General features: G+C 54.9%; 53 protein-coding genes and 2 tRNA genes (2 of these 55 running past the window's edge). 23 read left to right on the top strand and 32 right to left on the bottom strand.

Annotation, left to right across the window (positions count from 1 at the left end):
• The 7 genes from BXY66_RS07230 to BXY66_RS07200 form a co-directional block, all read left to right on the top strand.
• On the top strand, positions 1-644 hold the 3' portion of the coding sequence (locus tag BXY66_RS07230) for an ABC transporter substrate-binding protein (RefSeq protein WP_132859470.1). The gene continues 544 nt to the left of window position 1, outside the view; only the last 644 of its 1,188 coding nucleotides appear in the window; its start codon lies beyond the left edge, outside the window; it ends in the stop codon at positions 642-644.
• 93 nt (positions 645-737) lie between these two features.
• The gene (locus BXY66_RS07225) at positions 738-1,520 is read left to right on the top strand and encodes an ABC transporter ATP-binding protein (protein ID WP_132859469.1); all 783 of its coding nucleotides are present in this window, start codon (positions 738-740) and stop codon (positions 1,518-1,520) included.
• The gene (locus tag BXY66_RS07220; RefSeq protein WP_132859468.1) at positions 1,517-1,888 is read left to right on the top strand and encodes a hypothetical protein; all 372 of its coding nucleotides are present in this window, start codon (positions 1,517-1,519) and stop codon (positions 1,886-1,888) included. Before BXY66_RS07225 ends, BXY66_RS07220 begins: the two co-directional genes overlap by 4 nt.
• Before the next feature lie 43 nt (positions 1,889-1,931).
• A complete protein-coding gene (locus tag BXY66_RS07215; protein ID WP_132859467.1) occupies positions 1,932-2,759 on the top strand; it encodes an ABC transporter ATP-binding protein in 828 nt (275 codons plus the stop codon).
• Positions 2,760-2,762: 3 nt separating this feature from the next.
• Entirely contained in the window at positions 2,763-3,128 is a 366-nt protein-coding gene (locus tag BXY66_RS07210) for a hypothetical protein (protein WP_132859466.1), read from the top strand.
• Positions 3,128-4,138: a branched-chain amino acid ABC transporter permease gene (locus tag BXY66_RS07205; RefSeq protein ID WP_132859465.1), complete on the top strand. Its 1,011-nt coding sequence runs from the start codon at positions 3,128-3,130 to the stop codon at positions 4,136-4,138. The genes BXY66_RS07210 and BXY66_RS07205 overlap by 1 nt, the downstream gene beginning before the upstream one ends.
• Complete coding sequence (locus BXY66_RS07200; RefSeq protein WP_132859464.1) at positions 4,135-5,439, top strand: branched-chain amino acid ABC transporter permease; 1,305 nt, start codon at positions 4,135-4,137, stop codon at positions 5,437-5,439. The genes BXY66_RS07205 and BXY66_RS07200 overlap by 4 nt, the downstream gene beginning before the upstream one ends.
• Before the next feature lie 55 nt (positions 5,440-5,494).
• Here BXY66_RS07200 and BXY66_RS07195 read toward each other — a convergent pair whose 3' ends face one another.
• A complete protein-coding gene (locus BXY66_RS07195; RefSeq protein ID WP_132859463.1) occupies positions 5,495-7,042 on the bottom strand; it encodes a helicase HerA-like domain-containing protein in 1,548 nt (515 codons plus the stop codon).
• A 413-nt stretch (positions 7,043-7,455) separates the two neighbouring features.
• Here BXY66_RS07195 and BXY66_RS07190 point away from each other — a divergent pair, with 413 nt between their 5' ends.
• Complete coding sequence (locus BXY66_RS07190; protein ID WP_132859462.1) at positions 7,456-8,043, top strand: invasion associated locus B family protein; 588 nt, start codon at positions 7,456-7,458, stop codon at positions 8,041-8,043.
• Positions 8,044-8,109: 66 nt separating this feature from the next.
• Here the strand turns inward: BXY66_RS07190 and BXY66_RS07185 are convergent, their stop codons facing one another.
• The 4 genes from BXY66_RS07185 to BXY66_RS07170 are packed head-to-tail and all read right to left on the bottom strand — an operon-like array spanning position 8,110 to position 12,373.
• Positions 8,110-9,327 carry a beta-ketoacyl-[acyl-carrier-protein] synthase family protein gene (locus BXY66_RS07185; RefSeq protein WP_132859461.1) on the bottom strand — a complete coding sequence of 406 codons (1,218 nt, stop codon included), beginning with the start codon at positions 9,325-9,327 and terminating at the stop codon, positions 8,110-8,112.
• A 29-nt stretch (positions 9,328-9,356) separates the two neighbouring features.
• Positions 9,357-9,614 (bottom strand): acyl carrier protein, encoded by a 258-nt coding sequence (locus BXY66_RS07180; protein ID WP_132859460.1) that lies wholly within the window; start codon positions 9,612-9,614, stop codon positions 9,357-9,359.
• Between the two features lie 29 nt (positions 9,615-9,643).
• On the bottom strand, positions 9,644-10,735 hold the full coding sequence (gene lpxD, locus BXY66_RS07175; protein WP_132859459.1) for a UDP-3-O-(3-hydroxymyristoyl)glucosamine N-acyltransferase: 1,092 nt from the start codon (positions 10,733-10,735) through the stop codon (positions 9,644-9,646).
• 30 nt (positions 10,736-10,765) lie between these two features.
• Positions 10,766-12,373, bottom strand: coding sequence for a L,D-transpeptidase family protein (locus BXY66_RS07170; protein ID WP_132859458.1), 1,608 nt, complete (start codon positions 12,371-12,373; stop codon positions 10,766-10,768).
• Between the two features lie 381 nt (positions 12,374-12,754).
• Here BXY66_RS07170 and mepK point away from each other — a divergent pair, with 381 nt between their 5' ends.
• Positions 12,755-13,324, top strand: a complete 570-nt coding sequence (gene mepK / locus BXY66_RS07165; RefSeq protein ID WP_132859457.1) for a peptidoglycan L,D-endopeptidase MepK — start codon at positions 12,755-12,757, stop codon at positions 13,322-13,324.
• A 33-nt stretch (positions 13,325-13,357) separates the two neighbouring features.
• Here mepK and BXY66_RS07160 read toward each other — a convergent pair whose 3' ends face one another.
• The 11 genes from BXY66_RS07160 to iscR all read right to left on the bottom strand — a co-directional run bounded on the left by BXY66_RS07160 (position 13,358) and on the right by iscR (position 23,356).
• Complete coding sequence (locus BXY66_RS07160; protein WP_132859456.1) at positions 13,358-14,299, bottom strand: ABC transporter transmembrane domain-containing protein; 942 nt, start codon at positions 14,297-14,299, stop codon at positions 13,358-13,360.
• Positions 14,300-14,350: 51 nt separating this feature from the next.
• Complete coding sequence (locus tag BXY66_RS07155) at positions 14,351-15,694, bottom strand: hypothetical protein (protein WP_132859455.1); 1,344 nt, start codon at positions 15,692-15,694, stop codon at positions 14,351-14,353.
• A 54-nt stretch (positions 15,695-15,748) separates the two neighbouring features.
• Positions 15,749-15,825: transfer RNA gene (locus tag BXY66_RS07150), tRNA-Arg, on the bottom strand.
• A gap of 65 nt (positions 15,826-15,890) precedes the next feature.
• Complete coding sequence (locus BXY66_RS07145; protein ID WP_132859454.1) at positions 15,891-17,111, bottom strand: cysteine desulfurase; 1,221 nt, start codon at positions 17,109-17,111, stop codon at positions 15,891-15,893.
• A gap of 1 nt (position 17,112) precedes the next feature.
• Positions 17,113-17,694 carry a YIP1 family protein gene (locus tag BXY66_RS07140; protein ID WP_132859453.1) on the bottom strand — a complete coding sequence of 194 codons (582 nt, stop codon included), beginning with the start codon at positions 17,692-17,694 and terminating at the stop codon, positions 17,113-17,115.
• Positions 17,691-18,176: a YIP1 family protein gene (locus BXY66_RS07135; RefSeq protein ID WP_132859452.1), complete on the bottom strand. Its 486-nt coding sequence runs from the start codon at positions 18,174-18,176 to the stop codon at positions 17,691-17,693. Before BXY66_RS07135 ends, BXY66_RS07140 begins: the two co-directional genes overlap by 4 nt.
• Positions 18,176-19,462, bottom strand: a complete 1,287-nt coding sequence (sufD, locus tag BXY66_RS07130) for a Fe-S cluster assembly protein SufD (RefSeq protein WP_132859451.1) — start codon at positions 19,460-19,462, stop codon at positions 18,176-18,178. Before sufD ends, BXY66_RS07135 begins: the two co-directional genes overlap by 1 nt.
• Positions 19,462-20,217, bottom strand: a complete 756-nt coding sequence (gene sufC / locus BXY66_RS07125; protein WP_132859450.1) for a Fe-S cluster assembly ATPase SufC — start codon at positions 20,215-20,217, stop codon at positions 19,462-19,464. Before sufC ends, sufD begins: the two co-directional genes overlap by 1 nt.
• Before the next feature lie 75 nt (positions 20,218-20,292).
• Complete coding sequence (sufB, locus tag BXY66_RS07120; protein ID WP_132859449.1) at positions 20,293-21,816, bottom strand: Fe-S cluster assembly protein SufB; 1,524 nt, start codon at positions 21,814-21,816, stop codon at positions 20,293-20,295.
• Between the two features lie 23 nt (positions 21,817-21,839).
• A complete protein-coding gene (locus BXY66_RS07115) occupies positions 21,840-22,895 on the bottom strand; it encodes a cysteine desulfurase family protein (RefSeq protein ID WP_132859448.1) in 1,056 nt (351 codons plus the stop codon).
• Positions 22,892-23,356 carry a Fe-S cluster assembly transcriptional regulator IscR gene (gene iscR / locus BXY66_RS07110; RefSeq protein ID WP_132859447.1) on the bottom strand — a complete coding sequence of 155 codons (465 nt, stop codon included), beginning with the start codon at positions 23,354-23,356 and terminating at the stop codon, positions 22,892-22,894. Before iscR ends, BXY66_RS07115 begins: the two co-directional genes overlap by 4 nt.
• Before the next feature lie 163 nt (positions 23,357-23,519).
• On the opposite strand from iscR, the gene BXY66_RS07105 reads away from it, so the two are divergent.
• The 3 genes from BXY66_RS07105 to BXY66_RS07095 are packed head-to-tail and all read left to right on the top strand — an operon-like array spanning position 23,520 to position 25,563.
• Entirely contained in the window at positions 23,520-24,176 is a 657-nt protein-coding gene (locus tag BXY66_RS07105) for an alpha/beta hydrolase (RefSeq protein WP_132859446.1), read from the top strand.
• Positions 24,176-24,412, top strand: a complete 237-nt coding sequence (locus BXY66_RS07100; protein WP_132859445.1) for a hypothetical protein — start codon at positions 24,176-24,178, stop codon at positions 24,410-24,412. Before BXY66_RS07105 ends, BXY66_RS07100 begins: the two co-directional genes overlap by 1 nt.
• The gene (locus BXY66_RS07095; RefSeq protein WP_132859444.1) at positions 24,409-25,563 is read left to right on the top strand and encodes an HD domain-containing protein; all 1,155 of its coding nucleotides are present in this window, start codon (positions 24,409-24,411) and stop codon (positions 25,561-25,563) included. Before BXY66_RS07100 ends, BXY66_RS07095 begins: the two co-directional genes overlap by 4 nt.
• A gap of 1 nt (position 25,564) precedes the next feature.
• Here BXY66_RS07095 and BXY66_RS07090 read toward each other — a convergent pair whose 3' ends face one another.
• Entirely contained in the window at positions 25,565-26,107 is a 543-nt protein-coding gene (locus BXY66_RS07090; RefSeq protein ID WP_132859443.1) for a hypothetical protein, read from the bottom strand.
• Positions 26,100-27,920, bottom strand: a complete 1,821-nt coding sequence (locus BXY66_RS07085; protein WP_132859442.1) for a glycerophosphodiester phosphodiesterase family protein — start codon at positions 27,918-27,920, stop codon at positions 26,100-26,102. The genes BXY66_RS07090 and BXY66_RS07085 overlap by 8 nt, the downstream gene beginning before the upstream one ends.
• 192 nt (positions 27,921-28,112) lie before the next feature.
• On the opposite strand from BXY66_RS07085, the gene BXY66_RS07080 reads away from it, so the two are divergent.
• From BXY66_RS07080 to typA, 4 genes are all read left to right on the top strand, one after another.
• Complete coding sequence (locus BXY66_RS07080; RefSeq protein ID WP_132859441.1) at positions 28,113-29,327, top strand: NADP-dependent isocitrate dehydrogenase; 1,215 nt, start codon at positions 28,113-28,115, stop codon at positions 29,325-29,327.
• 117 nt (positions 29,328-29,444) lie between these two features.
• The gene (locus BXY66_RS07075) at positions 29,445-30,065 is read left to right on the top strand and encodes a YitT family protein (RefSeq protein WP_132859440.1); all 621 of its coding nucleotides are present in this window, start codon (positions 29,445-29,447) and stop codon (positions 30,063-30,065) included.
• A 25-nt stretch (positions 30,066-30,090) separates the two neighbouring features.
• Positions 30,091-30,426, top strand: a complete 336-nt coding sequence (locus tag BXY66_RS07070; RefSeq protein ID WP_132859439.1) for a DMT family transporter — start codon at positions 30,091-30,093, stop codon at positions 30,424-30,426.
• A gap of 71 nt (positions 30,427-30,497) precedes the next feature.
• Positions 30,498-32,318, top strand: a complete 1,821-nt coding sequence (typA, locus tag BXY66_RS07065; RefSeq protein ID WP_132859438.1) for a translational GTPase TypA — start codon at positions 30,498-30,500, stop codon at positions 32,316-32,318.
• Between the two features lie 37 nt (positions 32,319-32,355).
• Here the strand turns inward: typA and BXY66_RS07060 are convergent, their stop codons facing one another.
• The 5 genes from BXY66_RS07060 to recA form a co-directional block, all read right to left on the bottom strand.
• The gene (locus BXY66_RS07060; protein WP_132859437.1) at positions 32,356-33,135 is read right to left on the bottom strand and encodes a class II glutamine amidotransferase; all 780 of its coding nucleotides are present in this window, start codon (positions 33,133-33,135) and stop codon (positions 32,356-32,358) included.
• A gap of 198 nt (positions 33,136-33,333) precedes the next feature.
• Positions 33,334-33,621 (bottom strand): DUF1330 domain-containing protein, encoded by a 288-nt coding sequence (locus tag BXY66_RS07055; protein ID WP_132859436.1) that lies wholly within the window; start codon positions 33,619-33,621, stop codon positions 33,334-33,336.
• A gap of 3 nt (positions 33,622-33,624) precedes the next feature.
• Entirely contained in the window at positions 33,625-36,297 is a 2,673-nt protein-coding gene (gene alaS / locus BXY66_RS07050) for an alanine--tRNA ligase (RefSeq protein ID WP_132859435.1), read from the bottom strand.
• Between the two features lie 107 nt (positions 36,298-36,404).
• On the bottom strand, positions 36,405-36,956 hold the full coding sequence (locus tag BXY66_RS07045) for an MOSC domain-containing protein (RefSeq protein ID WP_132859434.1): 552 nt from the start codon (positions 36,954-36,956) through the stop codon (positions 36,405-36,407).
• Positions 36,953-38,023 (bottom strand): recombinase RecA, encoded by a 1,071-nt coding sequence (gene recA / locus BXY66_RS07040; RefSeq protein WP_132859433.1) that lies wholly within the window; start codon positions 38,021-38,023, stop codon positions 36,953-36,955. The genes BXY66_RS07045 and recA overlap by 4 nt, the downstream gene beginning before the upstream one ends.
• Before the next feature lie 208 nt (positions 38,024-38,231).
• Here recA and BXY66_RS07035 point away from each other — a divergent pair, with 208 nt between their 5' ends.
• A complete protein-coding gene (locus BXY66_RS07035; protein WP_132859432.1) occupies positions 38,232-38,831 on the top strand; it encodes a sulfotransferase family 2 domain-containing protein in 600 nt (199 codons plus the stop codon).
• On the opposite strand, the gene BXY66_RS07030 is transcribed toward BXY66_RS07035, so the two are convergent.
• From BXY66_RS07030 to guaB, 3 genes are all read right to left on the bottom strand, one after another.
• The gene (locus BXY66_RS07030; protein ID WP_132859431.1) at positions 38,828-41,047 is read right to left on the bottom strand and encodes an ATP-binding protein; all 2,220 of its coding nucleotides are present in this window, start codon (positions 41,045-41,047) and stop codon (positions 38,828-38,830) included. The two genes, BXY66_RS07035 and BXY66_RS07030, sit on opposite strands and share 4 nt — an antisense overlap.
• A gap of 183 nt (positions 41,048-41,230) precedes the next feature.
• Positions 41,231-42,388 (bottom strand): RsmB/NOP family class I SAM-dependent RNA methyltransferase, encoded by a 1,158-nt coding sequence (locus tag BXY66_RS07025; protein ID WP_132859430.1) that lies wholly within the window; start codon positions 42,386-42,388, stop codon positions 41,231-41,233.
• Positions 42,388-43,836 (bottom strand): IMP dehydrogenase, encoded by a 1,449-nt coding sequence (gene guaB / locus BXY66_RS07020; protein ID WP_132859429.1) that lies wholly within the window; start codon positions 43,834-43,836, stop codon positions 42,388-42,390. The genes BXY66_RS07025 and guaB overlap by 1 nt, the downstream gene beginning before the upstream one ends.
• A 246-nt stretch (positions 43,837-44,082) precedes the next feature.
• On the opposite strand from guaB, the gene BXY66_RS07015 reads away from it, so the two are divergent.
• From BXY66_RS07015 to BXY66_RS07000, 4 genes are all read left to right on the top strand, one after another.
• Positions 44,083-46,125, top strand: coding sequence for an ASKHA domain-containing protein (locus BXY66_RS07015; RefSeq protein ID WP_132859428.1), 2,043 nt, complete (start codon positions 44,083-44,085; stop codon positions 46,123-46,125).
• 89 nt (positions 46,126-46,214) lie between these two features.
• A complete protein-coding gene (locus BXY66_RS07010; protein WP_132859427.1) occupies positions 46,215-47,414 on the top strand; it encodes a T6SS phospholipase effector Tle1-like catalytic domain-containing protein in 1,200 nt (399 codons plus the stop codon).
• A gap of 81 nt (positions 47,415-47,495) precedes the next feature.
• Positions 47,496-48,212, top strand: a complete 717-nt coding sequence (locus BXY66_RS07005) for an enoyl-CoA hydratase/isomerase family protein (RefSeq protein ID WP_132859426.1) — start codon at positions 47,496-47,498, stop codon at positions 48,210-48,212.
• Positions 48,213-48,281: 69 nt separating this feature from the next.
• Positions 48,282-48,355 (top strand) — tRNA-Gly (locus BXY66_RS07000).
• Positions 48,356-48,419: 64 nt separating this feature from the next.
• Here BXY66_RS07000 and BXY66_RS06995 read toward each other — a convergent pair.
• The 4 genes from BXY66_RS06995 to zwf form a co-directional block, all read right to left on the bottom strand.
• Positions 48,420-48,728 carry a hypothetical protein gene (locus BXY66_RS06995; RefSeq protein WP_132859425.1) on the bottom strand — a complete coding sequence of 103 codons (309 nt, stop codon included), beginning with the start codon at positions 48,726-48,728 and terminating at the stop codon, positions 48,420-48,422.
• Positions 48,729-48,873: 145 nt separating this feature from the next.
• Entirely contained in the window at positions 48,874-50,463 is a 1,590-nt protein-coding gene (gene pgi / locus BXY66_RS06990) for a glucose-6-phosphate isomerase (RefSeq protein ID WP_132859424.1), read from the bottom strand.
• 4 nt (positions 50,464-50,467) lie between these two features.
• On the bottom strand, positions 50,468-51,142 hold the full coding sequence (pgl, locus tag BXY66_RS06985; RefSeq protein WP_132859423.1) for a 6-phosphogluconolactonase: 675 nt from the start codon (positions 51,140-51,142) through the stop codon (positions 50,468-50,470).
• Positions 51,139-52,602: a glucose-6-phosphate dehydrogenase gene (gene zwf, locus BXY66_RS06980; RefSeq protein WP_132859422.1), complete on the bottom strand. Its 1,464-nt coding sequence runs from the start codon at positions 52,600-52,602 to the stop codon at positions 51,139-51,141. The genes pgl and zwf overlap by 4 nt, the downstream gene beginning before the upstream one ends.
• 203 nt (positions 52,603-52,805) lie before the next feature.
• Here zwf and BXY66_RS06975 point away from each other — a divergent pair, with 203 nt between their 5' ends.
• Positions 52,806-53,747, top strand: a complete 942-nt coding sequence (locus BXY66_RS06975; protein WP_132859421.1) for a radical SAM protein — start codon at positions 52,806-52,808, stop codon at positions 53,745-53,747.
• Here BXY66_RS06975 and BXY66_RS06970 read toward each other — a convergent pair.
• Positions 53,744-54,808 (bottom strand): DUF2855 family protein, encoded by a 1,065-nt coding sequence (locus tag BXY66_RS06970; protein WP_132859420.1) that lies wholly within the window; start codon positions 54,806-54,808, stop codon positions 53,744-53,746. The genes BXY66_RS06975 and BXY66_RS06970 overlap by 4 nt on opposite strands.
• 92 nt (positions 54,809-54,900) lie before the next feature.
• A complete protein-coding gene (locus tag BXY66_RS06965; RefSeq protein ID WP_132859419.1) occupies positions 54,901-55,641 on the bottom strand; it encodes a lipid-binding SYLF domain-containing protein in 741 nt (246 codons plus the stop codon).
• 252 nt (positions 55,642-55,893) lie between these two features.
• Here BXY66_RS06965 and gyrA point away from each other — a divergent pair, with 252 nt between their 5' ends.
• Positions 55,894-57,552 carry the 5' portion of a DNA gyrase subunit A gene (gyrA, locus tag BXY66_RS06960; protein WP_132859418.1) on the top strand. Its footprint extends 1,083 nt past the window's final position, so 1,659 of the gene's 2,742 nt are visible here — the first part of the coding sequence; it begins with the start codon at positions 55,894-55,896; its stop codon lies beyond the right edge, outside the window.

Here is a 57,552-nt window from a genome sequence, read left to right as displayed (position 1 = left end):
ACAGCTTCCAGGCGGCCTTCGAAGCGGCTGGCGGCACGGTCACAATCAACGCTGCCCACGAAGACGGCAAAGCCGACTACTCTGCAGAAGTTGGTGCATTGGCGGCGGCCGGTGGCGAGCGTCTGGTTGTTGCAGGCTATGTGGACCAAGGTGGTTCCGGCATCGTTCGTGCCGCAATCGACTCCGGTGCATTTGATACCTTCCACTTCCCGGACGGCATGATTGGCGAGAAGCTTCAGGAAAACTTCGGTGATGAAATCGAAGGTTCTACCGGTCAGCACCCTGGCACCGACAGCCCTGGCGCAGCAAAATTCGCCGAAATGGTTGGCGGCGCGTTTGACGCGACCTCGCCCTTCACACCAGAAAGCTATGACGCGGCTGCTCTGATCATGCTGGCAATGCAGGCAGCGGGATCATCCGATCCGGCAGTCTACAAGGAAAAAGTCATGGATGTCGCTAACGCGCCCGGCGAACAGATCTTCCCGGGTGAACTGGCCAAAGCTCTCGAGATCCTCGCAGGTGGCGGTGACATCGACTACGTTGGCGCGACTGCGGTTGAGCTGATTGGCGCGGGTGAGTCTGCGGGTAACTACCGCCAGATCGTTATCGAAGGCGGTGAGATCACCACGGCTAAGTACCGCTAATCGCTTCGTGAACTGAGATCGAAAACAGCCCGGCTTGTCCGGGCTGTTTTTCAATATATAACGCGCAGCAATGAACTGCGCAGGGGGTGTAACATGATCGTCGTAGAAGACGTTCACAAACATTTTGGAGGCTTTCGTGCTGTTGACGGTGCAAGCCTGAAAATCGAACCGGGATCAATCACCGGCCTGATAGGGCCAAACGGAGCCGGAAAAACCACTCTTTTCAACGTGATCGCCGGGGTTCTTCAACCAACGTCCGGTCGTGTAACCATGGCGGGAGAAGACATCACCGGTCTTCCACCACATGAGTTGTTTCATAAGGGTCTGTTACGCACGTTCCAGATAGCTCACGAATTCAGCTCCATGAGTTGTCGGGAAAACCTTATGATGGTGCCTGGCGGGCAATCCGGCGAAACGCTTTGGAATACGTGGTTCGGTCGCAAACGCATTGCGAACGAGGAACGCGCTCTTCGTGCCAAGGCTGACGAAGTTCTTGAGTTTCTGACGATTGAACATCTGGCGGATCACAAGGCCGGACAGGTTTCTGGCGGTCAGAAGAAGCTTCTCGAACTGGGGCGCACGATGATGGTTGATGCCAAAATCGTATTCCTCGACGAAGTGGGCGCTGGCGTGAACCGCACACTGCTTAACACTATCGGCGACGCAATTCAGCGCTTGAACAAGGAACGCGGTTACACGTTCGTTGTGATCGAACATGACATGGATTTCATCGGTCGCCTGTGTGATCCGGTGATCTGTATGGCGGAAGGCAAAGTGCTTGCTGAAGGCACGCTGGACGAAATCAAAGCCAACGAACAGGTAATTGAGGCCTACCTCGGTACCGGTTTGAAAAACAAGGAGATGGTGGGCGCATGACGCGGCTCGCTGTGGCATCGTTGCTTGGTTTGATGGCCGCCCCTGTTCATGCGGATCAGTTCATTTACCGGTGCTGGTTCGATTGGGGATGTGATCCAAACACCAAGTGCGACCACGCTGGCGAGGATGTGCGCTTTCGTGTCGAAACGGAAACCAATGTCGTTGAACGTATCGGGGGCAACCCTCTGAGTGTTTTCGAACTGGTTCTGGGCGATCGCGCGGTCACAATACTTGAGCGGCCCATTTCAGGCGGCACAACGACGACGACCATCATGCTCGACAGCGGCGAAGCCGTTCACAGCGAAAATGCCGTTTCCGGACGAGACCTGGCCCCGCGCCAGTTTGTCGGAGAATGCGTGCCTTCGTAGAGGGGGACGAAATGAAACAACAAAAACAAAAAGGGGGGACGCCATGAGCGACAATCCCTATCAGGACGATCGTGGCAACAAAGATGCATCGATCACCAATCCCAAAGGCGGAGGCGAAATGACGCCCGCCGTTGGGACTGGCAAGGAAATGAACACGACGGATGCCTTTCTGGTCGGCGACAGCATGACCGGCGGCTATGGCAAGGACGGCCCTGATATCCTGCATGACTGCACGATTGCCGTGAACCCGGGTGAGATTGCGGTGATTGTTGGCCCCAACGGGGCCGGAAAATCCACCGGCATGAAAGCGGTCTTCGGCATGTTGAACCTTCGTCAGGGTTCTGTGCGGCTGGATGGTGAGGACATCACCGGTCTGACCCCGCAGGCACGTGTGGCCAAAGGCATGGGTTTTGTGCCGCAGACCAACAACATCTTCACCTCGATGACGGTGGAAGAGAACCTCGAGATGGGCGCGTTTATCCGCACCGATGATTTCTCGGACACGATGGAGCAGGTATATGGCCTCTTTCCCATCCTGAAAGAGAAACGCAATCAGCCGGCGGGCGAACTCTCCGGTGGACAGCGTCAGCAGGTGGCCGTGGGCCGCGCGCTGATGACGCAACCCAAAGTTCTGATGCTGGATGAGCCAACCGCAGGTGTGTCGCCCATCGTGATGGACGAGCTGTTTGACCGGATCATTGAGGTCAGCCGCACCGGCATTCCGATCCTGATGGTCGAGCAAAACGCGCGTCAGGCGCTTGAAATTGCCGACAAAGGCTATGTGCTGGTTCAGGGGCGCAATGCCTACACCGGCACCGGCAAAGACCTTCTCGCGGACGAAGAAGTCCGCAAGTCGTTCCTGGGGGGCTGAGTGATGCAAACACATTTTCAGAACATAGCTCTCCCAGCTGCCGCTGCTGCGCTTATGTCCTCATGCTCAACTGCGGGCGCCACGGACTATTTGCTCACATGCCAAATGGCGTCCAAAGTCACCAGCGATACGCAAACGCTGCGGGTGTGGGACGAAAGCGCGGGTGACGACTGCCCTCTGGTCGCAAGCTTTGATGGCAGCGACGGTATGGAGTGTTTTCAGCAGTTGAAAGGCAGCGAAGAGTTGCGTTTCGCCGGGACCGTCACCGACACGTATATCACCGCCCAACCTTCGGGTCGCGGTGCCTATGTTTCCTCAGCCGGAAATGACTTCGAATTCATGACTGGCAAATGCGAGGTGTTGAATTAATGGACTTCCTCAACGCCCTCGTGGCGCTTTCTAACTTTGTCATCATCCCTGCGATTGCCTATGGTAGCCAGCTGGCGCTTGGCGCGCTGGGGGTTACGCTAATCTACGGCATTCTGCGGTTCTCCAACTTTGCCCATGGCGACACCATGGCCTTTGGCGCGATGCTCGCGGTGCTCATCACATGGTGGTTCCAATCGATGGGCGTGAGCTTTGGCGTTCTGCCAACGGCCCTGCTCGCCCTGCCCTTTGCCATTCTTGGCACGATGGCGCTTTTGCTGTTCACCGACCGTGTGGTCTATCGCTTCTATCGCGAACAAAAAGCCAAACCGGTGATCCTTGTGATCGTGTCGATGGGCGTGATGTTCATCATGAACGGTCTGGTGCGTTTCATCATTGGGCCGAACGATCAAAAGTTCGCCGACGGTGAGCGTTTCATCATTTCTGTTCGGGAGTTCAAGGCGCTGACGGGCCTCAAGGAAGGTCTGGCAATCAAAACCACGCAAGGGATCACCGTTGTCGTGGCGATCATTGCGGTCGCCCTGCTCTTCTGGTTCCTGAACCGCACGCGCACCGGCAAATCCATGCGCGCCTACTCGGACAACGAAGATCTGGCGCTCTTGTCGGGCATCAACCCCGAACGCGTTGTGATGTACACGTGGCTGATCGTGGCCGCATTGGCGACAACCGCCGGTGTGCTGTACGGTCTCGATAAATCCTTCAAACCCTTTGTTTACTTCCAGCTTCTGCTGCCGATCTTTGCCTCTGCAATCGTCGGTGGTCTTGGCAGCCCGCTGGGCGCCATTGCGGGTGGCTTTGTGATTGCCTTCTCGGAAGTCACCATCACTTATGCTTGGAAGAAAGTGCTGAAATACCTGATGCCGGAAAGCCTTGAGCCTTCAGGATTGGTCCAATTGCTCAGCACAGACTACAAATTTGCCGTCAGCTTCGTGATCCTGATCGTGGTTCTGCTGTTCAAGCCGACCGGCCTGTTCAAGGGGAAATCGGTATGAGCGAAAACCTAAAAAACACCGCTCTTTTCGTATTGGTCTTTGCGCTGATCGCGTTGACCGGAATTATGCAAAGCTGGAACGTGGCGCTTCTCATTCTCAACATGGGACTGATTTCGGCCATTATGGCCTTGGGGGTGAACCTGCAATGGGGGTTTGCCGGTCTGTTTAACGTCGGTGTCATGGGCTTTGTTGCACTTGGTGGTCTGGCAGTTGTGCTGACCTCTGCGGCCCCCGTGCCGGGCGCCTGGAGCGCAGGCGGATGGCGGATTGTGATTGCATTGCTGGCTGGCGCCGGCACCATCATTGCCACCGTCATGGTGCGCCAACGTATGGCTGAAGGACGCGCACGCAATGTCTCGACCCTGGCAATATTGGTCGGCGGCTTTTTCCTGTACCGCGGCATCTTTGATCCCGGTGTGGAAGCCGTCGAAGCCATCAATCCCGCGCTTCAAGGTAACCTTGGTGGTTTGAACCTGCCTGTCCTGCTGGCCTGGCCTATGGGTGGTTTGCTGGCCGCAGGCGTTGCCTGGCTGATTGGCAAGACAGCACTGGGATTGCGCTCTGACTATCTGGCGATTGCCACGCTCGGCATTGCGGAAATCATCATCGCAGTGATGAAGAACGAAGACTGGTTGGCACGCGGCGTGAAGAACGTTGTAGGTTTGGATCGTCCGGTTCCCTACGAAATTGACCTGCAGAATTCATCCGCGTTTGTAAACCGAGCCGAAGGGCTTGGCATGGATCCGGCGACGGCTTCGTCGATCTTTGTGAAGCTCAATTACTCGGTGCTTTTTGCTATCGTCCTGATCCTCATCTTTGTCATGGCGCAACTCGCGCTCAAAAGCCCTTGGGGACGCATGATGCGTGCGATCCGTGACAACGAAGTGGCAGCTGAAGCAATGGGCAAAGACGTGACCAACCGGCACCTTCAGATATTCGTTCTGGGTTCTGCGGTCTGCGGTATCGGCGGAGCGATGATGACCACCTTGGACGGACAACTTACGCCCGGCACTTATCAGCCGCTGCGCTATACTTTCCTGATCTGGGTGATGGTGATTGTTGGCGGGTCTGGCAACAACCTTGGCGCTGTTCTTGGCGGATTCCTGATCTGGTTCCTTTGGGTTCAAGTCGAACCGATGGGACTTTGGCTGATGCAAGTGATCACCGCAGGAATGGCGGAAGGCAGCGCTCTCAAGAAACATCTGATAGATAGCGCGGCGCATATGCGCCTCCTGACGATGGGAGTGATCTTGCTGCTGGTTCTCAGGTTCAGCCCGAGAGGCCTGATCCCCGAAAAATAATGGAAAAGGGCGTCCCAAGGGACGCCCTTTTTTGTTCCGTGGAAAGCGGTTTTGATCAGCGCCCTTTAAATAATCCGCCGAGAATTCCGCGCACAATACGGCGGCCGGTGGTGCCAGAAAGCTCCTTAACAACCATCTTCGTCATCGCTTCTCCAAAGGTATCGTCTGCACGGACCCTGAGCGTACGCGACGAACTCCGGCTGACGCGCCCTCCGGAGTACCGGCGGGCAGAGGAAAACTCGCGCTCGGCCGTGGACATGTCTTCTTCTTTGGCCTCAACGGCCTCAGCCTCAGCAGCTGCCTTTTCAGCACGCTCCTTGAGGATTTCATAAGCCGACCGTCGGTCAGCCAATGTGTCATATTTTCCCGCAACCGGCGAGGACGCCATAACCGCACGTCGGCTAACGGCATCAAGCGGCCCCAGTTGAGAACTTGGGGGGCGGATCAATGTACGTTCGACAATGCCAGGTATCCCCTTTTTCATCAGCATCGACGTGACCGCCTCACCGACCCCAACCTCTCGAATGGCAGTTTCCGTGTCAAAACGAGGATTGGGCCGGTATGTCTCGGCCGCCATTTTTAGCGCCTTGCGATCGCGCGCGGTAAATGCACGGAGAGCGTGTTGAACACGGTTGCCCAATTGACCGAGAATGTCTTCCGGGATGTCGTCGGGGTTTTGTGTGACAAAATACACGCCAACACCTTTGGAGCGGATCAAGCGCGCAACCTGCTCTACTTTATCCACCAGCGCTTTGGGCGCGCCATCAAAAAGCAAGTGCGCTTCGTCAAAAAAGAAAACCAACTTTGGTTTGTCCGGGTCGCCTACCTCTGGCAGTTCTTCAAAGAGTTCGGACAGTAGCCATAGAAGAAAAGTCGCATAAAGACGGGGGGCTCCCATCAATTTGTCCGACGCAAGTATGTTGATCTGACCCCGCCCATCAGCACCCACATGCATGATGTCTTTCAAATCCAGAGCCGGTTCTCCGAACAGTTTGCTGGCCCCTTGATTTTCCAAAACCAGAAGCCGCCGCTGGATTGCGCCGATCGAGTTGACCGACACATTTCCATAACGCAGTGCGATTTCCCCGCGGTTCTCCCCGAGCCAGACAAGTAAAGACTGTAAATCTTTCAGGTCTAGCAGCGGCAGGCCTTTTTCATCTGCAAGACGAAACGCGATGTTGAGAACACCTTCTTGAGCCTCGCTAAGTTCCATGAGTCTGGCGAGCAAAAGTGGACCCATTTCCGAAACCGTCGTGCGGACTGGGTGTCCTTGATCGCCGAACAAGTCCCAGAAGGTCACAGGAAAGCTTTCGTAGACGAATTCGTCAAATCCAATAGTTTCGGCCCGGTCGGTGAACGCCTGATGCAACTTGAAGGCCTCACTCCCCGCCGCCGCCAACCCCGACAAGTCACCTTTGACATCTGACAGGAATACTGGAACACCAGCGGCCGCGAATCCTTCGGCAAGTATCTGCAAAGTGACGGTTTTGCCTGTGCCTGTGGCACCCGCGATCAGCCCGTGGCGGTTGGCATACTTGAGTGTTAGCCCCTGTTTTTCGCCGTAGGATTCTCCACCGCCGCCAACAAATACTTTTCCGTCCATGCCAGTCCTCGAAATTTATTGTCTGGTTCACAATACGCGCCGGTGCCTACCCAAGCCACCCCCAATAGACCGGATGGGATCATTCAACCCAGGGTCGCATTGTTCACCTCCAGAAAAAGCGCGTGTCGCAAACTGCTTAACAAGTAACCCATCGAAATCCTTGAAAAAACGTATTCTAAACTGTTGACGGTCGGAGAATTTATTCGTAGCGTCTCTGCAATGAATAAGTCGGCCAGTCCGACGGGGAGTGAAAACGAAAAAGGGCCTATCTCGGTGGGCCCTTTTTTGCTGCTTGGTTTCCTTCGGTTCGCGGAAATTTTCTCTCATTTTTGCTGGTTCACGCGCTTTTTTCTGACATCTGCGCATTGGCGTGATAATCCGAGACGAAATTCAGGCAAATCACGGGAATACACATGCCCAAGTTTAGAAATCTCCTAGCAGCAGCCGTTGTTATCGCGGGCGCTGTCCCCGCAGCCGCTCAGGTCGGATCCTTGTCTGACGGCACCCTCAATATGGGCCAAAAGGTCGAACAGGCTCCGCAACCCGTTGGTCCGGCTGGAGCCAATGTTGAAAAGATGGGCGACTGGAATCTGGTTTGCCCGGAAGATACAACCCAGCAACTTCCTTGCCGTCTGGTTCAATTGATGAACGACGACCAGGGAGCTCCTGTTTCGGAAATCACAATTGTGAAGTTTGCCACACCGCGCGGCCCCGCGGTCGCAGCTGCCAACATCATCGTTCCGCTGGAGACTCTCCTTCTTGAACAGCTGACCATCTCTGTCGATGGCGAAAACCCGACACGTTACCCGTTCTCCTACTGCAACAAAGTTGGGTGTGTGGTGGAACTTGGTCTTGCAGAAGCAGATATCGAAGCAATGAAAACCGGTGGCGAAGCCAACATCGTTATTGTACCGGCGATCGCCCCGGACAGCGTGGTTAATGTGAATATGTCACTCAGCGGGTTTACCGCAGCCTATGACAAAGCCGCTGCCGCTAACTGAACTGGAAACATGTTGTAGAAAAGCCGCCTGTGATTGGGCGGCTTTTTTCGTGCGACATTGATTGGCTTATCGGAATTTGCGCAGCGCAAGCACGGCATTCAAGCCGCCGAATGCAAAGGCGTTGGAAAGAGCGACATCAATTTCCGCTTCACGTGCTTCGTTTGGAACCACGTCCAAAGCACATTCAGGGTCTGGCTCTTCATAACCAATCGTTGGCGCAACTATGCCATCCTTGACTGCCATAATGCAGGCAAGCAATTCGACCGCGCCAGTTCCACCGATAAGATGGCCATGCATCGATTTGGTCGAAGAGATCATCAGATCGTCGGCATGCGGACCAAAGACATCGGCGACAGCACTGCACTCAGTTTTGTCATTTGCTGCGGTACCTGTTCCGTGCGCGTTGATATACCCGACAGTTTCTCGATCGATTTTCGCATCTTCCAATGCGCCAGCTATCGCGCGCGCGGCGCCTTGTTTTGATGGCATTACGATATCCGCTGCATCCGAGCTCATCGCAAAGCCAACCACCTCTGCGAGAATATCAGCGCCGCGGGCTTTTGCATGCTCCAATTCTTCAAAGACAAAAACGCCTGCGCCTTCGCCTTGTACCATACCATTGCGATTGGCCGAAAACGGGCGGCACGCATCTTTGGTCATGACACGTAGGCCTTCCCACGCCTTAACGCCCCCGAAACACAGCATCGACTCCGCACCGCCAGTGATCATAACAGGTGCCATGCCAGAACGGACCATCTGAAAAGCCTGCGCCATCGCGTGGTTGGAGCTCGCACAGGCCGAAGCAACAGTAAAGCTCGGCCCCTTCAGATTGAACTCCATGCTAACGTGGCTGGCCGCGGCATTGTTCATCAACTTGGGCACCACGAAGGGATGCACGCGGTTCTTCCCGTCTTCGTAAACGGTACGATAATTCTCATCGAGCGTTTGCATTCCACCGCCGGAATTCCCCATGACAACGCCGGACTTCGCAGACAAATCGCCATGAAATTCCAGGCCGGATTGACCAATAGCCTCGCGCGCAGCGACCAAGGCGAACTGTGTAAAGCGATCAAACAAAGCAAGCTGCTGACGGTTAAAGATTTTATCCGCTTCAAACCCCTGAACCTGCGCCCCGATCTGCACCGCAAGGCGTTCGACGTCCCGCACATCAAGCGGACCGATCCCACATCTGCCCTCGCGCATCGCGTCAAGGGTTTGCTTGACGTTGTGACCCAACGCGTTGACCGTTCCGGCCCCGGTGATCACGACTCGTTTGTTTGTCATAGTTTTGTCCGCGCGCCCTAGCGCGCCCTTTAGGCCTGCTCGGCTATCAATTTTTCGATGCCGGAAATGATGCTGGCGACCGTAGAGATGTCAAAATCGCTGGCCGTTGGTTCATTTGCATTGAAAGGTACCGAAATATCGAACGCTTCTTCGATGGCGAATATGCTTTCAACAAGACCGAGGCTATCGATCCCCAGATCTTCAAGCGTGCTTTCAAGCGTGACATCAGAGGGCTCAAGAACTGCTTGTTCCGCAATGATTTCAACAACTTTGTCCTGGACGCTCATGTATTTTCCTTTCGAAGCCTGTGCTGGACTTAGTCACTAGACGGGCGTTTGGAAACAGATTTTTGAAGATCGGCTACCTGTTTGCTCAACCGCGGCAATCTGCGCAGGCTTTTGTACATTTCTAGGTTGGTGTCCATCTTGACTGCAGGGTACCCAAGGATGACTTGCCCTGCAGACACCCTGCTCATCACTTTGCTTGCTCCCCCAGCAATCACATTGTCACCGATTGTGGTGTTGTCGGTCACGCCCACTTGGCCGCCAAAGACAACGTTGTTGCCAATGGTTGTGGAACCCGCGATACCAACCTGGCCTGCAAACAGACAATCTTTCCCAACGGTCACATTGTGGGCGATGTGAACGAGGTTATCCATCTTTGTTCCATCACCGATATACGTATCGCGGACGGTTCCATAGTCGATACAAGTGTTCGCACCGATTTCCACGTCATCCCCGATCGTAACCGCCCCAAGCGAATGAATTCGGGCCCATTGTTGGCTTTTGACGTCACCTTGATCACCGAGAGACTCCCGGGCCTTCTCGACCCCAGATTTTTCCGGAGTGACAAACGACATACCGTCCGAGCCAATCCGAACCCCCGGTTGGCATCGGAAGCGAGCTCCGATTTTGACGCGGGCCCCGATAGATACGTGATCTCGTAAATAGGCATCCTCGCCCAAAACACTGTCTGCGCCGATATGACAGAACGGACCAATGACAGATCCAGCGCCAATTTTCGCCCGTGGACCGATGATTGCATAAGGCGAAATGGCGACGTTTTCAGCAACTATTGCTGAGTCGTCGATCAATGCCGTCGGGTGTATTCCGGCCTCAAAGTGTTGGCCGGGGTCCATCATTTGGGTTAGCCCGGACATGGCATACCGACCCCGCGTTGCGATGATAGCAGCCTCAAGTCCCAGAGATTGCCAATCGGCACCCGGCCATAGCAATGCCACGCGTGCTTTTCCGCGCGAGAGGCCTTCGGCGAACTTGGGATTTGTCAAAAGAGCCAGATCGTCCGGTCCCGCGCCAGCCGGTTCTGCCACGCGCTCAACCACCAGATCGGTGTTTCCGAAAGCCTCAGCGTCCAAAGCCTTCGCAATTTGACGAACAGTGTAAGTCATGGGTTCTCCCCGGATGTTCTCCGGGGATATTTATCCCTGTTGACCTGGTAGCGCCACCCCTTCATTGGCGAGAGCTTTCCAGATTTTCGCATCCCGACCATAGACGTCGCGGCGGTACTGCACCGGACCTTTGGCTTCTGTGTAGGCGGTGCGATAAATGATGTGCACAGGAATATTGGTTTCCAGATCAACCTTGGTTTCACGTCCGGTTTTCAAACGGGTGTGAAAGAATTCCTTGGGGTTTTCTTCCTGTTTCGACAGCAGTTCATAGGCGAAATCAAACGGCTGTTGCAAACGGATACACCCGTGACTGTACGCCCGTGTTTCGCGTGCAAACAGAGCTTTCTGAGGAGTGTCATGCAGATAGATATTGTGCCGGTTGGGGAACATGAATTTGACCAGACCCAGCGCATTACGGTTGCCAGGTGCCTGCTTCATGTCGAACGGAAAGTTCGAGGTCGAGTATTGTGTGAAATCAACCTGACTGCGGTCCACTGTTTGTCCCCGTCCGTTGACAAGACGAAGATAGCCAACCGCGTTGGGATTGTTCTTGAGCATCGGGAGATACTCTTTGGTCGCAATAGAACGCGGGACGTTCCAAGTCGGGTTTATCACCATGTGTTCCATAGTGTCGGAAAACTCGGGGCTGCGACGGTCGGATTGGTTTTTGCCGACAACAGAGCGTGTCCGGAAGGTGAGCTTGCCGTCGTCGATAATCTTTGCGGTGAAGTCTGTCAGGTTCACCAGAATTTCGCGCCCCTCCAGGGTACGATCCAGCCACCGTTCACGTTCCATCGCAACGAGAACCGACTTCAACCGATGCTCAGGGCTGCGGTTGATTTCTTCAATCGTGCCTTTGCCCGCCACGCCGTCGGATTCAAGACCGTTCGCGATTTGAAAGGCCTGCACTGCCTTCTCGAGATCGCGGTCATACGTTGCAGCCGAAGAACGCTGCATGAAGCCGAGCGCGATCAGTCGGTTGCGTAATTTGACAACGTTCGTGCCGCTGTCACCTGGCTCATATTTGCCCGAAGGAACCGTTTCGCCCCAACCACCGGATGCGATCAAAGCCTCAAGGCGCATACGCTCTTTCTTGAGACGCAAGTATTCCGCTGTCTGTGGTGCCAACCCGTTTAGAAAAGCCTTCGGATCTTCTGATGCAGCGAGCGACGCGACAAGTTCGTCGCGGTCCCGTTTCTTGATTTCACGGACCAAACCCTCGTCGATCTCAAGCGGTGTCAACATGCCCGACGTCAAATCACGTGCGTACTTCAAGTACATTTTCGTCATGGCCACCTCGACCATGCCCAAATCGCGCTTTGACCGCGCCGCCGCCATTTGTCCGACCAAGGTGTCAACGTCGTAGCGATCGGTCGGAAGGCCGTGATCGCCAACATTTGCCAAGGCATTAATCAGCGCCTTACGACGCTCTCGCGCTAAGGGCGTGTCATCAGTCCAAACAGGCGCATAGTTGGCGGACCGATAATAAGCGGCCACATCGCTGTCGCGCGCCGCGGCTTCAGCCACGGCCTGCTTGAAAACCGGAAACGCAGCAACGGGCGTTGCCGAAAATGATGTGCCTGCAAGCAGAGCAGCAAAAACGGTACCAGTAATTTGGCGACGGAACCCTAACAGCATAACTAACCCTCAGTCGTTTTATTCGCAGAATAGCGAAGTGTTTTTTCCACCATTGGATACTGCGTTTTCGCTGTCTAATCACAAGTTCTCGAAACCTCAAACCTCAATATATTGTGTTGCGGCTGTGTTGCATTCCAGTGCCTGCTCCAAGCTGAAAGGAGAACGCAGCGGGAACATTTACAGTCTGGTGAGAACTCACGGCACATTTTTCCACGTGTTAAGCAATTTTTCGCCTGTTTCAGCCAATATGGGAGTCAAGCTCGAAATGAGTTCTTGGAGCATGAATCCATGTATGCAATAAATTCCCCACATCTGAGGGGATGGTTAAACAATCGCGTAACATCGCGATGGCAGGTTAGCGACGGGACAGGCGCTGAAACAATGACTGAACATAGCTCTTCGAGCATTTCCAGACGTGCGCTCTTGGGCGCCTTTGCAGCGACGGCACTCACCGCTGCTCCTACCTTCTCCAAAGCGGCAGGTTTCTTGCGTGGCGGCGGCGATATTCGTCGAATCCGCATGTACTCCGGCCGTACCGGCGAAAAGATCGACACCATTTATTGGGTCGAAGGCAAATACATCAAAGACGCCGTCAAGGAAATCAATGCATTCATGCGCGATTGGCGCACGAACGATGTAATAGGCATTGATACGCGGACAATCGACATTATGGCAGCGGCACACAACCTTCTGGATGTGAACGAGCCCTACATGCTTTTGTCCGGCTATCGCAGCCCGGCCACCAACGCGATGCTGCGCTCTCGGTCACGCGGTGTTGCCAAGAACTCCCTTCACATGAAAGGTCAGGCCGCTGACCTTCGTATTTCGTCTCGCTCAGTTCACCAGATCGCCAAAGCCGCTGCTGCATGTCGCGCGGGCGGTGTTGGTCGATACTCCGGTTCGAACTTCGTCCATATGGATTGCGGACCGGTACGCACCTGGGGCCGCTAAGCCACCTTTGTCTTGAAGCACACAAAGGCGTCCTCAGGACGCCTTTTTTGTTTCAACCGGGTCAAACGCATCGCTCGATTTCACGATGAGTTCGAATTTCACCCGCGCGGCGCTGAGTTCCTTGTAGAAGTTCAACAACAAGCGCCAAGGCGAATTGATCCGTTCAAGAGCCGAAATAGAAGCGACCACCGTCCCCACATCCGTCATGTTCTGCTTCATCAACAAACCGCCGATTAGCAGAATACCCACGAGACCCACGCCACTGATCACATTCATTGCCATCTTCATGGACAACTTCAGTTTAAAGATACCGCGCCTGATCGTGTAAATCTTGTCGAAGTCATCGACAATTACGTCCTGAACCTGAGAGATGTCCTTCATCTCTTCGTCGCTGATTTCGGAAGACGCGTGGCGAAGAACAATGGTGCGGTCCCGAACCCGTTTGTTCACTTTCTCCTGCAAGAAAAGGACGATGGCGGCCTGCGGTACGATCATAAAAACCATAAACGCCCCCAGATATGGCTGGGTGGACGCAACATACCCCACAACCGAAACCAAAGTGCCGACTTGCAACAAAGGGTTCGCAACTGCTTGTCCTACAAATCGCCCGACTTCTTCAGCTTCAGCAGAGATGATCGTTGCAAGCGTTCCTGCATTTGGCTTGCGCGAAGCGTCCGGATTGTGATGTGCACCATAGACACTCGCGCGAATGCGACGGATCGTATCTTCGCCCAGCAATGAACTCCGGTAGTTTAGCGCGAACTTGAAAATATTGGTGACGACGATCACGCCCAGATAACCGGCACACAGCCCGACCAGCACATTGACTTCTAGATCCGGTCCGAGGCTGTTGATGATGTCCTTTTGAAACTGCAATGGCGCTGCTGCCAGCGCCGCCACAATGAGCGACAGAATTATCAGAACGATCTGAGCCTTGCCGGTGTTGCGCCAAATCCGTGCGTAAAATTTCCACATTTGCGTTCTGACCCCGAAACTATACCAAAGCTAATGGCTTCTTCCCCGACCCTACACGTCGTCGCCGATGAAAAACAAACGCTTAGCGCGATTGAACGGTGCCAAGATCTGAGATCGCCGCACCAAACCAACATCAGGAGAATTCGTGGTTATGATCTCTGGGTCGATGGAAAAGCTTTTAGCGAACTCAGTGCTGTCCATTTGTCCGATACACTTGTTCCAATGCACCTCGCCCTTTCTTGGTCCGTCATGATTTCCGTGCCCACAACCCTTTGCAACCAGTGGTTCCGAAAGGTTGTCCAATTCAGCGATCATCGATCGCGCGGCGTGCCGACCAAGGCAGCGAATTAGGCCAAACTCATTGTTACCGGTACGCTCGATCTGATCGAAGAAGGCCCGCATATCGGCGGCGCGGTTCGAAAAAGAGCCAAAGGCTTCGGCCTGTTCAAAAAACGTCAGCTCGAAAATGTCGGACATCCAGCGGCGCATCCGGTCAGCCAAGACTGCGCCGCGAAACACGCGGCAGCTCCCGCAAGTGTTGTGAAATCCGAAAACACGGATCGCTGCGTCCAGAGAAAACCCCTTATCCGTCCGTTTCAACGCCGCGTGTAGACCGCTGGAAATCACGACCCCGTCATTTACGGAACCAAGGCGGTTTCCTACTGTGCTAACAAGGTCCGACCGGACAAAATCATCTCCATCCAGAAACATCACGGAAGAAGCGTTCAATTGCGACAGCGCAAATTGGGCGCCAAGCACATGTTTTGCGCCCTTGTCCTCCCGTACATCGAGTGGCGAAGCTGTCCATTCTCGGTCATCACCAAGCACCAGAAAATGGACACGCAGATCAAGATTGTCGGCCCAGTCCGGCACACGGTGACACACAACTACGACAGCAACATTGGTTTCCGACTGCAATAGACATGACCGGACAGTTTGTTGAAGTATGCGCTCTACGGCATTGTAATCGATTAATTTTTTACCACTTGGGTGCACGACTGGGATAACAAAGGCGAATGGACCCTCCAGAGCCAAACCGGCTTGTGTAGTGGTTTTTGAAGGCTGTTTCTTTTCAAAATCATCCAGCGAGATGATGAATTGTTCTGAACCGAAACGATCCTTCCAATTTGGAAGTCTTTTTTCCTTGCTAACAAAAACAGCCCCGTTTGATGCCCTGAGGACCGCGTTCAAGCCTTTGATTGCCCTTGGAAAAGAACAGGCGTCGAACTGCTCAAGAACGTTCGGACCGGTCCGCAGTCCGATACCGGTTTGCATTCTTCCGAGTTGCCACTTTGACGGAACTCTCAGCCCGGCTGTTTCACAGACAGCCTCAAATCTCTGGCGGTCAACTGCGTCCAGTCCTGCAGCAACAAATTTAACGTCAGACAATGTCATGCCGGGCCCTCATGCGCCCAGAAAACCAACTAACCGTCTCAAGTCAAAGGAAAATGGCGCACCTTAGAGGATTCGAACCTCTGGCCTCTGCCTTCGGAGGGCAGCGCTCTATCCAGCTGAGCTAAAGGTGCGTTGCAGGCTCTATAGCCACCTGCGCCGTGGGCCGCAATGACAAATCGCGGCCCGCTCGAGATCATTAGGCAAAGAGTTCATGCGCAAGTTCCAGCGCGTCTATCAGTACATCAACCTCTTCCGGCGTGTTGTAGAGGCCGAAGCTGGCACGACAGGTTGCGCTTACCCCAAGGTGGTCCATCAGAGGGCCCGCACAGTGATGACCGGCACGCACCGCAACTCCCTTTTTGTCCAGAATCGTGGAGATGTCGTGAGCGTGCCCTGCCCCGTCCAGCGTAAAGCTGAAAATCGCGGCCTTGTCAGTTGTTGTGCCCTGCACCTGCATCCAATTCAGGCCGGCGAACTTCTGGGTCGCATAGTCTCTAAGTCCAGCTTCGTGGCGTGCTACATTGTCCATGCCAAGGTCCATCAAGTATTGAAGCGCAACGCCAAAACCAATGGTTTGTACAATGCCTGGCGTCCCCGCTTCGAATTTCATCGGCGGATCGTTGTAGATCACTGCCTCCTTGGTCACTTCCTTGATCATGTCGCCCCCACCAATAAATGGGCGCATTTCCGCCATCCGTTCAGATTTGCAATAGATCGCGCCCGACCCGGAGGGGCCGTACAATTTGTGTCCAGTGATCGCATAGAAATCGCATCCCAAATCCTGAACATCCACAGGAGCATGGACCGACCCTTGAGATCCGTCGACAAGAACCGGCACGCCCTTGGCGTGAGCGCCTTCGGTGATGGCTTTCACGTCGACCATAGTGCCTAAGACATTGGAACACTGAGTCACCGCGACCAGCTTTGTTCTGGGACCGATGGCGTCTATAACAGCCTGAGGATCAAGCGCTCCGGCGTTGTCGACGTCGACCCATTTTATCACGACCCCCTGACGTTCACGCAGAAAATGCCAGGGAACAATGTTGGCGTGGTGTTCCATCACCGAAAGGACGATCTCGTCACCTGCCTCCATCCGGGGCATGGCCCAACCATAAGCGACCATATTGATGCCTTCGGTGGTACCGGAATTCAGTACGATTTCATCTTCTGATGCCGCGTTCAGGAACCTCGCGATGGTGCCACGCACGGCCTCATACTTGTCCGTTGCAAGGTTGGAAAGGTAATGTAAGCCCCTGTGAACATTTGCATATTCCATAGAGTAGGCTTGATTGATTGCATCAATCACCACCTTTGGCTTTTGGGCGGATGCACCATTGTCGAGGTAAACCAACGGCTTTCCATTCACTTCCCGCGAAAGGATCGGAAAATCGGAACGGATTTTTTGAACATCATACATGTTAGGACATCCCAATGACGGTCGCAGTAAACAGCGAAAGAAAGACAGACAGGCCCACGGTCAGCCCTAAGGCCGACATAACCACTACGGCTGCAGCCTTGCCGAGGGTTTCAAAATCGTGGGCGACTTTGAGGAAATTCAGCACCACCCACAAACCGTAGAGTCCGGCAGCCATGACAAACAATTGTGACAAAGCCGGTGCAAGCGTCATAAGCACGACTGACCCAATTTGAATGGCGAGACGCATAAACTGCAACCAGCCAAGCATCAGCAGGATCGTGTCAAATGGCGCTTTGCCTCCGAGACTGTGCCCGACCCAGTAAAACGCGAAGACAAAGATCACTGTTGTGGACCCAAGCATCGTAAGCACCAGGAAAGGCTTCGTGAACAGAGGAATGTTCACTTCCTCCGGAACAGGAAACAGTGCAATCGACCCGAAGTAGGCCAATGTGTTCAATATCACAGCCAGAGCCAGGATCGTCCATCCGGTGGCGCGATCAAGGCGCACACCGCACAATATACGGGCGGCCTGAGCCGGATCACGGACAGTCAACCAGAATAGTTCAGTCAATTGCGCGTTCATGCTGATCGTTTACCTGCTTGAAGCATTCCGGAAATCCAGAACCACATGAAGCAGATCAGCCAAACCAAGCCGACACCTGCAAGCTCGATGCCTTCACCGATGAATCCGGCAACAAGGCCGTGTAACAGTATCAGTGGGGAAGCGGCCAACATCGCCCAAAAAAGCGCTAGACGCGATCCGAAGGAAGTTTGCTTGCGCCCTATCGCGCGAAACAGAACATGCACAATCAATGCCAACGCGTAAGCAAGCAGAGGCGCAATAAAAAGCCAAGCCATCAACGTTCCGCCGAGCAACGGGTTGAGTTCTTCGCCGGTCAGGTGCGCCTCTCTGGCAAGTCGTGGCCATTGCCCGATGAAGGTGACCGCACAAGCTGCCATGAGGATCACGAACACACGATCCTCTCGCTCGCCCATGGAAAGCAAACGGGCCACAACTTTATGCGGCCCGCGATAAGTCGCGAGAATGTCGCGCGCAACTGACATCAGCCGCGCCGCCGTTCCAGCCAGTTTTCCAGACGGGAAATGATCTCGTCCCGAAGGCCCTCATCATCAATTTCCTCAACGGCTTCAGCGACGAAAGACAACACCATCAAGTCGGTTGCGATGTCTTTGGGAACGCCACGGGCACGCAAATAGAACAAAGCATCCTCATCAATCGCACCAGAGGTCGACCCGTGCGAACAAGCGACATCATCAGCATAGATTTCGAGTTCCGGCTTTGCGAGGAACTGACTGTCCTCATCAAGCAAGAGCGACTGGCTGATCTGGTATCCGTCGGTTTTCTGTGCGTCAGGCTTAACCAGAATCTTGCCCTGAAAGACACCTGTCGCGCCGTTGCGCAGCACTTTTTTGAAAACCTGCCGGCTCTCGCAATTCACCGCGTCGTGTGTGACAAAAACGGTGTCGTCATGATGAAAATCACCATCGCCAAGGCACGCGCCGGCCACATGCGCAACGGCATCGTCACCCGTCAGTTCGAGTACGGCTTCGTTACGGGTCAAACGTCCGTTCACCGTCAACGTGAAGGACTTGAATGTGCTTTCAGTACCTAGACGTCCAAAGATATGTGTAACAGCCCGACGTTCATGATCGCGACCTTGGGCTCGTACATGGTGGAACACAGCGTTGTCCGCTACATCGACTTCCATCGCCTTGTTAAAGCGAGCGGCCGCAGGACCATTTTCGAGTATTGTCAGTTCGGCACCGGAATCCAGCTTTACAAGGTGATGCAGGGTCACATCGGAAGTGTCTGAATTATGTCGATAAATCAGGTTCACCGGGCGAGAAACCTTGCCAGTGACATGCATCACGACACCATCTGTTGCATAAGCCGTGTTAAGCGCCGCTAACGGGCGTGGAACAGGGTTCTGACCGTTGGTCTCCAGCGTACCGTACAAATCTCGCGCCCAATGGATGTCCTTGTCCGCGACGTCCGCAAGACGCTCGATGCTCAGGCCCTCGCCTGACAGGTCATCCGATTGGTCGGCATCGAAAACGCCATCGACAAATACCACCTTCAGGCGGTCGAAACCGTCAAACAGTGGTGCCTCGCCACTGTCGAAAGTTGCCGCGCTAGGCGCATCAATCTGAGTAAGGGTGTCCGGACGCGTGTATTTCCAATATTCGTCGCGTCGCTCTGGCAACCCCATCTCACGCACCCGGGCCAACGCGGCCTCGCGAGCTTCGGTCGCCCATTTGCCGCCAGCAGGAAGGTTCATGCCCTCCAGACGGGCCGTGGTGGCCTCTATATTTTTTGCTACAGCTGACATCAGGCCATCTCCGCCAGAATGTCCGCGTAGCCGTTCTTCTCGACTTCCAGCGCCAGTTCTGGACCGCCAGTCTTCACGATGCGACCGTCGGCCATAATGTGAACGACATCCGGTTTGATGTGATCCAACAGACGTTGGTAATGGGTGATGACCAGGAATCCTCGGCCAGCGTCGCGCAACGCATTCACGCCCTCAGAAACCAGCTTCATCGCATCCACATCAAGACCGGAGTCAGTCTCGTCAAGAATACACATCTTCGGCTCGAGCATCGCCATTTGCAGGATTTCGTTCCGTTTCTTTTCACCACCGGAGAAACCGACATTGACCGGTCGCTTCAGCATGTCCGCATCGATTTTAAGGGTTTTCGCCTTCGCGCGGATCACCTGCAAAAAGTCTTTCGCTGACATCTCGTCTTCGCCACGCGCCTTGCGTTGTGCGTTTACCGCGGTGCGCAGGAAGGTCATGTTGCCCACACCCGGAATTTCGACAGGATATTGGAAGGCGAGGAACAGTCCCAGCGCCGCACGTTCCTCTGCCTCGAGCTCCAGCAAGTCTTCGCCATCCAGCGTTGCTGTTCCGTCAGTGACCTCATAGCCATCCTTGCCAGACAGAACATAGGACAACGTCGACTTACCTGATCCGTTCGGGCCCATGATCGCGTGCACTTTCCCGGCTTCAACTTTCAGGTCGACACCCTTTAGGATCTGCTTGTCTTCATCTTCAAGTTGGACCTTCAGGCCTTTGATTTCCAACATTTTATCTTCCTTCGCATTTCGAATGGGCGGTGGTCGCACCAGCCCGAATTTTGTAAATACAGAGCCAGATCGGGATTAGCCGACGGATCCTTCCAGAGAGATCGCCACAAGCTGTTGAGCTTCCATGGCAAATTCCATCGGCAAAGCCTGAAGAACTTCCTTGGCAAAACCGTTCACGATCAGGGCTACAGCCTCTTCCTCATCCATGCCGCGCTGACGGCAATAGAACATTTGTTCGTCGTCCACTTTGGATGTGGTTGCTTCGTGCTCGACCCGCGAAGAGTTGTTCTTCACTTCGATGTACGGAACGGTATGCGCCCCGCATTTGTCACCGATCAAAAGGCTGTCACATTGGGTATAGTTGCGCGAGTTCTTTGCTTTCGGATGCATCGACACCTGACCGCGATACGTGTTTTGTGCCACGCCCGCGCTTATGCCCTTGGAAACAATCCGTGATTTGGTGTTTTTGCCCAAGTGGATCATTTTGGTGCCGGTATCGGCCTGCTGGTGGTTGTTGGTAATCGCGATCGAATAGAACTCGCCCTGGGCATCGTCGCCGCGCAAGATGCAGGACGGATACTTCCAAGTAACAGCGGAGCCGGTTTCAACCTGCGTCCACATCACTTTGGACCGCGCCCCGCGGCAATCTGCACGCTTGGTTACAAAGTTGTAGATGCCGCCCTTGCCATTCTCGTCGCCGGGATACCAGTTTTGAACGGTAGAGTATTTCACCTCGGCGTCTTCTTCGATGATGATCTCGACCACAGCAGCATGCAACTGGCTGGTATCCCGTTGTGGTGCAGTGCAGCCTTCGAGATAAGACACGTAGGAGCCTTTGTCGGCGATGATCAGCGTGCGCTCGAACTGACCTGTATTCTCCGCGTTGATCCGGAAGTAGGTCGAGAGCTCCATCGGGCAGCGAACGCCCGGCGGCACATAGACGAATGACCCGTCAGAGAACACCGCGCTGTTCAGGGTGGCGTAAAAGTTGTCAGACACCGGAACCACGGAACCGAGGTACTTTTTAACCAATTCCGGGTGCTCTTTGATCGCTTCCGAGATAGAGCAGAAAATCACGCCAGCTTTCTTGAGCTCTTCCTGAAATGTCGTGCCGACAGAAACAGAGTCAAACACCGCGTCTACAGCCACCTTACGACCTTCCGCAGGTGCATCCTCAGCGCCCTCAACGCCTGCCAAAATCATCTGTTCTTTCAGCGGGATACCAAGCTTTTCGTAGGTAGCCAGAAGCTTTGGATCCACCTCGTCCAACGACTTCGGCTTTTCCTCCATGCTTTTCGGGCGCGCATAGTAGTACTGATCCTGAAAATCCACTTCGGGATAATCCAACATAGCCCAGTCGGGTTCCTCTTTGGTCAGCCAGCGCTTGTATGCTTCCAGCCGCCATTCGGTCATCCATTCAGGTTCGTCATTCTTGTCGGAAATCAGGCGTACGATATCCTCGGTCAGCCCTTTAGGGGCGTATTCCATCTCGATCTCGGTTTCCCAGCCGTATTTGTATTTACCGCCCACTTCGCGCACGGCATCCACGGTTTCCTGATCGACGCCTTCTTTGACCTGTGTCTGGTCTATTGCGGCCATGTCGTTCTCCTGTTTGTTCGCTCTCACGCGGTGGCTTTGTTGGCCCTTGCGTGGTGTTTCTTCATCTGGGCTAGCCATTTGTCGGCAAATCCCAGAACTTCCTGTTCCGTTGTTTCCGGCCCCAAACTGATCCGGATCGCACTTGCGGCAGTCGCCTCGTCGTATCCCATCGCTGTCAACACGCGGCTCGCGCGAACTTTGCCCGACGAACAGGCAGAGCCTGCCGAAATGGCAAATCCGGCCAAGTCCATTTGCATGACCTGCGTTTCACCTTTCCATCCCGGCGTTGCGATACATGTGGTGTTGGGCAGGCGTTTCGCACCCTTGCCAACAATGACTGAGTCTTTTGCTCCGTCTTCCAGCGTGTCTTCAAGCAAATCGCGCAAATGTGCAACCCGTTCCCACACGCCGTTTGCCAGGTCATTTGCCGCAGCCTTCGCTGCAGCGGCAAAACCGGCTGCGCCAATCACGTTTTCTGTGCCCGCGCGGCGTCCCATTTCCTGTCCACCGCCCAAAAGTTGCGCCGAAACGTCTGTGCCGCGCTTCACAACCAGCGCCCCAATACCCTTGGGACCGCCAAGTTTGTGTGCAGAGACCAGCGCCATCGTTGCTCCGGACCAATTGAATGCCACCGGCAATTTCCCAAAGGCCTGAGTCATATCGCTTACAGCCAAACCTTCGGGCAATGTCTGAACCACGCCTGTTTCACTGTTAGCGGCTTGAAGGGTGGAGGCCGAAGCGTCCACAACCGTTACCTGACCATTGTGATCGACGGACAAATCACTTTGAACCCAAGCTCCGACAGCGTCGTGTTCAATATCCGCACCGTGAAGTCGTCTGTCGCGCAACGCCAAAGCTGCTGCCTCGGTTGCGGACGATGTGAATATAACGTCCGCGCCATCTGCCCCGAACGCTGAAGCTATGTCCGCCCTCGCGGTTTCAATCACCGACTTTGCCTTCCGGCCTTCACCATGCACGCTGGACGGATTTCCAACCACATCCATGGCCGCAATCATTGCGTCACGTGCCTCATCACGCAGGGGCGTTGTCGCATTATGATCGAGGTACGCGCGCATCAGGCGTCTTCATCCACCACAGCAAACAGGTTGGGCACCGCCGGACAGGGTGCCAGATCGTTTTTAATTACGTCGGACAGGCGCGTCTGGTGCAAAAACACATAGACATGGGCGGACAATCCTTCCCAGAGCCGGTTCGCCATGGATTGCGCCCGGGACCCGCTAGATCCTCCACTCACTCCAGCGCCTGTGTGCAGCGCCGAAACTGTTTCATCCACAGCAGTCAGAACGTCCACCACGCGGATGTCCGACGGCGACTGCGCCAAGCGATAACCACCACCCGGTCCTCGCACCGATTCCACCAATCCGGCACGGCGCAACTTCACAAACAACTGTTCGAGATATGGCAGAGAGATGTCCTGTCTTTTCGAGATTTCAGACAGATTGACCAACTCGCTACCGTCCTGAAGCGCGATATCAGCCAGCGCAACCACCGCATAGCGCCCTTTTGTCGACAGTTTCATGCTCTACCCCCGCGAATTGATTGACCTCAGCCGCTGCTGTGCTTATTTCGCTTAAGCGCTGTGCGGCGTTTTACGCCAAGATCAGAATTTAGAAACGTTCTAAAGTGACCAAGCAAATTCGTCAAGAATTGCTTTTCACATTTGTAGGAGAAGAGCGAAACAAATGCCCGAGGTGATTTTCCCAGGACCCGAAGGCCGCCTCGAAGGCCGCTACCACCCCCAAAAAGAAAAAGACGCACCGATTGCCATTGTCTTGCATCCGCACCCGCAATTCGGTGGCACGATGAACAACAAGGTTGTCTATAACCTGCACTATGCGTTCTACAACATGGGGTTCACGGTTCTACGCTTTAACTTCCGTGGCGTTGGGCGCTCTCAAGGCGAATACGATCAGGGTGTTGGCGAGCTTTCAGATGCAGCTTCCGCTCTCGATTATCTCCAGTCGATGAACAACAACTCCAAGCACTGCTGGGTTGCCGGGTTCTCGTTTGGGGCATGGATTGGCATGCAACTTCTGATGCGACGTCCTGAAATCACCGGCTTTATCTCGGTGGCTCCTCCCGCGAATATGTATGACTTCTCGTTCCTCGCCCCCTGCCCCAGTTCTGGTCTGATCCTGAACGGTACGAACGACCGAGTTGCGCCCCCTGCGGACACCCATTCTCTTGTCAACAAACTGCACGAGCAGAAGGGCATCACCATTACTCACACCGAAATCGAAGGCGCTGATCACTTCTTCAAAGCAGAAGAGCACATGGATCAGATGACGGGTAATGTGACCGATTACGTCAAGCGGCGGCTGACGGAGACCACCCGCTAATGGGCACACTTGAGACGCTTGCCGCCAAGCTCGCCGAAGATACCATCAAGGTTCAGAAAGAAACCGGCCAAGATCGGCTTTTTGTCGAGGTCGGCAACATTCTGGCGGCTGCGTCCCAGTCTCTTGAAGAAGCGTACCTGACAGAAATGCGTGTACGCATGGCGGAAGAGAAAGCGCGTAAATTCTTGATCCAAAAGGTTAAAGAAACACGCGCTGCCGCAGGAAGCCCGGAATGACGAACAGACTTGAGGCGCAACTCGCATTTTTGAATGAAGTTGACCGTCTCAAAGGAATTCAGCGGTCCAACGTCCTGCAGGATTTGTCGCGCGCTGAGAACTCTGCCGAGCACAGCTGGCACCTGGCTTTGTTTGCGATGGTGTTTGAACCGATCGCCCCGACGGGCGTATCAATCGACCGCGTAATCGGCATGTTGCTTCTGCATGATCTCGTGGAGATTGATGTCGGCGACCATCCGATCCACCTAAAAACAGATTGGCAATCGGTTGCTGCGGCGGAAGCCGAAGCAGCAGATCGCATTTTTGGTTTGCTTCCAGCGGAGCAAGGCGAAAACCTCAAGGCGCTCTGGCAGGAGTTCGAAGCGGCGGAGACGGCAGATGCCGGTTTTGCGAAAATGCTGGATTACGTTCAGCCGGTTTTTCAGGTGCTTTTGGCGACCGAACCCCGACCTGACCACGTAGCAATCGCGCGCGAGAACCTTGCTTATGGACGGGCCGCATTCATCAAGGAAGCGTATCCGGACATTTTTTCTCATTCAGAGTCGCTGCTAAACGGAACCTCAATAGACCGAGAAGATCCCCTAAGCCGTCGCTTGGCGTTTCTTTCAGAAGCGGACAAACTGAAATCCGTATTGCGCGCCACTCGGATTCTCGACATGACCCGCCGGGAAAACTCTGGCGAACATAGTTGGCACATTGCTCTTTATGCTCTGACCCTGTCTGAGCACGCAAACCGGGAAATCAGCCTTGGTCGCATTGTAAAAATGCTGTTGATCCATGACCTTGTGGAGATCGACGTGGGCGATAGCCCGATCCACGGCGATCATGACATTTCCGCGATGGAAGCGGCAGAGGCGGCAGCAGCAGATCGTATCTTCGGACTACTGCCGGAAAACCAAGCGCAAGCTTTTCGCGCACTCTGGGACGAATTCGAAGCCGCAGAAAGCAATGATGCGGTGTTTGCCAAGTCCATCGACCGCGTTCAGCCGGTCATTGGCAATCTTGAAACTGAAGGCGGGACTTGGCCTGAATACAATGTAACTGCCCAACAGCTCGAGGATCGCGTTGGATGGAAGGTCGCAAAGGGCGCTCCTGCAATTTGGGACCATTTACAGCAGCGGATCGCTGACTGGTTCGCTGCCAACACGTGATCTACCAGCAATGCGGCCAGCCATAGCCCCAGCGCCACGGTAATCCTGAACACGGTGCGCCGCCAACACGGACCGCTTCAAGCATTCGGTCCGCTATGAAATCAAAAGCAATTTCAATACGTTCCTGTGGCTCGCCGTACCTTGCCTGAAGGGCGTCGCCATCCTCCCGGGCCACGGCTTTCACGCATTGCTGCAAGGCTTCATCGGCCGCCAATCTTGCGTCATAGCTCGTTCTTGCTGATGTGCCATCACCCCCAAGATGATAGGCCTCATCATGGGTAACACAGCATCTTTCCCACGGTGGCACCTCACCTTGGTTTTGTCGAAAACTAGGAAATACCTGCGCAACCGTGCGCCATGCCGACGACATTCCGCCTGAACACCCGTCAGTGGTAAAAGCCGCCAAATCGGATGCTTCGGCATTGCGGACGAGAAGAAACCGCTCATGCCGCCAAACCTCTAGTTGAGCAATCGCCCCCAGGTCTTCTTGTGCTTCAGAGAAAGTGGCGAAGCTCAAAGCCACCGCCAGCACCGCCCTATTCAAACCAAGCCTCAAGATCCAAGCCAACCCGTCCCGCCAGGCCGAGTATCAACCGTTCGGGGCCGGACAACTCACGGCGCTCCTCGATGACTTTGCGTGCCAACTCGGGCTCATCTGTGATCAGCCCATCAACGCCCAGTGAAATCATGCCGGACATGGCAAGCGGATCGTTGACTGTCCAGACGTAGACTTTTTTATCAACTGCCTGGCTTTCCCGCACCAACCGATACGACGCGGTTGCACTGTTCACAGCCAGAAAATCAGCATCCAGATCCCACATGTTGCCCAACGAAGCAGAGGCCAAAAGCCCGATGTCCCACTCGGGACGAAGTTTCCTCATCTTTTCGACGGCATCATATTTCAAGGACATAACTTTAACTTGGTTCACCATGCCTTCTGCTTCGACAATATCGATAACCCGTTGTTCGAGCATCTCGTCGTGACCATAGTATTTCAGTTCTATCACGACCCCCGATTGGTCTTTGGCCGCTCTCAAAACGTCCGCTAGCAACGGTGTCCGTTGATCCGCATAGACAGGGTCGAACCAGCTACCGATGTCAATTTTTGCAAGATCTTCCTGCGTTGCATCCCAAATTCTCAGCGGATTGCCGGCCTGCTTCATGAAGTCACTGTCGTGCATGACTGCGACCATGCCATCAGCCGTCTCCTGAACGTCAATCTCCACCCAGTCCGAGCCTACCCTCACCGCTTCGTTGATCGCGGCCATTGTGTTCTCCGGCTTGGCACCAGCAGCCCCACGATGAGCAATCACTTCAACCGGTTGACCGTCATCGACGGGTGCCAGTCCTGCCAACCCGACAACACCGAAACCGCCAAAGAGGACCGCGCTCAGAGATACTGCAATCAATACTTTTCTGGGTATCTGTCGCGGCGGTACACGATTGCGGGGCCAGTCGGCTTCCGCGACGATCAAAACCGACATCGCACCGGTCGTTATGGCGCTGATCAGCACGTTCACAGCTGTATAGAGAGCCCCAATGAGAACGAGCACCACCACAAGTGCACGCATTGACTGCGGAATCAAAACAAGCGCAACGTCGGCGACCAACGTCACAATGCCCATCACCACGATGAAAATAGCGGCGCTCACACCGAACCAAACAAGAATTCTAAAGAGAAAGCCGATGCGGCGGCCCTGCATTCTGGCACGGCTCTCCCGCAAAGCATCTGAAGGCTGCGTTCCCGCAAAAATCACCAGTGGAAGGCTTAGAGTCCAGCCAAGCAACCGCCATGCCAGAAGAACGACCCAAAGTCCGAGCACGCCCCCTATCACCACAACGGATTGCCGAAAAATCGGCGGCCGGTGAGTCAGATAGTAGTTTATGTCAAACTCGCTCAACCATTGCGAGGCAATAAACCCCGCAACAGCAAGGAACGGTAAACTAAGAAAAATCACGTGAAGAGTAAGACGCACTGCCAACGACAAAACAGACGGCATTTGCGGAAGCACCAGCGAGGCACCTTCCCATAGACCGACTTGCCCGTGATGGTGCTCGTGACGCGCGGTGGCCATCATAAAGGCAATGTTCATCACGCCAAGAACCAGAGCCATGGCAACGAGAAGGACACCGCCAATCGCGCCTGCAGGTGACAAAAGGAAGAAGGCAATATCAAAATCAGCCAATGCCGGTCGTCCGGAAAATGCCAAAGCTGCCCGGACGGTCAGCGCCATCATCGGCGCAAACACTGCGGCAAGAAGAATGTTAAAGACGATATTTGCCGCCACAAACGGCCAGCGAAGCCTCCATCCGGTTGCAAAGCTCTCTTTAACATCCTGAAAAGCTGCAGAAATCATTTAGGTCTCCAAACATCTTTTCTACCACAATAGACACGCGATACGACGGCGTCGACAAGTATACCCTTTGAACTGCATACTGCGCCCACTCGTCTTCAGCTAATTTCGTATACAATTGCATACATTACTTTCCCTCACGAGAAACTTCCCTTATGGAAGGCGACAAAACGACTCGGCTCACAGGAGATCCCCATGACCAAGATCAAAGTCGACAATCCGATCGTCGAAATGGACGGCGATGAAATGACCCGCATCATGTGGCAGTTCATCAAGGACAAGCTGATCCTGCCCTATCTGGACATTGACCTGCTGTACTACGACCTTGGTATCGAGGAACGTGACCGCACCGAAGACCAGATAACAATTGATGCTGCCGAAAAGACAAAAGAGGTCGGCGTCGCCGTAAAGTGCGCGACGATCACACCAGACGAGCAGCGGGTCGAAGAATTTGGCCTGAAAAAGATGTGGCGCAGCCCAAATGGAACCATTCGGAACATCCTTGGCGGTGTTGTTTTCCGACAGCCGATCATCTGCAAAAACGTACCGCGCCTTGTGCCCGGTTGGACATCCCCAATCGTTGTTGGCCGCCATGCCTTCGGCGACCAATACAAAGCCACCGACTTTACATTTCCGGGCGCAGGCAAGTTGACAATGAAGTTTGTCGGCGAAGACGGCACTGTCATTGAAAAAGAGGTCTATGACGCGCCTTCCGCGGGGGTCTATCAGGCGATGTACAACCTCGACAGCTCGATCATTGATTTTGCTCGCGCATCGCTGAACTACGGCTTGAATCTTGGTTGGCCAGTGTACCTGTCGACCAAAAACACAATCCTCAAAGCCTATGACGGACGTTTCAAAGATCTGTTCCAAAAGGTTTATGAGGAAGAGTTCGAAGAGAAATTCAAAGATGCTGGCATCTGGTACGAACATCGCCTGATCGACGATATGGTCGCATGCGCGATGAAGTGGAATGGCAAGTTCGTCTGGGCCTGCAAGAATTACGACGGCGACGTTCAGTCCGACACCGTAGCGCAAGGGTTTGGTTCGTTGGGTCTGATGACATCGCAACTGATGACGCCGGACGGAAAAATCGTAGAGGCTGAAGCAGCACACGGCACAGTGACGCGTCACTACCGCCAGCACCAGAAGGGCGAAGCGACTTCGACCAACTCAATTGCATCGATTTATGCGTGGACCGGTGGCCTGAAGCACCGCGCAAAACTCGACAACAACATCGCGCTGCGCGCTTTTGCCGAAACACTGGAGCGCGTCATCATCGAGACCGTAGAAAGCGGTTACATGACCAAGGACCTGGCGCTGCTGGTCGGCCCGGATCAGGGTTGGCTCACCACAATGGGCTTCCTCGAGAAACTCGACGAAAACCTAAACCGCGCTCTCGCTGGCTAAAATTTTCAACAGATTTCCGCATCTGAACGGGGCAAAGTGCAGGCTTTGCCTCGTTTGCATATCGGCCATGCACCGAGTGCTCTGGACAGAGCCAGAATCTCGGTCCAAATCCCCGCCATGGTTAGCTTTCTTGAATCTCCCACCGCCGAAGAACACAGCCTCTTCGACGACATGCAGGGTCTGCTTGTCGGCACGCTTCTGGTTGCGATTTCTGTTCAGTTTTTACAGGCTGCCAACCTGTTCACCGGTCAGATCGCGGGTCTCGCACTGGTAGGCACAAAAAGCATGGATTTGTCCTTTGGCACCCTGTTTTTCGCGCTAAACCTACCCTTCTACGCGATCGCATACTTTCGCATGGGCCTTGAATTCACTCTGAAAACGTTCGCAGCGGTTGGTCTGCTGACCCTCTGGAGCTTCTTGTTGCCTCAGGTCATGACCTTTGCTGATCTCCATATTGCTGCCGCTGCTGTGTCGGCTGGCGTGACCGCCGGCGCCGGTCTAATCGTGCTCTTCAGGCACAATGCCACTTTGGGTGGCGTCGGAATCGTCGCAGTCTGGCTTCAGGACGCCTATTCCATCAAGGCTGGTTGGGTCCAACTGGGTTTCGACGTAATGGTTTTTGGCCTCGCAGTGTCGTTTTTCCCCATCGAAGCGGTGATTTACTCCCTTTTGGGGGCGGCAATCATCAATATTATGATCGCAACAAACCATCGCCGCGACAGATATATCGCGCGATAAGCCACTCCATTTCGAAGGTGCAAGAATGCCCAAAGCCTATTTGTTTCTGATGATTGCAGTTGTCTTTGAAACCATCGGCACCACAGCACTTCAAGCCAGCAACCAGTTTTCCAAACTGGTGCCTTCCCTAATCGTCGTCGTATCTTATGCCGCTGCGTTCTACCTGATGGCGCTCACGCTGCGGTACCTTCCCGTCGGTATCACCTACGCAATCTGGTCGGGTATGGGCATCGTGCTGATCGCGTTCATAGGCTTCGTCGTGTTCGGTCAAAAACTCGACTGGCCCGCGATCCTTGGAATGGGCCTTATTGTCCTTGGGATTTTGGTCATCAACCTGTTTTCCAAGACTGCGATGCACTAAGATACATTATTGGTCTGGCCTTTTGGCGCGCTCCGCGTTAGGGCGAGCGCGAACAGGAAAAGGCCGGTTTTATGGATCTTCGCAATATCGCAATCATCGCTCACGTTGACCACGGGAAAACCACCCTCGTCGATGAGCTGCTCAAGCAATCCGGCGCTTTCCGGGAAAACCAGGAAGTGGCCGAGCGTGCCATGGACAGCAATGATCTTGAGCGCGAACGCGGCATCACGATTTTCGCCAAACCCACTTCGGTGGAATGGAAAGGCACCCGCATCAATATCGTGGACACGCCGGGCCACGCCGACTTTGGCGGCGAAGTTGAGCGTATCCTGAGCATGGTCGATGGTGTGGTCCTGCTGGTGGACGCCGCCGAAGGTCCCATGCCGCAAACCAAATTTGTGACCTCCAAGGCACTGGCGCTTGGCCTGCGTCCGATTGTGGTTCTGAACAAAGTCGACAAACCCGACGCCGAGCCTGACCGTGCGCTGGATGAGTGCTTTGATCTGTTTGCCTCACTGGATGCGAACGACGATCAGTTGGACTTCCCGCACATGTACGCATCCGGCCGCAACGGATGGGCAGACGCCGAACTCGACGGCCCGCGCCAAGACTTGCACGCCCTTTTCAACCTGATCGTGAACCATGTTCCGGAACCCAAGCAGGTACACAAACAGGATGATGACTTCCGCATGCTGGCCACTACCCTCGGGTCCGACCCGTTTGTCGGTCGAATCCTGACCGGTCGTGTCGAATCCGGCACTCTCAAGGTTGGCGCAACCGTTCAGGCGATTTCCCGCATCGGCCAGAAGATTGAACAGTTTCGAGTCACCAAAATTCAGGCATTCCGCGGCCTCGCACAGCAAGACATCGACGAAGCACAAGCTGGCGATATCGTGTCCATCGCCGGAATGGCCAAAGCCACTGTGGCCGATACGATCTGTGCCTTGGCGGTTGATGAGCCACTTGAGGCTCAACCGATCGACCCACCCACCATTACTGTAACTTTTGGGATCAACGACAGCCCACTGGCCGGTCGCGACGGCAAAAAGGTGCAGTCTCGTGTCATCCGTGACCGTCTTTACAAAGAAGCTGAATCCAACGTTGCCATCAAGATTGCCGACACCCCCGGCGGTGAGGCCTTTGAAGTTTCCGGTCGCGGCGAATTGCAGATGGGTGTTTTGATCGAAAACATGCGCCGCGAAGGTTTTGAGCTTTCGATCTCCCGCCCTCAGGTGATCATGCGTGAAGAAGACGGACAGAAAATGGAGCCCGTCGAAGAAGCGACCATCGACGTGGATGACGAGTATTCCGGCGCTGTTATTGAAAAACTGACCGGTTCGCGCAAAGGCGAACTGGTTGAAATGCGTCCTGCAGGTGCTGGCAAAACCCGTATCATCGCACATGTCCCCTCGCGTGGCCTGATCGGCTATCATGGCGAATTCCTGACTGACACGCGCGGAACCGGTGTTCTTAACCGCGTCTTCCACGGCTGGACACCATACAAGGGCTCCATCCCCGGCCGTCGCGCCGGTGTGCTGATCTCGATGGAGAACGGACAGTCCGTCGCCTACGCCCTGTGGAACCTTGAAGACCGCGGTAAAATGATGATCGGTGCCCAGGCTGACGTCTACACCGGCATGATCATCGGTGAGCACAGCCGTGACAACGATCTGGAAGTGAACCCGCTCAAGGGCAAAAAACTCACCAATGTGCGCGCATCCGGCTCAGACGAAGCCGTGCGCCTGACCACGCCAATGACGCTCTCTCTGGAAGAAGCCATTGCCTACATCAATGACGATGAGCTGGTAGAGGTCACCCCAAACAGCGTACGCCTTCGCAAGCGTTATCTGGATCCGCACGAACGCAAGCGGATGTCCAAAGCTGCCCAATAAACTCAAAAGGCCGGAGCATCAGCTCCGGCCTTTTTCATTAGAGTAGCGGCTTGAAGGGTTCGATTGATACCTCGTCGCCGTGAAAGGTACAGAAAGAACCCGGCGGGACCTCTTCCCATCCCTCTTCAGCCTGTACCAATGGTTCGCTCACCACAGCACGCCCGGACCGGCTTTCGCTTTTGCGATGGTAAACTGTCGGAGCCCTTTTGTCGGAAGCGTAGCGTACGGCATATAGCGTCTTTCCGTCGGAAAACGCAGCCGCCAAACGCATGTGAGGCGTCGTTCCCCGTTCGCGGCTCATTCGTTGCAAAATGCCGACTGCAATTTCCATCGCTTCCTTCGGATTGTCATCCAGACCTTCAGTCAGCCCTAACAAGAACAGAACTTCACTGTCAGTTGCTCCCTTTCGCTCACCGTACAATGCGTCGGGGATCATCATGTCAGCATGCCGCCGGAAACTTTCAAAGCCACCAATTTGCCCGTTGTGCATGAACGACCATTTGCCGACAGCGAACGGATGGCAGTTGTTCCGGCTGGTTGCGGTTCCTGTCGACGCGCGCACATGGGCCAAAAATAGGCCGGACTTCACCTGCGCCGTCAGGGACTTCAGGTTAGGATCCGACCACGCAGGCAGTATGTCGCGATACAAACCCGGTTCCGGCCGGTCACCGTACCAGGCAAGCCCAACACCATCGCCATTGGTTTGGGTCTTGCATTCAGTTGCCTGGATACTTTGATGGATTAGTGAGTGATCCGGACGGATAACAACGTCCTCGATATACACCGGTGCTCCGATGTAAGCAGCCCAACGACACATATGCTCAATCTCCGTTCGCGTGCGTTTCCCGCACTTGCGCTGGCTGGCTCAGACTCTGGCTCACAGCAAGTGGTGATTTTGCGGACGTGTAACTCAATTCACCGCGGGAAGAAAGACCGAGATCGAACGAAAAACGCGAACCGATTTCCGAACCGGCTCGCGCTTGCAGAACTTCATTCTGATTTCGGAGTAACCAAGTCACTCGCTGGTTTCAACCACCATCAGTTCCCGCTCACTCGCGTCGCGTGCGTGATTCAAAGCTTCTTGATACTCGGGACTGTTGTAACAGGCCACGGCTGTATCGACGTCCGGAAACTTGGCGACAACGTTGCGTGGGCGCTCCTTGCCTTCCAGTTGAACGAAACGTCCGCCACGCGCGATAAATTCGCCACCGTGTTTGGCAATGGCCGGACCCGCCAGTTCCGCATATTTCGCGTATGCGTCTGAGTCCGTCACTGTCACATGTGCGATCCAAAGTGCACCCATAATTTATCCTCCCAAAACAGCTTCAGCTGCGGCAATAGCCGCGTCTGCATTGCTTGCGTCTTTTGCGCCGCCTTGCGCCATGTCCGGACGGCCACCACCGCCCTTGCCACCAAGCGCCTGGACGGCGGCCCGCACAAGATCAACCGCGGAATGATTGTCCTTCAGGTCATCAGTAACCCCTGCGGCCACAGCAACTTTGTCGCCCGTGTCGGCAATCAGAAGAACCGCACCGCTGCCCAAACGGGTCTTATGCTCGTCCATAAGCGGAGGGAGATCTTTGCCGGACACACCAGACAGAACCTGCGCAAAGAACTTTACACCATTGATCTCTTTCGCTTCAGGGCCGCTGCCCTGCCCCGCACCACCGGCCATGGCCAGTTCCCGACGAAGCGACGCAACCTCATTTTGTAGCGCCTTACGTTCATCCATCAGCCCCTGAACACGATCGATCAATTGTGGCGGCTGGACTTTCAGCTTGGTGGCAATATTGGCCACGCGCTTGGCCTGCTCGTGCAGGTGGTGGAACGCGGCTTCACCGGTCAGAGCTTCGATCCGGCGAATGCCAGCAGCCGATGCACCATCGGACAGGATCACAAACACACCGATGTCGCCGGTCTGTTTGACGTGTGTGCCACCGCAGAGTTCGATGGAATATGTGTCACCATGCAGGCCCTTGCCGGTGTTGGCCTGCCCCATGGAAACAACGCGCACCTCGTCGCCGTATTTCTCACCAAAGAGCGCCTGCGCGCCCAGATCACGCGCGTCATCCGGCGTCATGATCCGCGTCTCAACCGGCGTGTTCTGGCGGATATAAGCATTCACGTCCTGTGCAACGGCTAGCATTTCCTCAGCGGTCAGCGCCTTGTTGTGGCTGAAGTCAAACCGCAGACGGTCATCAGCGTTCAACGAGCCACGCTGTGCCACGTGATCGCCAAGCGCATCGCGCAGCGCTTCGTGCAATAGGTGCGTGGCAGAGTGGTTAGCGCGGATTGCCTTGCGGCGCGCGTGATCCACATCCAGAGCAACAGCGTCGCCTTTGGTCAATGTTCCATGGGACATCGTGATCTTGTGGGCAAACAATTTGCTGTCTGCAAACTTCTGGACGTCCGACACATTCCCGACATCGCCCCGGTTCTCCAGACGAGAGATAATGCCATGATCTGCAACCTGACCACCGCTTTCCGCGTAGAAAGGTGTCTGGTTCACAACAACCCAACCTTCAGCGCCCTGCTCCAGACTATCGACCAAGGCTCCTTCCTGAATCAGAGCCAGTACCTGACCTTCTGCGGTCTCGGTGTCATAGCCCAGAAATTCAGTGGATCCCGTGTCTTCCGCGATATCAAACCAAAGAGCCGCTTCCGCAGCATCACCGGATCCCACGTGAGCGGCGCGTGCCTTGGCTTTCTGTTCAGCCATCGCAGCGTCAAAACCATCGGTGTCCACCTCACGACCTTTTTCCCGTAGCGCGTCCTGCGTCAGATCGAGTGGGAAACCATATGTGTCATAAAGCTTGAACGCAGAAGCACCTGGCAAAGGTGCGCCCTCGTCAAGACTGTCGAGTTCCTCATCGAGAAGTTTCAAGCCACGATCGAGAGTCTGTTTGAATTTGACCTCTTCCTGCTTGAGCGTCTCCTCAATAAGAGACTGCGCTTGTCCCAGTTCCGGATAGGCCTGACCCATTTGTTGAACCAGCGAAGGAACCAGTTGGTGCATCACGGGGTCCTTCGCTCCCAGAAGGTGAGCATGTCGCATCGCGCGGCGCATGATACGGCGAAGTACATATCCACGACCGTCATTGGATGGCATGACGCCGTCCGCCATCAGGAACGAAGTAGACCGCAGGTGATCTGCAATTACGCGGTGGTGCACGTTCTGATCACCATACGGGTCGGTGGATGTAACGTTGGCTGACGCTTCGATCAAAGCTTTGAACAGATCGGTGTCATAGTTGTCGTGTGACCCCTGAAGCAGCGCACCAATCCGCTCAAGCCCCATACCGGTGTCGATCGACTGCATATCCAGAGCCTTCATCGACCCGTCTTCGAACTGTTCGTTTTGCATGAAAACGACGTTCCAGATTTCGATGAAGCGATCGCCGTCTTCTTCGGGAGAACCAGGAGGGCCACCCCAGATGTGGTCACCGTGGTCGTAGAAAATCTCTGTGCAAGGCCCACAAGGACCGGTGGGACCCATCTGCCAGAAATTGTCATGGGTCGCGATGCGAATAATCCTGTCTTCCGGAACGCCGACTTTCTTCCAGATTTCAAAGGCTTCGTCGTCGGTATGGTAAACCGTCGTATACAACTTGTCCTTTGGAATATCGAATTCCTTGGTGATCAGCTCCCACGCAAACGGGATCGCATCATCCTTGAAATAATCCCCAAAGGAAAAGTTGCCGAGCATCTCGAAAAAAGTGTGGTGGCGCGCGGTGTAGCCGACATTGTCGAGATCGTTGTGCTTGCCGCCTGCGCGCACACACTTCTGCGCCGAGGTCGCGCGTTGATAGTCGCGTGTCTCAACACCGGTGAAGAGGTTCTTGAACTGCACCATACCAGAGTTAACGAACATCAACGTCGGGTCGTTGCGTGGCACGAGCGGACTGGAGTCCACAATCTCGTGCCCCTGTTTGGAGAAGTAGTTCAAAAAGGTCGAACGTATGTCGTTCAGGCTGGCCATGAGCAGATCTCTTGCGCTTTGTTTTGCGTGTCGGATCGGGTTTATAACCACAGCGCGGGGCTGTCCACATGGCATTGGAAAAACGCGCAGTTTGCACAGCATGTGCGCTACACAGGAACCTTGCGCAGCACGTCACCAGTTCGGATGACGCCATCCTGTTCAATGGAACACAAAAGACCCCGAAACCTGTATTCTTTGTGTTCGGGATAGCGCACCCAGTCAAAAACGTCTTTTCCGTATCGCGCTTTCCATTTCACACAGGCATCGTTGAACACTTCCGACACTCGGATCACAGCCGAGCCGACGGACAAAAGTTGTCCTTCAGGCATGTTTGCCTCCGACGTGTCGATGTCCGCCGCGAATGTATCGCCAGGATGCAGCGCATCTCCTTCCGGTCGCCAAACCAGATCAAGCAACCGTTTGGGTATGATGCAAACTTGGATTCCGGGATGTGGATCGCCGTTGTCCAACCGGATCCACGGCTGAGTCAGCCAACGCTCGCCCGGAATACCCTTTGCCTTGGTGAGTGTGATTTCATCGACAAACTTGCGCGTGTTTCGTTTGGGGCGAAGGCATAAATGCGAGATGGCCGCCCCGTCTTTGGGAGCGGCCAGTATATGAGACAGGGCCTCACTCAGGTCTTCAAGCGTTGGCGTCAATCTTCGACTAGGTCCTCGTCGCCCGGTGGCATGTCGAAATCCAGACCATGCGCGGCGCGGATTTTGTCTTCGATCTCATAAGCGATGCGGTTGTTTTCCTTCAGGAAGGTTTTCGCGTTTTCACGCCCCTGCCCGATCCGCTCATCACCATAGCTGAACCAGCTACCGGATTTCTCGACCACGCCGGCTTTCACTCCCAGATCAAGCAATTCGCCCATCTTGGAAATGCCTTCGCCGTACATGATGTCGAATTCAACCTGCTTGAACGGTGGCGCCACCTTATTCTTGACCACTTTGACACGGGTCGCGTTGCCAACCACCTCATCGCGGTCCTTCAGTGAGCCGATACGCCGGATGTCCAAACGCACGGAACTATAGAACTTAAGCGCATTACCGCCGGTTGTGGTTTCCGGCGAACCGAACATCACACCGATCTTCATCCGGATCTGGTTGATGAAAATAACCATGCAGTTGGAACGCGCGATCGACCCCGTCAGTTTCCGCATCGCCTGGCTCATCAGACGGGCCTGAACACCCACGTTACTATCGCCCATGTCGCCTTCAAGCTCGGACTTAGGTGTCAGCGCAGCAACCGAGTCGACCACAACCATGTTCACGGCACCGGAACGCACAAGCGTGTCGGTGATTTCCAGCGCCTGCTCACCTGTATCCGGCTGCGAAATCAGCAATTCGTCCAGATTCACGCCGAGCTTTTTCGCATACTGCGGATCCAAAGCGTGTTCCGCATCAACAAACGCGCAAACACCACCCTTCTTCTGTTCTTCCGCAATACAATGCAGGGTGAGAGTGGTTTTACCCGAACTTTCCGGTCCGTAAATCTCAACGATACGACCCTTCGGCAACCCACCTATTCCGAGGGCGATATCGAGACCCAAAGACCCCGTCGAGGTGGATTCGATCTCTTGCGCCGGATTATCGGCGCCGAGTTTCATGATCGAGCCCTTCCCGAACTGACGTTCGATCTGTGCCAGAGCGCTGTCCAGCGCCTTTTGTTTGTCGGGGGAATTCTTCTTGCTGCTCATTGTCAAAAGATCTGCCGTTGCCATTGTGCTTGGCTCCTTATTCCATACCCGCGGACGGGCGGCAATCATTGCCTGCGTTCACCTCTTGTTCTCAATTCTTATGAGATCAAAAGGAGAACAAATCAACAAAAAAACGATGACCCAAGCTTTTTACATCAATGGTTAACGAGTGGTTTACAAAGCAGACACAAATAGGAGAAAACCATATAACCCTTTGTCTGAGGCGCAGTAGATGCTTGTTTTCTGGAATAAAAAGTTGGTTTTCCTCTCGGTTCCGAAAACCGGAACAACAGCCATAGAAGAGGCTTTGGCCCCGAGTGCGGACATGGTGATTTCCCATCCACCCGAACTCAAACACGCGCCTCTGTACCGCTACAACAGATTCTTTCGGCCAATGTTTGAGCGCGCCTGTAAGACGGACGACATGGAAACGATGGCGGTGATGCGAGAACCAATCAGCTGGCTTGCAAGCTGGTACAGATACCGGCGCCGGGAAGACCTTCGTGGTTTGCCAAACTCAACCGAGAATGTGTCCTTCGAAGAGTTCGTACAAGAGTACATGAAGGGTGATCGTAAAGCGTCCTTTGCCAATGTCGGCAGTCAGGCCAAGTTTCTTGAGCCGCGCAAGAACGGGGTCAAGGTTGACCATTTGTTCAGGTACGAAGATCAGGAGGCGCTGATCGGTTTCCTGGAACAGCGGCTCGAAATGAAAATCAATTTGCCACGCCGCAACAGTTCTCCGGACATGCCTCTGTCGCTTTCGCCAGACACGCGCACAAAACTTCAGCGCAAATGCGCTGAAGAATTCGAGCTTTACGAAAGCCTGGGTTAACCCGTCTTGATCTTGGACTGCACAGCCTCGGTAAGGTCGCCAAGGCTGAACGGTTTGGGCAGGAAGCTGGAGTTGGTGATCCGCGCCTGATCATCGCTAAAGCTGTCTTCAGCATAGCCGGAAACGAAGATCACAGGCACGTCGGGATAGACTTCACGCGCCTGACGCACCCATGTCGGACCGTCGACACCAGGCATGATCACGTCTGTTACGAAAACATCCACATTGGGTCGTTCCGTTTCCAAAAGTTCGATGGCTTCCTCGCCCGACCCAGCTTCCAGCACAGTAAAGCCGCGCATTTTCAAAGCCCGTGTCGCAAAGGACCGCACCGGCGCCTCGTCCTCGACCAACATCACAACACCGCTGTGGCTAACCGATGCCTCTTTGGCTTTCGCGGGTGCCTGCTCGACCGGAGCAGCATCCTCATCGCCCAAATAGGCTGGGAACATCAGAGAGAACCGTGTGCCCACGCCTACTTCGCTATCAACAAAGATATAGCCGCCGGTTTGCTTCACGATGCCATAAGCCGTCGACAGGCCCAGCCCTGTACCTTCACCCGTCTTTTTGGTTGTGAAGAACGGCTCAAACACCTTCTGAAGCTTGTCCGGAGCAATACCTGTACCTTCATCAGTGACACTGATCGACACGTATTTCCCAACCGGAACCACTACGCGGTCGCGCTCAAGCGGCTCGACAAGGTCGAGCCCTTCAGTAACCACACGGATTTCGCCGCCGTTTGGCATTGCATCGCGTGCGTTGACCACAAGGTTCATCAGCACTTGTTCAAGCTGTCGCTTATCCGCGCGGATAGCGGGAAGAACCGGGTCGTTGCTCAGGCTGAGCGTAACCTTTTCGCCGACAAGTCGGTTCAGGAGATGAGTCAAATCCGCTAGCGAGTTGCGAAGGTCAACGATCTCCGGCCGCAGGTTTTGCTTCCGCGAGAAGGCCAGAAGTTGACCGACGAGAGCAGCAGCGCGATTGGCGTTCTGATTGATCTGGATCAGGTCTGCAAAATCCGGATCACCTTGATCATGGCGCAGCAACAACAAGTCGCAATGCCCTGAAATCGCAGTCAAAAGGTTGTTGAAGTCATGCGCCACGCCCCCTGCAAGCTGACCAATTGCCTGCATCTTTTGGCTTTGCACAAACTGTGCTTCAAGCGACTTCAATTCGGTTGCATCGCTGAGAACAGCGATCAGCGAACTCGTGTCGCCTTCGACAACACGGTTCAAACTGACCTGAACGAAGGCTTCTTTTTTGTCGCTTTTCAGGCGGAGAAACTCTGAATGGTGACCGCCGCGACCGGACGCCGCCTCGGCAAGCCAGTCAACGATGGAGCGTCCCAGCCCTTCCAGAAGATCGTCAAGAAGGGTTTCTTCAGTCAGCTGATCATCCAACAGCCCCCTGGCCGTGCGATTGGCCATCAGGACTTTGCCCTCTCGGTCAAGCTTGAGAAGCGCGACAGGTAGTTCGTCAAACAGAACCGCCCCTTCACGCACGACCGGAACTTCCGTCGGCAACAGGTAAATTTCCCGACGCCCCGCCGTGGCTTCGAATTCGGCAACAAGGCACTGTTGCTCGCCACCAGCTGTCATAACCATAGTCGCCTCGTTTGGAGAACCTGATCGGTCTCCGAACACATCGGCCAGCGTTTTCTTTCGTTCCCCCAAAAGCGTCCGCGCCGCAGGGTTCATGAAAAGAATCGTTCCGGAGCGGCCAACCGTCAGCATCGGCAGTCTCGGCGCTCCGGACTGCGGAGCCTCGGCTGTCTGATGTTGTATCTCAAACGCCCAGTGAACCGATCCGCTCGGCATGCGAGACACGGTGACAACAAGCGACCCATCGCGCTGCGGAACCGTTTCCTGACCATGCCCAACCTCTGCAGCAACGTCCAAAAGTCGCGTAACAAGGCCTTCGCCGTCTACGGCGCGACGTTTTGCAAAATCTGCGACAAACTCATCAGATGCCTTCGAATGCGCCTGCGCCGCGGCATTAACAAAAAGAATGGTGCCGGAACTATCCGTCAGAATTTGTTCGGTTTTTTCCCTATCCGACAGGGCCTTGACCAAATCGATCTCCACCGCTGAGCCGTCGGCGATGCGCGCTGTTCGAAACCGTAAAACCAACAGCGACAAAAGGATGACCACAGCGGTCCCGATCAAAATCATTTGCAACATGGCGTCGTCCAAAATCAAGGATGCCCCCAGAAGTGCCATAGCGGCTCCTCCGAATGGAACCGCCCGCTGACGAAATTCACTCGCCACAGGAGTTTTTGGGCTTGCTGCCCCAACAGATATGTTCACGTCTGCACCTAGAATACCAATTGTTATGGTTAATATGCGTCAGACATTGTTAAACGCACCTTAACACACAAGAGGATCGTGCTCGTTTTGGGGAACTTAGGCTGACTTGCGCCGAAGTTTGGCAACAAAAAACCCATCGCCGCCTTCGCGCATCAGAAATTGACGGTTTTCGACGATGCTCCACTCAGGAAAACGCGTGACAAATGTCGAAAGCCGTTCGAGGTTTTCAGAAGTCAAAACCGAGCATGTAGCATAGACGAGCGTGCCTTTATGCGTGACCAACTGGGCGGCTTTGTTCAAGATCTCATCCTGGAGCGCATTCAGGTTGATCAAATCCTGTTCCTTGAACCGCCACTTGGCATCCGGAGTTCGCCTCCACGTACCGCTGCCGGAACATGGGACATCACAAAACACCAGATCATAAGGCGCCTGGGCCTCGGCGTCTGCCAGCGTTGAAATCTTCACCCCCGCGCGTTTTGCTCTGGCGGGTAAATCACGCAGACGTGCCACATGGGCGTCATGAGCAAAAAACCGGCCGTCACAACGCGCTGCCATTGCCAAAATCTTGCCGCCACCTCCAGCACAATAGTCCATTATTTTCAGACCATTAGATAACTCTAATGACGCGATCGCGGCCTGACTTGACGCGTCTTGCAGTTCCACAAGGCCGTCCCTGTAAGCGACGCTTTGCGAAACACGCCGCGCACCTTCCGTTACCTTCAAAGCTGTATCGGCGAGGTCCATCGGTTCGGTTTGAATATCGTCACGACGAAGGACATCTTGAGCACCGGCCAGCGTGCATTTTTTGAGATTCACCCGCAAGCAGACCGGCGCCCGTGCGCGCAGCGCCAAAACGGTCTCCTCAAAATCTCTGCCAAGACTTTCACGCAGGTGTGGCACCAACCAATCCGGAAGGTCGACCGGCAACTCAGCTGGTTCCGGATGAGCTTTCTCTGAATCGGTCAGTAACGCTGGCGCATAGCCCTCGCCAGAAAACAGTGTTTCCGGTTCGGCATCGGCAAGCCTCAAGACGCCAAGCATTACTCCGCGCCCGTCTGCCGCACCGCCAACAGCCGCCGCCGATCTGCGTTGGCGCAAGCCGTCAAAAACATGGTCGCGTACAGCCGCACGGTCTTTTGAACCGGCAAACCGGCTGCGACGTGCCCAGCCGGTAAGAGCTTTCTCAGCGGGCGCGCCAGCAAAAATCTCATCGAGTATCTCGATCGCTGCGCCGACACGCGCCGCCGGTGTCATCAGCCGACCCGATAGTTTGGCGCTTCTCGGGTGATCTGCACGTCATGCACGTGGCTTTCTTTCAGCCCCGCACCTGTGATTTTCACGAATTTGCAGTTCTTGCGCATCTCTTGGACCGTTGCATTGCCGGTATAGCCCATTGCTGCTCTGAGTCCGCCAACCAGCTGGTGAATGACCGTTCCAGCCGGACCTTTGTAGGGCACCTGCCCTTCGATCCCTTCTGGCACCAACTTGTCGCTTGCCGCATCTTTCTGGAAATACCGGTCAGCGGAACCTCGCGCCATAGCGCCCAAGGACCCCATACCGCGGTACGATTTGAAAGAACGGCCTTGATAAAGGATCACTTCGCCCGGGCTTTCGTCCGTGCCGGCGATCATCGAACCCACCATCGCGCAGGAAGCACCGGCAGCGATCGCCTTGGCGAAGTCGCCGGAGAACTTGATGCCGCCGTCCGCGATCACAGGCACTTCGCCCGCCGCCGTCGCACAGTCATCAATCGCGGTCAACTGCGGAACACCTACGCCAGCAACCATGCGGGTCGTACAAATCGAGCCTGGACCAATACCAACCTTGACCGCGTCTGCTCCCGCATCGATCAGCGCTTTCGTCGCGTCGCCGGTGGCCACGTTGCCCGCAATCACCTGTACAGAATTGGAAAGCGCCTTTACGCGCTTCACGGCGTCCAGAACGCCTTCCGAGTGGCCGTGAGCCGTGTCTACAACGACAATGTCCACACCCGCGTCGATCAGCATTTCGGAGCGTTCAAATCCGCTGTCCCCAACCGAAGACGCAGCCGCAACGCGCAGGCGGCCAAGTTCGTCCTTACATGCAGTTGGGTTCAATACGGCCTGTTCGGTGTCTTTGAGTGTCAAAAGACCCGTTAGCTTGCCTTGCCCGTCATGCACCAGCAGCTTTTCAATCCGCCGCGCACGCATCAGGCTTTTTGCCTCTTCAAGATCCGCAGGTTCCGCCAGCATCGCGAGGTCGTTGCTGGTCATCATTGCGTGAACGGGTGTGTCATCCGACTGCGCAAAACGCATGTCGCGGTTGGTCACAATTCCAACGACCCGCCCCATTTCGTCGACAACAGGGAACCCCGTAAAGCGGTAGCGTTCAATCAAGGCTTTTGCATCCGCCAGCGTCTGGTTCGGGGTCAACGTGACTGGATTGTAGACGATGCCGCTCTCGAAACGTTTCACACGTCGCACTTCTCGAGACTGAGTTTCCGCATCAAGGTTCTTGTGGATCACGCCCATTCCGCCGGCCTGAGCCATTGCAATCGCCATCCGGCTTTCTGTCACAGTGTCCATTGCCGAACTCAAAAGCGGAATATTGAGATCAATGGCTTTCGTTACGCGCGTGCGTGTGTCCGCAGTCGTCGGAAGGACCGAAGACGCAGCAGGAACAAGCAGAACATCATCGAAAGTTAGCGCCTCACGAATCTCCATCGCAAATCTCCTTGGGGGAACCTCGTTTGGCACGTCCCTATCGCATGGCTAAGCCCTGTGGAAAACCCCTAATCGGGCATTAACGAAGCTTGTTTCGTAACCTGCGCGTGAATTTGTGCCTGAGCCTTTGAATCGCCTTCCAAGTCCGATCATGCCGCCCTTTGGCGAATACATGCCGCTCCTTGCCTTTCGTCGGCTTTAGCGGCAGGTATTCTGCGAACAAGCGAACAGACTTGAGGCCGCATCATGAGCAGCGATCCATTGGTGATTTTTACCCCATCCGGAAAGCGTGGAAACTTCCCAAAAGGTACGCCTATTCTCACTGCCGCCCGGCAGCTTGGCGTCGACCTCGATAGCGTCTGTGGTGGCCGTGGTATATGTTCCAAATGTCAGATCACTCCATCTTATGGAGAGTTCCCGAAACACGGCGTGACAGTCGCCGACGATGCGCTTTCGGAATGGAACGCCGTCGAACAACGGTACGATGACAAACGCGGTTTGCCCAAAGGTCGCCGCTTGGGCTGTCAGGCAACTGTTCAGGACGACATCGTGATCGATGTTCCACCGGAGTCGCAAGTTCACAAACAGGTTGTTCGCAAGCGCGCCGAGGTTCGTGACATTACACTTAACCCAACGGTCAAGCTCTCTTATGTCGAAGTCGAAGAACCGGATATGCATAAGCCGTCAGGTGATCTTGAACGGCTGATGACAGCGCTGAAAGCTTCCACGGGGCATGACCACATCGAAGTCGACACACACTTGCTGCGCCCGCTGCAACCGATTTTGCGAAAAGGCAAATGGACGGTCACTGCCGCAGTTCATCAGGGTCGAGCGGATACAACACCTCGTGTGATCGCCCTTTGGCCAGGCTTTTTTGACAAGCCCCTGTTTGGTCTGGCCGTCGATCTGGGCTCGACCACCATCGCTGGCCACCTGTGCAACTTGGAGACCGGCGAGGTCGTTGCGTCATCCGGCCTGATGAACCCGCAGATCCGCTTCGGCGAAGACCTCATGAGCCGCGTCAGCTATGCGATGATGAACAAAGGCGGCGATATCGAGATGACCAATGCCGTTCGCGATGGCCTCAACCAGCTTGTCACCGATATCGCGACCGACGCCGCCATCGAAAAAGACCAAATTCTGGACTCGGTGTTCGTTATGAACCCGGTCATGCACCACCTTTTCCTCGGCATCGACCCATTCGAACTCGGGCAAGCTCCCTTTGCGCTGGCAACCTCTGATGCACTAGAACTCACGGCATCTGAAATCGGTTTGGAAATTGCGGATGGCACCCGGGCCTATCTTTTGCCCTGCATCGCGGGTCATGTGGGCGCGGATGCCGCCGGCGTCGCGCTTTCGGAAGCTCCTAACAAATCGGATGACCTTGCGCTGATTGTTGACGTTGGCACCAACGCCGAAATCCTTTTGGGTGACAAAGACGGGGTCATGGCTTGTTCCTCACCGACCGGCCCTGCTTTCGAAGGCGCCCAGATCAGTTCAGGTCAACGTGCGGCCCCCGGCGCAATAGAACGGGTGGAAATCGACCCGGTCACAAAAGAGCCTCGCTTCCGCGTCATCGGGTCCGAACTCTGGTCAAATGAGGACGGCTTCGCAGAAGCCATTGCAACCACCGGTGTGACCGGCATTTGCGGCTCCGGGATCATCGAGGTGATCGCGGAAATGCGCATCGCTGGACTGGTAGACGCGTCCGGTTTGATCGGGTCAGCTGAACAAACCGGCACCAGCCGGTGCTTTCTGGACGGCCGCACAAACTCCTATCGACTTTGGGATGGAGACGAGGACCAGAAGCCGATCACTGTGACCAACGCAGACATCCGAGCCATCCAGATGGCGAAGGCGGCGCTTTACTCCGGCGCACGCTTGCTGATGGACAAGCGTGGCGTTGACAAGGTCGACCGCGTTGTTTTGGCAGGTGCTTTCGGTGCCCACATTTCTGCGAAGCACGCCATGGTGCTTGGCATGATCCCCGACTGCCCCTTGGACAAAGTCACCTCTGCGGGTAATGCCGCTGGAACCGGAGCACGGATCGCGCTTTTGAACCGTGATGCCCGCGGAGACATCGAAACACTTGTCCGCCAGATCGAAAAAATCGAGACCGCTGTCGAGCCGCGGTTCCAAGAGCATTTCGTGAATGCATCGGCATTGCCGAACTCAGCCGATCCCTTCCCAATCCTCCGTGAGGTAGTGAGCTTGCCCGATGTCAGCTTCAATACAGGCGGCGGTGATGCCGCATCAGGAGGGGGTAGACGCCGGCGCCGGCGCGGCTGACTGGACCCCATACCCAATTGATCAAACAGGGCGATCCGCTTAGGGTCGCCCTATATTTTTTGCCTGCCCTTTTTTAGAAAGCCATTTTCATGTCCCGCAAACTCATCATCTGTTTTGACGGCACCGGCAACGAAGTAGAAAGAAACGAAAGCAATATTCTGCGCCTCTACAAGTGCCTGAAGCACGACGACACCCAGCTGGTATACTATGAACCCGGCGTTGGAACACTCTCGACACGCCCGTTTGCCCGCACGCCCTTTGCCAAGTTGCGCCTTGGCTTGGGATTGGCTGCCGGTCTGGGCCTGCACGAAAACGTCATGCACGCTTACAAATTCCTCTGTGACAATTACGAGGAAGGCGACAGGCTGTACTTTTTTGGATATTCCCGTGGAGCTTACACCGCCCGTGTGCTTGCCGGCTTCATCAATGATTTTGGCCTGGTGGCCCCACACGAAATGCATTTGATCGGACCAGTGTTCAAAACTTGGCGCAAAATCCCGAAGGACGCCGACCGCGAAGCCTACGCTCCGTTGCGCATCTCGGAACAGTTTTTCCACATCAGGCGCCCGTCGATCCGGCTTTTGGGCCTATGGGACACAGTCAGCTCGATGATCCGCATCCGGCTCAAGTGGGGAACGTTTCTCGAGTTTGGGTCTAACTCGAGCGTAAACGAAAACCCGTCCGTAAAAGCTGTCCGGCATGCCTTGTCGATCGACGAAACCCGACGCTTCTTTCGCCATCAGTTCTGGACCGAAGGCCAAGACTACCACGGAACCCGCTTCAAATCGAAACCGAACCCTCCCAAGCAGGACGTGAAACAGGTCTGGTTCCCAGGCACGCACACGGACGTCGCGGGATCTGTCCCGGAAACCGAAGCCGGACTGTCCAAAGTCACAATGGTCTGGATGCGTAACGAACTTGATCAACTCGGCGTGGACAAACTTGAGTTCCGCGAACAGTTCTATAACCGCTACGTGCTTGGTGTCGAAGACAAGGTTACGCAACGCATGGGACTGAAAATTTCAAAGCCGGACCCGCTGGCACCGCTGCACAGCCAGATGAAGTTGCGCAAATTCTGGCCTGTTTTGGAGATTGTTCCACGCCTCGTATCGCGAAGCCGATGGCCAGATCAAAAGGGTTGGTTTGGTTACTATTTCCCACTCGCACAAGAGCGGTACATTCCAAAGGGCAGCCACATTGATGCCTCCGCTTTCGAGCGGCGCAAGAATATTCCAGACTACGCGCCCGAAAACCTGCATGCCTTCTCCGAAGAAGACGCGCCGTCATAAATCACCTCCCCTTGGGTCAAGATTGTTCGGCGCCATCGCTCTCGTTAGGTTAGTGAAAATTCATTAGCCTTCGGAGCCCATATGTCGATCACGCAATACGAAGTCGTTGGCAAAACCGCTGTCCTGACGCTGTGCAATGGCGAAAATCGCCAAAACCCGGCTTTTGCAGCCGCCATGCTGGATGCAATTCAAAAGGTCGAAGAAGACAAAACCGTGCGGTCGTTTGTCATCACATCAAATGACGAAAAAAACTGGTCTCAGGGCATCGATCTGAACTGGATGATGGGAGCGCAGCAATCAGGAAAGTCTGACGAAATCCAAGCGTTCCTGCGAGACATGAATACGGTTTTCGGGAAGTTGCTGACCTTACCCGTTCCGGTAGTTGCTTCGATCACCGGCCATGCCTTCGGAAACGGTGCAATGCTGGCAAGTTGCTGCGACTTCCGTTTCATGCGCGCGGACAGAGGCTATTTTTGCTATCCCGAAGTAGACGTAAACATCCCGTTCCTGCCGTCAATGGTTGCATATATCCGCAAGGCCGTACCGGAACACCGGTTCAACGAAATGGCCCTTACCGGACGCCGTCTAACCGCAGACGAGGCTGCAGCTGACAATATCCTCATGGCCGCCCTGCCCGACGCCGAAACCACCCGAAAAGCTGCGATGGACTACGCTGCCGCGTTCAACAAGGGACGCGGGATATTCGGCATGCAGAAACAGCGCATGCATGGTCACATCCTGGAAACAATGAGAAACGAAGACGAGCCGCTGATCGAAGCAATGGCTGTGACCGCATAAAACCGTGCAAACAAAAAGCGCGGCCATTGACGCGGCTGCGCGATATCTCTAGCTAATTTCCGCACGGTTGCGGGTATGGTGAAAAGGTATCACACGAGCTTCCCAAGCTCTTGTTACGGGTTCGATTCCCGTTACCCGCTCCAATTCCACACAAATAGTTACAAATTGATTCTCTCCGGCTCCAAAACCGAAGAGACACGTCTCGGATCAGGGATTGATCAACCGCATTTGTGGTTCACGGTCGAGACTTTCCGACACCGCCATCGCAGCGCGCAATGCAAATCCCACTGCAACCCCAGCGTGAAAATCATTCCGCTCACGACCGTCAACTTCAGCCATATCAACGTGGTTTTCGTCTTTGATTACAGCGACTTCTTTGCCATCCTCGCGATCCCCATGACGCGGATCAAACCCCAGCTTTTCCGACAAAACTTCCATAGAGCAGGTATAACACCGCCCTTTGTTTGCCGTTTCATAGAAGCCAATCTCTTTGTCGCACTCGATGCACCGCGCCATTGCGCCACCCCATGTTGCCTTAACCCCAGCGCCCCGCTTTCAATAATTTGCGAGGCAAAATTGATTTATGTGACCAATTCTTAACCGAAACTTAAAATAAGGCAAATTTTGGGCAGAATGGATAATTTCTCGGCGATTACAAAATTCAGTCCCGAATGTGCAGTATGCGTTCCAGAAGCCGAAAGGTAGATCCGCTGGTGCCGTCGGGAACCCCTTTTCCTTCGACAGCGGGTACCAACCCGCCAGCGAGTTCCTTGCCAAGCTCCACACCCCATTGATCGAAAGAGTTTATGCCGTAAATCACGCCCTCCACGAACACGCGATGCTCGTACAAGGACACGATCTGACCCAGAACATAAGGCGTCAGCCTCGGATACAGCAAAGTTGTCGAAGGCCGATTGCCCGAGAACACCCGATGCTTGGCCAACTGGTCAAGCTGACGGCCGGACATCCCCTTTGCCTCCAACTGTGCCCTCGCCTCTTCTTCCGAACGCCCGCGCAACAGAGCTTCGGATTGCGCAAGACAGTTCGCCACCAACGCGCGATGATGCTCCATCAACTCCGGTTCATGCCCCTCGGCACCTACCATGAATTCGCAGGGCACAACCTGCTGCCCCTGATGGATCAACTGATAGAATGCGTGTTGCCCGTTGGTCCCGGGCTCACCCCAAACAACAGGTCCTGCCACCCTATCAAGGGCGCTGCCGTCCAAAGCGACCGACTTGCCATTGGACTCCATTTCCAACTGCTGCAAGTAGGCAGGCAAACGCGCCAAACGCTGTTCATAGGGCAGGACAGCACGCGTTCCATGTCCGCAAACCTGTTGGTTCCAAATACCGACCAGCGCCAGCATTACCGGCATATTTTCAGAAAACTCGGCAGTCTTGAAATGGTTGTCCATCGCCTGAGCGCCGCGCAGGAACTTTTCAAAAGCGCCTGGACCGACCGCCAGCATTATAGAAAGTCCGATCGGCCCCCACATAGAGTATCGACCACCAACCCAATCGCCAAAACCGAACACGCGTTCAGCCGGAATACCGAACTCAGCGCATTTCTCGACCGCAGAGGAAATCGCCACAAACCGCTCTAGGGCGGACTCACCACCGGCCCACTTCAACGCCGACCGCGCATTCAGCATGGTTTCCTGCGTTGTGAATGTCTTGGACGCGACAATGAACAATGTGCTCGCCGGATCAAGACCGGCCAGCGTATCGGTCAAATCTGCACCGTCCACATTCGAGATAAAATGGCACTTTGGCCCATCGTGATAGGGTGCCAAGGCCATGACAGCCATCAAAGGTCCCAAATCCGACCCCCCGATCCCGATGTTCACAACGTCTGTTATGTGGCCAAAACTTCCGTCCCTGACGGATCGGGCGAACGCGGCCATCCGCTCGCGCGTGGCATTGACGTCAGGGAGAATATCTTGTCCGTCCACCAGAACCGGTTGACCATCTAGGGCGCGTAAAGCGGTGTGTAAGACAGACCGGCCCTCGGTTTCATTGATCGCCTGCCCTCCAAACATCGCAGAACGTTTGCCTGCCACGTCGGCGGCTTCCGCCAACGCAAGCAATGCGGCGCGCCCAATGTCATCAATCGAGGTCTTGGAGTAGTCGAAAAGCAGGCCATCGGCTTCTATGCAAAAGGAGTCGGCACGAAACGCATCTGCTTTGAACAAATCCGAAATCCGGCGCTTTTTTGCGCTTTCAGCCATCGCATCCAATTCTGCCCACATGGCTTTACCCCTTGCTCCAGTGAATCTGCGCGCCGTCCAGAACCGCCTTGATCGGTGCCTCCCGGGGAGACAAGCCTCGCGCCTGTACTAGCGCTTCTTTTTTGTCATCCCCCTTGATCAGGACGTGCTTGCGCATCGCACCATCCAGCACGCGTGCCGACAACGTGACACGCACATCCGGCAAACCGGCTTTTCGGACTGGTACCAGAACCGGCGCATCTGCCGCCAAGGCCGCTTCAAGCCCATCGCTGTCAGGAAACAGAGAAGCCGTATGCATATCCGCGCCCATGCCCAGCACCGCAATGTCGACTGGCATGGCTCCAATCAAGGCCGCTTCTATATCTGCCAGCACATCTTCGGGTTTCTCGGCTGGCGCGAAAAACGGGAAGAACCTTGCACCGACCGCGCGGTTGGTCACAAGGCGGGCTTTGACAAGGGCTGTGTTTGAACGTTCATGGTCTTCCGGAACCCAACGTTCATCGGTCAGCATGACGTCTACACGCTCCCAAGGCAGGTCGACGGCACTCAAAGCGTCGAAGACCGGACCCGGCGTGGTGCCACCGGGGACAGCCAAGGTTACGCGATCTTTGGTGTGCAGAGCTTCTGACAAATCTTCGGCCAGCACATTCGCCACATCCATCATCATGATGTCCGTATCGGGATACTCGATGATCTTCACTTGCTTAGTCCTTTCCAGTCGCGTCCGTCACGACGCATCATTAGCGTCGCGTCATCAGGACCGGCGCTATAGGCATCATATGGTTTTGGCACGTCGCCCCTGGCTTCCCAGCCCCGAATGATCGGGTCTGTCCAAGCCCAGGCTGCTTCCACTTCATCGTTGCGCATGAACAACGTCTGATTTCCGCGGATCACATCCATTATCAAACGTTCGTAGGCATCAGGCGCGTCTGCCGCCGGTCCAAGGGCCTCGGCAAAGCTCATATCAAGAGGCACATCCACAAGCCGCATGCCACCCGGACCCGGCTCCTTGATTGTAACGCCCAGCGTAATGCCTTCGTTGGGTTGCAACTGAATGGTCAATTCGTTGCGGTGACGCCCAGCTTCTGGCCCAAAAATGGAGTGTGGCGTGTCTTTGAAAACAACGGTGATCTCGCTGTCACGGTGACTAAGACGCTTGCCTGTTCGCAGGTAAAACGGCGTTCCAGCCCACCGCCAATTGTTCAGGTGGCACTTCAAAGCAATGAAGCTCTCTGTCTTGGATCGCTCATTCCCGACGTCTTCGCGATAGCTCAACGCGCCTTCTGAAGCGGTATATTGCCCGCGGACGATGTGATGAGGCTGTATCACATCGAGTGCACGAATGACTTTGAGTTTTTCATCACGAACCGCGTCCGGATCAAAGTGCGCCGGAGGCTCCATTGCAATCAGGCAAAGCAGCTGCATGAGGTGGTTCTGCACCATATCCCGCATCGCGCCAGCGCGCTCGTAGTACTCCCCTCGCCCTTCCACTCCCACGCTTTCCGCAACGGTGATCTGAATATGATCGATGTACTGCGCGTTCCACAAAGGCTCGAACAACATATTCCCGAAACGAACCGCCATCAGGTTCTGAACCGTTTCTTTGCCCAAATAATGATCGATCCGGTAGATTTGGCTTTCGTCGAAATACTGCGCCAATTGCGCGTTCAGCGCGCGCGCAGACTCAAGATCACGCCCGAAGGGTTTTTCGACAACCACACGGCTGTCCTCGTCGGTCAACCCAAACCGTTTCAGCCGTTCGGCAATATCTGAAAACAGCCCGGGTCCAACCGAGAAATAGAACGCGCGCACCGCATCTTCTGAGGCCGTTTGCCCAACCAGATCCGACAAAGACTGCCAGCCGCCTTCCCCGCGAGCATCAATAGACACGTAGTGGACCAGCGAACAGAAACCGGCCACTGTGTCCTCGTCCAATGCCAACTCTCCTGCAAACTCGCGCAGGGCTTCCCGCACAAAGCTCCTGTAGGCTTCGTTGCTCAAGTCACGGCGCGCAGCTCCGATCAATCTACAGGTTTCCGACATTTGTCCCGCACAGAAACGCTTGTACAACGCAGGCAGAATCTTGCGCCGAGCCAGATCGCCCGTGCCACCGATCACAACAAGATCAAAGGCTTGAACCGGAATCGTCCTCGATACCATCGTCTTCGTCTTCCCCGCAGGCCACCTTCCCAGCAGCTCTTCATAGATTTCGTTAGCGCTAACGAATTTCGTTAGTCAGCATGTACCACCGCGACCTTATCATCGCAAGCGCCCATCACAACTCTGTCACTGTTCGGCAAAGCTCTTTACCAGCAACCTCGATAAGGGATACCCCCGATGCACCAAAAAGAAGTGACAGGCATATGAAAGACAACGCAGATCCCGCCAAGTTCGCCGATCCACACGTGACGGCCAAAGGCGACACCCGCGCCACTGTAGCGCTCACAGATCCGCAAACCCTTTGGTTCAATACCGGCACGCTCTGCAACATCGAGTGCGAAAATTGCTATATCCTGTCGTCCCCGACAAATGATGCCTTGGTATATTTAACCGCGAACGAGGTCAGCGATTACCTTGATCAGCTGGAGGCACGCAAATGGGGCGTCCGGGAAATTGGGTTCACCGGTGGCGAACCTTTCATGAATCCGGAAATGGTCGAAATGACCCGTCGCGCGCTGGACCGTGGATATGAGGTCTTGATCCTCACCAACGCGATGCAACCGATGCAACGCAAACGCGTGAAAGCCGAATTGCTTGAGTTGAAGGAGGCTTACGCCGAAAAACTCACTTTCAGAATTTCAGTAGATCACTACGGACCGGAATTACACGACAAGGAACGCGGTCGGGGTAGCTTCGAGCGCACTCTCGAAGGCATGAGATGGCTGCGCGACAATGGCTTCAAAATGGCCGTCGCCGGACGCACTGTTTGGGGTGAATCGGATAAAAATTCCAGAGACGGTTACGCCGAACTTTTCGACATCGAAAACTTTAATATCGACGCTCTAAATCCTGGAGAAACAGTGCTTTTTCCAGAAATGGATGAAACGGTTGACGTGCCGGAAATCACAACGGAATGCTGGTCGATCCTTAACAAGTCGCCGTCCGAAGTGATGTGTTCAAGCTCCCGAATGGTCGTGCGGCACAAAGGCGCTGGAAAACCGTCGGTGATTGCCTGCACGCTGCTGCCGTACGACACACAATTCGATCTTGGACATACACTTGAAGAGGCTGAACGCGATGTCGCGCTCAACCATCCTCACTGTGCAAAATTTTGTGTGCTCGGCGGAGCAAGCTGTTCCGCTTAAAGGTTCACGACGTGTCCATCGCGGGCGTTGGCCTTGCCTGTTGCAAGCGCGCTGTAAACTTCCGCGACGGCTTCCAAGCCATTGTGTTCCTTCAGGTCGAGCCAGGAACTTGCGTCTGACGCCAGCCGTTTCCAACCGGCAGTGATTTGACGTTCGATTTCACCAGGCCCCCACTCAGCACGACGCTTTTCGATTTGGCTGGGCGCAAAAAAGAATTCAGGTTTTACGCCAGCCAGCTCCTGCTTGGGCCGGAATTGGTCCCAATGGCTTGTGCCAACCGCGCTGGAATGGCGCAGTTCGTTTGCCAAATGGGTATGAAGGCGTTGCTTCACGTCTGCATTTCCAGACATGTCCACATAAACAGACGACACTTTGGGCAGGTTTTCGATTGCGTCGTAGGTCACAACGCTGTCGGCTCCCGATTGCGCGGCGACATAGTCAGCATTGCCCGAAGACGTCAGCCCAATCACCTTGACCGGCGCGCCTTCCAACTCGGACAGAAATTTGCACAGACCAAGTCCGGTTTTGGATGAAGCACTTCCTACAATCACCTGTTCTGCATCAAAAAATTTGTTGTCCTGAAGCCAGTCACTCAGCAGATAGGACGTTGCCAGAAGAGGCTGCAACAACGACTGGCACCCCTCTTCGGCTGCGCCTTTTTCCGCTGTTCGGGTATAGCGGTTGTAGACGACCGGCAACTTTGCCCGGTGCTCGCTGGCGTCCAACACTGTCTTGCCACCCATGTCTTGTGGCGTCATCACCATCGTGTCCGCCATCGGCCAGAAACCATAGAGCCTTTCTCCGACTTCAAGAACATCAGATGTGGTTTCAACGACCTCGGCAAACCCCCAGACCGGCACTATGCCCTGTCCGTCAATGCCGGTCGGAAAGAAATGCCAATACCCGATCACGAACCCCGTTGCGGCATATGTCACGTTGTTCGCGGTCAATGCAAACCGACGAATTTTCAGGCGCGCCTGCCCGTTCGCCAGTGGCGCATCCGCCACCTCTTGCAGCTGCGTTTTTGTAATGTTTGCCTGATCGACCAAAATGCGTTGCACGGCACGCCTCCCTCTAAGTCCAAGTGAACACTAGGCTGCGGCTGTCATCGGACCCAAGGCGTGACCGTCACAGGCAACGCCACGTCACACTGTTAGTTCAACTCCGGAGAACGCCAGTATTTGGTCCCCTCTGCATTGGCATTCACCCGCCAGCCCCGCTTGTCCAAAAGAAAGAACGATCGCCCGTTCACAAACCGCACCGTTTCGTCATCTCGACTATCGCCAGACATGCTCCCCAAGCCGGCCGTTGCATCATAGCCATTGACGACAAAGCTGTCGAAATCCGCCCGCGTTTCAAACAGGATGACAAATTGTGTTTCAAATCCGCCGATACCAAGCGCGGCCCCAACGCCGCCAGTCCCCATATTCATGTACGTCCGATCCCCATTAGGCGCCACAGCAACACCGCGACCATAGCCGGCGGACACCGGAAACACAGTGACCCTCCGCGTGTCAAAAGCTGCAAAGCCAGCGCTTGCCTCATAAAGCACAGCGGCATCCGCATTTTCCGCAAGAAGCCGCGCAAGAATTTGATCGGACATCGCATCCAGTCGCGCTCGGGTCTGCTCTGGTGTTTCCTCGTTCGACAGCAACTCACCCGTCGATTCAAGACTGTCCCCAACAGCCTGCGCGCCTTTGTTGATAGCCCCACCTACGGCTTGTGCGCCCTCGCCAATAGCTTCACCGGTGTTCTGCACACCCTGCCCGATTGCTTCGCCGGTCTGTGCCGCGCCCCTCTTGATCTTTTGCCAGGCATTCTCCGCCTGGACCTGTTGCGCACCACCGGCCCCAAGCATCAAAACAAGCGCATAAAGAACAGCAGATCTCGACATGTTTTTCCCTTCTGCATGACGGCAAGTGACACCTGTACTCTTGCGCAGAAATTGCTGCGTGAACAGACGGGAATTTGACAGGCAGAGAAATGGCCGGAAATCAGCCGCCAAACTCCTGCAAATTCAGGCGATTACCGGCAAATCAGCGCCTCAATCCATTGTACGGCACCTCAGCCATTGCACCCTATATCGTGCCTCTGATATACCATTTGTAACAACATATTGAACGCCACAAAGAAGCGAGATCGGGACTTGAGCGACACGCCGGAAACCCCTGAAAACGAAGAAGAATCCACTCACGAGCGGATGATCCACGACGGGCCGACCGTCACCATCGAAGAAGAGATGCGCGCATCCTACCTCGATTACGCCATGAGCGTAATCGTCAGCCGCGCCATTCCTGACCTTCGTGACGGCCTCAAACCGGTACACCGTCGCATCCTCTATGCGATGCACGAAACCGGTAACAGCCACGACAAAGCGTACCGTAAATCAGCCCGTCCGGTGGGTGATGTCATGGGTAAGTACCACCCGCATGGCGACAGCGCGATTTATGACGCTTTGGTGCGGATGGCGCAGGACTTTTCCATGTCTTTGCCGCTTCTTGATGGTCAGGGAAACTTTGGATCCATGGATGGCGACAACCCTGCTGCCATGCGCTACACCGAAGTCCGGATGGACAAGCCTGCAGCCAGCCTGCTGGCGGACATCGACAAGGAAACCGTCGATTTTCAGGACAACTATGACGGCAAGGATCAGGAACCGACGGTTCTCCCTGCGCGGTTCCCCAACATGCTGGTCAACGGCGCTGGCGGTATCGCTGTGGGTATGGCAACCAATATCCCGCCTCACAATCTGGGCGAAGTTATCGACGCCACACTGGCCCTGATAGATGATCCGGACTTAACCAGCGAACAGCTCATCGATTATGTGCCTGGCCCGGATTTCCCGACTGGCGGTATCCTTTTGGGCCGCTCCGGTGCGCGCAAAGCCTACCTAGAAGGGCGTGGCAGCGTCATTATCCGCTCCAAAACGCGTGTCGAAGAAATCCGCCGCGACCGTTGGGCGATCGTGATCGACGAAATCCCATATCAGGTCAACAAAGCCTCCATGATAGAAAAGATCGCGGAGGCCGCGCGGGACAAGCGGATTGAGGGCATCGCCCATGTTCAGGATGAATCGGACCGGAATGGTGTCCGAGTCGTCGTCGAACTCAAGCGCGACGCGACCGCCGAAGTGGTCCTAAACCAACTCTTCCGGTTCACGCCGATGCAGACTTCATTCGGCTGTAACATGCTGGCGTTGAACGGCGGTCGTCCGGAACAACTGACGCTGCGCAAGTTCCTGACATCATTTATCGATTTCCGTGAAGAAGTTGTTGCACGCCGCACCGCTTACGACCTGCGAAAAGCCCGCGAGCGCAGCCACATCCTCTGCGGTTTGGCCGTGGCTGTTTCCAATGTGGACGAAGTCGTGGCGACCATCCGCAGCTCTGCAGACGCAGCCGAAGCACGCGAAAAACTGATGACGCGCCGCTGGCCAGCATCCGATATCGCCGCCTACATTCGTCTGATCGATGATCCGACGCATACAATGAACGACGACGGCACCTACAACCTGTCCGAAACTCAGGCACGCGCAATCCTCGAATTGCGTCTGCAACGCCTGACCCAGATTGGTGTTAAGGAAGTCACCGACGAACTTGAAGAACTGGCAGCCAAGATCAAGGAATATCTGGAGATTCTTGGTTCCCGCGAACGTATCATGGGGATCATTGGCGACGAACTGCGCGAGGTTCGCGAAAACTTTGCCGTGGATCGCCGTACAGAAATCGTCGATTGGTCCGGCGACATGGACGACGAAGACCTGATCGAGCGTGAGGACATGGTCGTCACCGTGACGTCTGGCGGC

Source organism: Shimia isoporae (assembly GCF_004346865.1).
GTDB classification, from domain to species: Bacteria; Pseudomonadota; Alphaproteobacteria; order Rhodobacterales; family Rhodobacteraceae; genus Shimia; species Shimia isoporae.
This window is presented reverse-complemented; position numbering and strand designations above follow the sequence as displayed.

Bases quoted from the DNA above. Each gene is read 5' to 3' on its own strand.
- BXY66_RS07225 (WP_132859469.1), top strand. From the start codon at position 738: ATGATCGTCGTAGAAGACGTTCACAAACATTTTGGAGGCTTTCGTGCT.
- BXY66_RS07220 (WP_132859468.1), top strand. From the start codon at position 1,517: ATGACGCGGCTCGCTGTGGCATCGTTGCTTGGTTTGATGGCCGCCCCT.
- BXY66_RS07215 (WP_132859467.1), top strand. From the start codon at position 1,932: ATGAGCGACAATCCCTATCAGGACGATCGTGGCAACAAAGATGCATCG.
- BXY66_RS07210 (WP_132859466.1), top strand. From the start codon at position 2,763: ATGCAAACACATTTTCAGAACATAGCTCTCCCAGCTGCCGCTGCTGCG.
- BXY66_RS07205 (WP_132859465.1), top strand. From the start codon at position 3,128: ATGGACTTCCTCAACGCCCTCGTGGCGCTTTCTAACTTTGTCATCATC.
- BXY66_RS07200 (WP_132859464.1), top strand. From the start codon at position 4,135: ATGAGCGAAAACCTAAAAAACACCGCTCTTTTCGTATTGGTCTTTGCG.
- BXY66_RS07195 (WP_132859463.1), bottom strand. From the start codon at position 7,042: ATGGACGGAAAAGTATTTGTTGGCGGCGGTGGAGAATCCTACGGCGAA.
- BXY66_RS07190 (WP_132859462.1), top strand. From the start codon at position 7,456: ATGCCCAAGTTTAGAAATCTCCTAGCAGCAGCCGTTGTTATCGCGGGC.
- BXY66_RS07185 (WP_132859461.1), bottom strand. From the start codon at position 9,327: ATGACAAACAAACGAGTCGTGATCACCGGGGCCGGAACGGTCAACGCG.
- BXY66_RS07180 (WP_132859460.1), bottom strand. From the start codon at position 9,614: ATGAGCGTCCAGGACAAAGTTGTTGAAATCATTGCGGAACAAGCAGTT.
- lpxD (WP_132859459.1), bottom strand. From the start codon at position 10,735: ATGACTTACACTGTTCGTCAAATTGCGAAGGCTTTGGACGCTGAGGCT.
- BXY66_RS07170 (WP_132859458.1), bottom strand. From the start codon at position 12,373: ATGCTGTTAGGGTTCCGTCGCCAAATTACTGGTACCGTTTTTGCTGCT.
- mepK (WP_132859457.1), top strand. From the start codon at position 12,755: ATGACTGAACATAGCTCTTCGAGCATTTCCAGACGTGCGCTCTTGGGC.
- BXY66_RS07160 (WP_132859456.1), bottom strand. From the start codon at position 14,299: ATGTGGAAATTTTACGCACGGATTTGGCGCAACACCGGCAAGGCTCAG.
- BXY66_RS07155 (WP_132859455.1), bottom strand. From the start codon at position 15,694: ATGACATTGTCTGACGTTAAATTTGTTGCTGCAGGACTGGACGCAGTT.
- BXY66_RS07145 (WP_132859454.1), bottom strand. From the start codon at position 17,111: ATGTATGATGTTCAAAAAATCCGTTCCGATTTTCCGATCCTTTCGCGG.
- BXY66_RS07140 (WP_132859453.1), bottom strand. From the start codon at position 17,694: ATGAACGCGCAATTGACTGAACTATTCTGGTTGACTGTCCGTGATCCG.
- BXY66_RS07135 (WP_132859452.1), bottom strand. From the start codon at position 18,176: ATGTCAGTTGCGCGCGACATTCTCGCGACTTATCGCGGGCCGCATAAA.
- sufD (WP_132859451.1), bottom strand. From the start codon at position 19,462: ATGTCAGCTGTAGCAAAAAATATAGAGGCCACCACGGCCCGTCTGGAG.
- sufC (WP_132859450.1), bottom strand. From the start codon at position 20,217: ATGTTGGAAATCAAAGGCCTGAAGGTCCAACTTGAAGATGAAGACAAG.
- sufB (WP_132859449.1), bottom strand. From the start codon at position 21,816: ATGGCCGCAATAGACCAGACACAGGTCAAAGAAGGCGTCGATCAGGAA.
- iscR (WP_132859447.1), bottom strand. From the start codon at position 23,356: ATGAAACTGTCGACAAAAGGGCGCTATGCGGTGGTTGCGCTGGCTGAT.
- BXY66_RS07105 (WP_132859446.1), top strand. From the start codon at position 23,520: ATGCCCGAGGTGATTTTCCCAGGACCCGAAGGCCGCCTCGAAGGCCGC.
- BXY66_RS07100 (WP_132859445.1), top strand. From the start codon at position 24,176: ATGGGCACACTTGAGACGCTTGCCGCCAAGCTCGCCGAAGATACCATC.
- BXY66_RS07095 (WP_132859444.1), top strand. From the start codon at position 24,409: ATGACGAACAGACTTGAGGCGCAACTCGCATTTTTGAATGAAGTTGAC.
- BXY66_RS07085 (WP_132859442.1), bottom strand. From the start codon at position 27,920: ATGATTTCTGCAGCTTTTCAGGATGTTAAAGAGAGCTTTGCAACCGGA.
- BXY66_RS07080 (WP_132859441.1), top strand. From the start codon at position 28,113: ATGACCAAGATCAAAGTCGACAATCCGATCGTCGAAATGGACGGCGAT.
- BXY66_RS07075 (WP_132859440.1), top strand. From the start codon at position 29,445: ATGGTTAGCTTTCTTGAATCTCCCACCGCCGAAGAACACAGCCTCTTC.
- BXY66_RS07070 (WP_132859439.1), top strand. From the start codon at position 30,091: ATGCCCAAAGCCTATTTGTTTCTGATGATTGCAGTTGTCTTTGAAACC.
- typA (WP_132859438.1), top strand. From the start codon at position 30,498: ATGGATCTTCGCAATATCGCAATCATCGCTCACGTTGACCACGGGAAA.
- BXY66_RS07060 (WP_132859437.1), bottom strand. From the start codon at position 33,135: ATGTGTCGTTGGGCTGCTTACATCGGAGCACCGGTGTATATCGAGGAC.
- BXY66_RS07055 (WP_132859436.1), bottom strand. From the start codon at position 33,621: ATGGGTGCACTTTGGATCGCACATGTGACAGTGACGGACTCAGACGCA.
- alaS (WP_132859435.1), bottom strand. From the start codon at position 36,297: ATGGCCAGCCTGAACGACATACGTTCGACCTTTTTGAACTACTTCTCC.
- recA (WP_132859433.1), bottom strand. From the start codon at position 38,023: ATGGCAACGGCAGATCTTTTGACAATGAGCAGCAAGAAGAATTCCCCC.
- BXY66_RS07035 (WP_132859432.1), top strand. From the start codon at position 38,232: ATGCTTGTTTTCTGGAATAAAAAGTTGGTTTTCCTCTCGGTTCCGAAA.
- BXY66_RS07030 (WP_132859431.1), bottom strand. From the start codon at position 41,047: ATGGCACTTCTGGGGGCATCCTTGATTTTGGACGACGCCATGTTGCAA.
- BXY66_RS07025 (WP_132859430.1), bottom strand. From the start codon at position 42,388: ATGACACCGGCGGCGCGTGTCGGCGCAGCGATCGAGATACTCGATGAG.
- guaB (WP_132859429.1), bottom strand. From the start codon at position 43,836: ATGGAGATTCGTGAGGCGCTAACTTTCGATGATGTTCTGCTTGTTCCT.
- BXY66_RS07015 (WP_132859428.1), top strand. From the start codon at position 44,083: ATGAGCAGCGATCCATTGGTGATTTTTACCCCATCCGGAAAGCGTGGA.
- BXY66_RS07010 (WP_132859427.1), top strand. From the start codon at position 46,215: ATGTCCCGCAAACTCATCATCTGTTTTGACGGCACCGGCAACGAAGTA.
- BXY66_RS07005 (WP_132859426.1), top strand. From the start codon at position 47,496: ATGTCGATCACGCAATACGAAGTCGTTGGCAAAACCGCTGTCCTGACG.
- BXY66_RS06995 (WP_132859425.1), bottom strand. From the start codon at position 48,728: ATGGCGCGGTGCATCGAGTGCGACAAAGAGATTGGCTTCTATGAAACG.
- pgi (WP_132859424.1), bottom strand. From the start codon at position 50,463: ATGTGGGCAGAATTGGATGCGATGGCTGAAAGCGCAAAAAAGCGCCGG.
- zwf (WP_132859422.1), bottom strand. From the start codon at position 52,602: ATGGTATCGAGGACGATTCCGGTTCAAGCCTTTGATCTTGTTGTGATC.
- BXY66_RS06975 (WP_132859421.1), top strand. From the start codon at position 52,806: ATGAAAGACAACGCAGATCCCGCCAAGTTCGCCGATCCACACGTGACG.
- BXY66_RS06965 (WP_132859419.1), bottom strand. From the start codon at position 55,641: ATGTCGAGATCTGCTGTTCTTTATGCGCTTGTTTTGATGCTTGGGGCC.